Below are 56611 nucleotides of genomic sequence, written 5' to 3'. Positions count from 1 at the left end.
CGAGGGTGGCGAGGATGGCGCCGCGCACCAGCATCAGGGGAATAAAACGCATGTTCAGATCCTTAAAACGGCAGCAGCGACTGGAAGAAGCGCGACATCATCGAATTGACTTCGGCGCGGTCGATCCGGCTGTTGGTGCGGTATTCGACGCGGGCGTCGGCAACGACGGTCGAGGACACGACATTGCCGTTCTGGATGGTGTCCGGGCTGACCAGCCCCGAGAAGCGGATGAACTCGATGCCCTTGTTCATCGCAACCTGCTTTTCGCCGGCGACGATCAGGTTGCCGTTGGACAGCACTTCGGTGACGGTGACGCCGATGGTGCCGGTGAAGGCATTGCTCGCCGTCTGGTTGTCGCCGTCCTTGAATTCGATGCCGGATTCAAGCGCGACATTCGCGCCCAGTCGCGATTGCAGCGGGCCCGGCAGGCCGAAGCTGGCGCTGCCCGACTTGTTGCCCGAGCTGGTGCCGGCCTTGTTGGCGGAGGTCTTCTCGACGATGTTGATCGTGAGCAGGTCGCCGATCTGGCGCGCGCGGCGGTCTTCGAACATCGGACGGTAGCGCGCGGCGTTGTAAATGGCGCCGTCGGTCGGCGGCGCGACTTCGGCCAGGGCCGGGCGCGCGCTGCGCGTTTCCTGCACGATCGTGGTCGGGGTGGTGCCGCAGCCGGCGAGGGCCAGTACAGCAAGGAAAGCGAGTTTTTTCATGGGTCGAGTTACAGCTGGGCCAGCTTCGCCAGCATCTGGTCGGACGTGGTGATCGCCTTGCTGTTGATCTCGTAGGCGCGCTGGGTCTGGATCATGTTGACCATTTCCTCGACCACGTTCACGTTCGAGGTTTCGACAAAACCCTGCATCAGGACGCCGGCGCCGTTGGTACCCGGGGTGTTCGCGTTCGGGTTGCCTGACGCGGTCGTTTCCAGGTACAGGTTTTCGCCGCGCGACTCCAGCCCGGCTGGGTTCACGAAGGTCATCAGCTGCAGGTTGCCGACCTGCGTCGTCGCCGTGGTGCCGGCCACCTTGATCGAGACGGTGCCGTCGCGGCCGACCGTGATCGACTCGGCATTGGCGGGAATCGTGATCGGCGGCTGCACGGCGTAGCCGCTGGAAGTGACGAGCTGGCCATTGGCATCGGTCTGGAAGGAGCCGTCGCGGGTATAGGCCTGGGTGCCGTCAGGCAGCAGGACCGGGAAGAAACCCGAGCCGTTGACCATCACGTCCTTCGAGTTGCCCGTCTGCTGGGGATTTCCCTGGGTGAAGATGCGTTCGGTCGAGACGGCGCGCACACCGGTGCCGAGCTGCAGGCCCGATGGCAGGTTGGTTTGCTGCGACGACTGGGCGCCCGGCTGGCGCACGGTCTGGTACAACAAATCCTCGAAGACGGCACGCGAACGCTTGAAGCCGTTGGTGCTGACGTTGGCGAGGTTGTTGGTGATGACATCGAGGTTGGTTTGCTGTGCCTCGAGGCCGGTCTTGGCGATATACAGCGAACGAATCATGGGTTTCTCCTATTGGCAGCAGCCGAGAGGCGCCACGCACAATAGAATTATGCTGGAGAAACACTTAATTCAAAGCAAGGATCTGACCGGCTTTCGCGGCGTTATTCTCGGCGTTCTTCATCAGGCTCATTTGGGTTTCGAACGAGCGCGCCAAGCCAATCATGGCCACCATCGCATCCACCGCATTCACGTTGCTGCCTTCCAGAGCGCCACCCGCCACCCGGACCGTGGGGTCGGCCTGGGCGCTTGCGCCATCTTTCAGCCGGAACAGGCCATCGTCGCCGCGCACCAGGTCCTGCTCGGGCGGGTTCACCAGCTTGATGCGGCCGAGGATCACCGGCGCTGCCGGGCGCTCGGCATTCGACACCGTGGAGATGGTGCCGTCACCGCCAACCGTCACCGTCACGTCCGGCGGGATCGTGATCGGGCCGCCCTCGCCCGCCACAGTCACGCCGGCAGTGGTGGTCAGCACGCCGTTCGGGCTCATTTGCAGGGCGCCGTTACGGGTATAGGCTTCGCTGCCATCGGCGTTCTGCACGGCGATCCAGCCCGGGCCCTTGATGGCAACGTCGAGGTCGCGGCCGGTCAGTTGCAGCGGGCCGGACGAGAAGTCGGCGCCGACGGTGTTGTTGACAACAAAGGCGCGCGTCGGCAGGCCTTCGCTTTGCACGGGCACGGCGCGGAAGGTGTCGAGCTGGGCGCGAAAACCCGTCGTGTTCAGGTTCGCCAGGTTGTTCGAGGTCGTGGCCTGCTGCTCGAGGATGTGCTTGGCGCCGGAGGCGGCGGTGTAGATTAAGCGGTCCATTTGTTTTCCTTGTCGTGCCAGATGCTGTTCTAGTGCCGTGGTACGCGGTTTTTCGTTGAACGCGTGAGCGGCGGAGCCGCCCACCCTACGTCCCCGATCATCCGTATCGATAAACGTAGGGACGTAGGGTGGACGGGTCTCCCGCTCACGCGTTCAACCATCCGTTGGTCAATCGCTCAACGATTAACGCAGATTGACGAGCGTCTGCAACACCGAATCCTGCGTCTTGATCGTCTGCGCATTCGCCTGGTACACGCGCTGCGCGGTGATCATGTTCACCAGTTCCGCCGTCAAATCGACGTTCGAGGTTTCCACGGCCGACGACTGCAGCACGCCGAAACTGCCCGAATCCGGCACACCGACCAGCGGCGTGCCCGAATCGGCCGACTCGGCCCAGGCGTTGTTGCCGAGCGGTTCCAGGCCATTCGGGTTGGCGAAGTTCGCCAGCACGATCTGGCCCAGCGGCTTGCTTTGGCCGTTGCTGTACTGGCCGAGGATGATGCCCTCTTCGCCGATCGAGAAGCGCTGCAGGTTGCCGGCGGTGTAGCCGTCCTGCATCAGCTTCTTGTCGCTGGTCGAGGTGCCGTACTGGGTGGTGCCGGTAAAGGCAACTTCCATTTTCTGGGTCGGGTCGGAACCGGTGGACGGGAAGATCGGCAGTTCGATGTTGAACTTGCCGCCGTTCGCCGTATCAACCGCATTCAGCGCGCCGTTCTCGTCGAAGCGCAGCGTGCCGACCGGCACCGCGGGCACCTTGACCGCATTGGCGATCGCCTTGTCGACCTGGTCCACCGAGTAGCCGGCCACGCGCGCCGCATCGCTACCGGCGGTAACGATTGCCGCCTGGGCGGCCGCATCGGCGCCTGCGCTGCCTGCCGCAGCAGCGACCATGCTCGAGGCCGCGCTGGCATAGGTCGCCAGCGCTGCCGAGATCGTGGCTGCCACCGGCGGAATCGCCTTGGTCGCCGCATCCCATGCGGAGCGCGCCGCGTTCACGGCCGCAAATTCGGCGGTCTCGCCTTGCGCCGCCTGCGCCACTTTCAGGTTCGTGATTTCGGTGCCGTCGTTGGCCGCGTAGACGTCCCAGGTGCCCGAGCCGTTCTTCACGTAGAAGGTCGACAGTACGTGCGGGTTGCCGAGCGTGTCGTACACGTCCACCGGTGACTGCTTGTTATAGGTGTTCGGGTCGCCCGCGTCGAACGGGTTCACGGCCGGGGCAGCGGCACGCGAATCGAGGTTCATTTCGATGCCGACCTTGGTGGTCGAGACCGGTTTCAGGTCGGTGGTGCTGATCTGCACCGGGATCGGGGCACCGGCCAGCACCTGGCCATTGGCGCTCACGCCATACCCGGTCAGCTTCGCGCCTTGCGCGTTGACCATGAAGCCCTCCTTGTCGAGGGCGAACTGGCCATTGCGCGAATACTGCACCATGCCCGAGGTCACGGTACGGAAGAAGCCCTGGCCGTTGATGGCGACGTCGAGCGAGTTGTTCGAGGATTCGATATTGCCCTGGGTGAACTGCTGGGCGATGTTCGCGACCTTGGTACCGATACCGGCCGTCATGCCGCCGGCGCCGTTGAGCGAGCTGGCGTAGACGTCGGCAAACTGCGCCTGCGAGCCCTTGAAGCCGACCGTGCTGGCGTTGGCGATGTTGTTACCGATGACGTCCAGCGATTTCGCTGCGCCGTTCAAGCCGCTGAGGCCTTGTTGGAAGGACATGTGATTCTCCGTGAATAAGGTTCAGTACGGTTTAAAGGACTTGCTTAATGTCGGCCAGGGTAATCGCCCCCTTGCCGGCGAGGTTCAGCTTCACGCCGTCCTTCGAATTCGTGCTGACGCTGGCGACCATGTCGAGCGTCAGGGCTTTCACGTCGGTGAGCGGCTGGCCGCCCCGTGTAGCGGCGACGCGGAAGCTGTACTTGCCGTCGGCCAGCGCGGCGGCGTCGATGGCGTCGCTGCTGCCGTCCCAGGCCAGCGGCACCGCGCCCGCTTCGCTCGCGCCGAGGTCGATCGTGGCCACGTCCTTGCCGGTGCGCGGATCGGTGACGATCACCTGCACGTTGTCGGCAGCGGTCGCCAGTTCGACGCCGAAGACCGACTTGCCGTTGGTAAGCGTGAGGTTGTTCCCTTCGACCAGCACGCCGTGCCCGATCAGGTTGGTGGCCTGCATCGCCTCGGTCGACTGATAGCTCGACTTCAGCGTTTCCAGCGTTTCGTTGAGCTTGTTGACGCCGGTGACGGTCTGCAGCTGGGCCAGCTGGCTGGTCACCTGGGCGTTGTCGAGCGGATTCAGCGGGTCCTGGTTCTTGAGCTGGGTGACGAGCAGGGTCATGAACTTGTCGGTGTCGGCCTGCACGCTGTCGGTCGACTTCTTCTTCACGTTCATTGTCGACATCAGGTCGTTGATCGACGTGCTGGCGTCAGGATTTACGGTGGACATGGAATGCCTTACTTATTTAGTTATTGACCCAGGGTCAGGGTCTTGAGGAGCATGCTTTTCGCCGCATTCATCGTTTCGACGTTGTTCTGGTAGGAGCGCGAGGCCGACAGCATGTTCACCATTTCGTCCACCGGGTTCACGTTCGGCATCGTCACATAGCCTTTTTCGTCGGCCATCGGGTGTTTCGGGTCGTAGACCTGCTTCATCGGCGAGGCGTCGTTGACGACTTCCTTCACCTTGACGCCGGTGCCGCCGGTGGCCATCGGCACCGCCTCGAAGACGACCTGCTTGGCGCGGTAGGCTTCGCCGGTGGCGGAGGTGGCGCTGTCGACGTTGGCGAGGTTGCTGGCGACGGTGTTCAGGCGCTGGGCCTGGGCGCTCATGGCCGAGCCGGAGACGTTGAAGATATTAAATAACGACATAATTATTGACCTTATTGACCGCTCTGGATCGCCGCCATCAAGCCGCGGATCTGTGCGTTGATCATCGTGATGCCCGCTTCGTAGCGCAGCGCGTTGTCGGCGAACTGGTTACGCTCGACATCCATGTCGACCGTATTGCCGTCGACCGCGCCCTGGATCACGCCGCGGTACAGCACCGGCGTGCCGTCCGGCAGGGCCTTGCCGTCGGCGGCAGGCTGGACGTGCGACTTGTTGGTGGCGGCGAGCTGGCCGGCGCCGGTTGCACCCGGATTGGCTCCGCCGGCATTGGCTCGCGCCAATGCCCCCTGCATGGCGCTGGCGAAATCGATGTCGCGCGCCTTGAAATTCGGGGTGTCGGCGTTGGCGATGTTGGACGCGATGAGTTCCTGGCGCTGGGCGCGCAGGGACAGCGCCGTTTCATTGAACCGTAGATAGTTGTCGAGTTTGTCGATCATGCCGCCTCCGGGCTGATTTCTTGTTGGGACAGCGTGAATCATACGTTTGAGCAACACTCGCCCATCGATTGATCAGGCGTGCCAAACCCCGGCTATTCAAAGTTTCACTACGGCATCAACCCGCTAAGATGGCAGTCATTACGAAAGGGCTTTCCTGCCATGTTCAAGACATTCAAGCTATTTACGCTGCTGCTATTGGCCGCGCCAGTGGCCTACGCCGCCTCGCCCGCATCGAATGCAGCACGCCAGGACGGCGCCGCGCTGCGCAAGGTCGCCGAACAGTTCCTGCAAACGCAAAGCGCCGGGCTGCCGGGCAAGGTGACGGTGAAAGTCGGCGCGGTCGACCCGCGCCTGTCGCTGGCCGCCTGCCCGGCGCCCGAAGCCTTCCAGCAGCCGGGCGCCCGTCCCTGGGGCAAGACCACGGTCGGCGTGCGCTGCACGGCGCCCGTGTGGACGATGTTCCTGCAGGCGCAGGTGAGCGTCGTCGCCGATTACGTCACGGCAGCCGTGCCGCTTGCACAGGGCCAGGCGATCGACGCGAGCCAGCTTGCCACCATGCAGGGCGACATCGCCGCCATGCCGAACGGGATCATCACCGACATGGCGCAGGCCATCGGGCGCACGCCGACCGTGTCGCTGCCGGCCGGCACCCCGCTGCGGCTCGATTCGCTCAAGAGCAAACCGGTGGTGCAGCAGAACCAGGCCGTGCGCATTATTTCTCGTGGAGAAAACTTCTCGGTCTCGGGCGAAGGCAAGGCGATCGGCAACGCCGGCGAGGGCCAGGTGGTGCAGGTGCGCACGCCGCGCGGGGCGATCATCAGCGGCACGGCGAGGAATGGCGGTATTGTGGAAGTAACACTTTAGTTAACAAGCAATTAAATTTCTCTATTTAGCGATCCGCGCTAAAGTTTGTCGACGAAGAGCCGTTACAGACTGCAGATCCCGGAGTTCCTGCTCCGAACAGAGAAGGATAATGCTGTGAAAATTAACGATACCCTCAAAGGCCCCCAGGGTCTTCAGCAACCGAATACCACGGCAGCTAATGCCAAGCAGGCCGAAAAGGCCGCGGCAACGGCTGCTCCAAGCCAGACCCAGACCGACAGCGTGCGCCTGTCGTCGGCAGGCGGCGCATCCAGCACCAGCCAGGTGTTCGATGCCAAGAAAGTTGAACGTATCAAGCTGGCGATTGCCGATGGGCAGTTCCAGGTGAATTCAGAAAGGATCGCGGACGGTCTGTTAGACACCGTGCGCGACCTGCTCCACTCACGTAACAGATAATCACCCAATGAGCTCCATGACCAGTCCCGGCACGACCCTCACTTTCGAACACGAGCGTATTGAAGCGCTGGTGGAACTGATGAAGCAGGAACAGCAGTTCCTGGTGTCGGCCGATGCGGACGGACTGGCGCAACTGACCCCACGCAAGGTGGCGCTGGTGCAGGAGCTGGCGCAACGCTCGCGTGAACGGCATGCCGCGCTCAGCCGCGCCGGTTTCGAGCCTTCGGAAGCGGGCATGGAACCATGGCTGGCGGCGCAGGCCGACGAAGCGGTGCGTTCCACGTGGACGGCATTGCTGGCACAGACCCTCGAAGCGAAAGAACTGAACCGCGTGAACGGCATGCTGATCAACCGCCAGATGGCGCATAACCAGACCGTGCTCAACGCGCTGCGCACCCCGACCGGCGGCGCGGACCAGGCCCTGTATGGCGCGAAGGGACAGACCTTCGGCAGCGGGCCGTCGCAGCGGTTTGTCGTGGGGTGAGTTTCAAGCTTTGTTGTATGGATGACGGCCGCTGATGCGGCCGTTGCTGTTTTACAGGTCGGCACGGACATATTGCCGCAACGCAAGCTCAACAGGTAGAAACACGCCCACAGTATTCCTCAGTCATCACCCGACGGAGGAATCCATGCACCGCACCCCCATCCACATCGCCGCCTGCACCCTGCTGCTGGCCACCACCCTTTCGAGCCAGGCTGCCGGCGACATCGCCGTCAGCATCACCCCCGACCGCGCCGCGCTCGGCAAGCGCGACGAGGTGCTGGTCACGGTCACGCTGACCAACACCGGCAGCACGCCGGAGCGCCTCCTGAAATGGCGCACGCCCTTCGTGGCGCCGGAAGCCGCGCTGTTCGACATCACCCGCGACGGCCAGCCAGTGCGCTACCTCGGCCGCAAGGTCAAGCGCGCGGCCCCGGTCGAAGCCGACTATATCGGGCTGGCGCCCGGTGAAAGCCGCAGCGCCCGCGTCGAATTGTCCAGCACCTATGACATGGCCATCACCGGCGCTTATGCGGTGCGCTACCGCGTCCCCGCCCTGGCCACGGGCGCCAAGGCAGAGGCCGGCAGCACCCGCGACGGCGGACCGGTCCGCTCGAACACCGCCGCCATCTACATCGAGGGCCGCATGCCGCGCGGCGCCGCCTCCCCTGCCCTGGCGGCCCCGACAGGCAGCGGCCTGAGCTACGCCGAATGCTCGAACGCCCAGCAGGACACCATCGCCAGCGCCATGACGGCCGGTACCGCCATGGCGGCCGGCGGCCTTGCCTACCTCACCAGCGGCAAGGAGCAGGCCCAGCGTTACACCAACTGGTTCGGCGCCCTCGATGCCGCGCGCCAGGGGGCTGTGACGAAAAACTTCACGTCCATCAAGGACGCCTTCGAAACCAAGCCGGTGAAGGTGAACTGCGGCTGCAACGAGGATTACTTTGCCTACGTCTACCCGGCCCAGCCCTACACGATCTACGTCTGCAAGGCGTTCTGGACGGCGGCGCTGACCGGCACCGACTCGATGGGCGGCACCCTGCTGCATGAGCTGAGTCACTTCGACATCGTCGCCGGCACTGACGACCACGTCTATGGGCAGTCGGGCGCGGCCGACATGGCGCGCACGGCGCCGGAGCGGGCCATCAACAATGCCGATTCGCACGAATATTTCGGGGAGAATTCGCCGCCGCTGAATTAACAAGGCAGTTGCCTGCACCCGCGCTAGCACGGCATTGCGCCGAACGCTAGCGCACGATTGAAGAAAATGCACGACTGTTACGTTTTCGCAAACCAGCGATGACCCTATCTGAAATGCATTGCTACCAGGCCATGAATTGATCAGTATGGTTGCGTTTTCGTTAGATCGAGGTCAACTTTCGAGCGGAAACTTGTAAAAGAATGGCCGGCACGGTCACGACAACACATACAACGGAGAAGTCACATGAGCTGGAACAGCATCCTGAAATCAGCACTCGGTATCGCAGCCCTGAGCGTCGCAGTCGGCGCCCAGGCAGGGTCGTACGGTGTGAGAGTCACGGTCATGCCGGAAAAGGCGGCGCTCGGCGCGAGCGAGGACGTGTACGTCAACGTCACCCTGACCAACACCTCGTCTTCTCCGCAATATGTATTGAAGTGGCGCACGCCGTTCGAAGGCCTGTCCGCCCCGCTGTTCGACATCACCCGCGACGGCGCGAAAGTCCCTTACACGGGCGCCCTGATCAAGCGCGCCAAGCCGACCCAGGCCGACTATTACCTGCTGAAACCGGGCGCCTCGCACACCGTCAAGGTCGAGTTGTCGGCACTGTACGACCTGAGCGTAACCGGTGACTACGCGATCCGCTACCGCGCCGCCTCGCCGGACCTGTTCCTGGGCAACAAGAACGGCGCGAATGCCAATGCCGCGGCTGCCAGCGCGGCCGGCGGCGACATCGGCCAGCTCGAGTCGGAAGCGGCCTCGCTCTACATCGAAGGACGCCTGCCGCGCGGTTCGGACTCGCCCATCATGCAGGCGCTGAAAAGACCGGATGCCGGCGGTGGCCTGCCCGCGCCGGCCGGCCTGAGCTATACCAACTGCACCGCTTCGCAGCAGAGCACGGTCGCTTCCGCGATCTCGGCCGCCAAGACCATGAGCAACAGCTCGGTCACCTACATGGCCAAGACCACGATGGGCCCGCGCTACACGAAGTGGTTCGGCACCGTCACCTCGACCCGCCAGGCGAAGGTCAAGGCCAACTTCACCGCGATCAAGGATGGTTTCGACAACAAGAACGTCGTCGTGGATTGCGGCTGCAAGCAGAGCTACTACGCCTACGTGTACCCGACCCAGCCGTACAAGATCTACGTCTGCCGCGCCTTCTGGAATGCGCCAATGACCGGCACCGACTCGAAGGGCGGCACCCTGGTGCATGAAATGAGCCACTTCGACGTCGTGGCTGGCACCGACGATAACGTCTACGGCCAGAGCGGCGCGGCCAGCCTGGCGATCAGCGATCCGAACGCGGCCGTGGCGAACGCCGACAACCACGAGTACTTTGCCGAGAACACCCCGGCATTGAACTAGGACTGAACTGAACGGCCCTCAGCGGCCGCTCAGCGGTCGGCTCATTGGCCTGAATACACGAACGAGACGGGCCTGGCGGGAAACTCCGTCAGGGCGTCGAGCTTCCTGATATCGGCCAGCACCGGGCCGGCATAGCCAATGTTATAGCTGTGCCGGCCCTTCTTGAACGCGTAGGTCTGCGTGATATCAATCGTGTTCATCAGCATCTTGCCCGGCTCCAGGGCCTGGTAATCCCCTGCCGTCAGCGCCGCGCGCTTGACCATCTTCCCGGTATAAGCAATCGGCCTGTTGCCGAAGTCGCGCAGGTCGAAACGGCGCCCCGTCAATTCCTTCTCCGCCAGGATTTCACGCGGAATCCAGACCGTGCTGCGTCCCTGGTTAATCACCGTCAGCTGTACCAGGACGCGGCCGTTCGGTGTTTCAATGTCGATGCTGTGCTTGACGTCCACGGTCGGTTCTCCGGCGGCGCCCGCCAGCGCGGGCAAGAGGCTCGTCGCACCAAGGAGCGCGGCCAGAAGGAAGGGTCTGCGATGCATTATCGACTCCGTATGGTTGTGTCACGCATTGTGCGGGCGCAGCCGGGAAAAGCCAAGGGTTCACGGGGTGGACGCCAGGATCGTCACCGCCACCCGCCGGTTCCGCGCCCTGCCCGCTTCGTCCGTATTCGGCGCGACCGGCAGGTTGGCGCCGTGCCCCACGGCAGTCAACCTACCCTCGGCAATCCCGCCTTCGATAAACAGGCGCACCACGCTGCTTGCGCGCACGCTCGAGAGTTCCCAGTTCGATGGGTAGGCCGGATTCGCGATCGGCAGGTTATCGGTATGGCCCTCGACTTCGATCGCATGCGCGTCGTTCTTCAGGAGCCCCGCCACGGTCCCGAGCGTCGCGCGGGCGTCCGTGCCAAGCGCCGCCTGCCCTTCCTGGAACAGCACGCTGGCATTGATGTCGACTTTCACGCCCTGCCCGGTCTGCGTGATGCGCACCTTGCCATCCTTCACCAGCGGCGCCAGCGAGGCATTCAGCTGGCGCGCCAGCGTGTCCAGTCGCTCGCGCTCGCGGCGCGCCGCCTCCGCACGCTTGCGCGCGATCAGGTTGGTCAGGGGAAGCGTTTCGATGGTGGAGCTGGCCTGCGGCGTTTCCGGCCTGCCGCCGAAGGCGTCACCCAGGGCGTCCGACAGGGCCCGGTACTTGCCGGTGTTGACGACGGAAATGGCGTACATCACGACGAAGAAGGCAAACAGGAGCGTGATGAAGTCGGCGTACGAGATCAGCCAGCGGTCCTGCTGTTCGCCTCCGTCGTCGTATTTCTTGCGCGCCATGGTTAGCGCCCCACTAGCGTCGCGCTACCAGGCTGGCCACGCGTTCCTCCACCAGGCGCGTGTGGTTGCCGCTCGCCAGGTCGTGAAACACTTCGGTCAGGATTTCGTACTGCACCACCTGGTCCGACACGATGGCTTTGAGCTTGTTGCCGACCGGGAGGAAGAACAGGTTCGCCAGCCCCACGCCGTACACGGTCGAGACAAAGGCGACCGCGATGCCGGAACCCAGGCGCGACGGGTCGGACAGGTTTTCCATCACATGGATCAGGCCCAGTACCGCGCCCAGGATGCCGATCGTCGGCGCGTAACCGGCGGCGGACTCCCAGATGCGCGCGGCCTGGCGTTCGGCGAATTCATAGGCGGTAACTTCGGTTTCCAGCAGGGCGCGCAGCTTGTCCGGATGGATGCCGTCCACCACCAGGCGCAGGCCTTTCTGGACGAACAAATCCTTGGTTCCCATGTACTGCTCGAGCGCGAGCAGCCCGTCGCGCCGTGCCGTATGGCTCCATAGCGCGATCTCGCGCGAGCGCGGCTGGCGCGTATCCTGGGGCGGGAAGAAGACCCAGCGCAGCATGCGCATGCCGCGCCGGAAGGTGCGCGCCTCGGACTGCAGCAGCACGGCGCCAAACGTGCCGACGACGACGATGGCGAACGCCGCCGGCTGGAACAGCGACGACAGCCGGCCGCCGTCGAGGCTATGCCCGACGAAAAGGCCGATGACCGCCAGCGCCAGGCCGATCAGGCTGGCGAAGTCCACAACTTTTCCTTGAGCGAAGCGCGCAGGCGGGCCACGGCTTGCGTGTGCAGTTGCGACACGCGCGACTCGGACACGCCCAGCACGGCGCCAATTTCCTTCAGATTCAGTTCTTCTTCGTAATACAGGCCCATCAGGATCTTCTCGCGCGGCGGCAAGCCGTCGATGGCGGCAATCACGGCCTGGCGGAAGTCGGTGTCGAGCAGCGCGCGCAGCGGGTCGTCGTCATCGACCGCGTAACGGTCGAGGAAGCTGTCGTTGCCGTCGTCGTCATGGAAGTCTTCGTAGTACACGAGCTGGTGGCCGCCGCCCTCGAACAGCATTTCCTGGTAGTCGGCGAGCGACACGTCGAGCGACTTGGCGACCTCGGTTTCGGTCGGCGGACGGCCGAGCTTCTGCTGCAGCATCGTCATCGCCGACTCGACCTTCTTCATGGTCGAGCGCGTGCTGCGGGGCAACCAGTCGTTGCTGCGCAACTCGTCGACCATGGCGCCGCGGATGCGCAGCACGGCATAGGTCTCGAACTGGGCGCCGTGGTTGTCCTCGTAGCGGTTGATGGCGTCCAGCAGGCCCATCATCCCGGCCTGGATCAGGTCATCCACCTCGACCGATGGCGGCAACTTGGCCTTCATCTGGTGCGCCAGGCGCTTCACGAGCGGGGCGTGCTCGGTGAGCAGGTGGTTCTTGTCCGCTTTCCCTTTGACGGTATACATGCTTGTTCTTTTTCTCAGGAACCTAAATGCGCGCCGCTCTGACGCTCGAATCGTCGAAACAGGGCGAGGTCCGGCGCTGCAAAGCGGCCGGCCAGCTCACGGAAGGCCACCGACGCCCCGGCCAGCGGGAAGGCATCCACCACCGCACGCCCGAGGCGCGCGGCGCGGTGCAGGTATTCGTCGGCGGGCACCGAGCCCATCGAAGTCAAAGTTACCGCAAGGTAACGACTTGCTGCTGCCGACATATTATCGTAAACCACCTTCGCCTCCGCCTCGGTGGCCCCGGTGACCAGGATGCCGAAGGGACGGCGCCCGAATTCCTGGGCCAGGCGCTTGATCAGCGAGTAGGCGTTGGTGATCGAGGTAGCACTAGTGGAAACCTGCACCACGATTTCCGACTCGGCCAGTACCGGCACGGCAAAGCTGCCGTCGCGATGGAGTTCGCCATCGACGATGACGATGCCGCCCTGCCCTTTCACCAGCACATCGAAGGCTTTCGCCAGGCGGCGCGCTTCATCGGTTCCCGCGCCGGGCGTGTCGCCGTCGCGCGACAGCAGCGCCACCGAAAAACCCTGGGGCGCGCTTTGGACGACCTGGTTCAGGGCGCACTCCTGGCGCGCGACCTGCAACAGGCCGGCGTGGCGTTCCAGCTCGAGGCGGCGCGCGACGCCATAGTCGCGCGTGGTGGCGTCGACGATCAGCACTTCATTGCCGGCCTGCGACAGCGAGGCGCCCAGGTTCACCAGCATGGCGCCCTTGTCGTCGCTCGGGGTGGCGGACAGGAAGGTCACGACACGTGGCTTGGGGCCGGCCAGCATCCGGCGCAGGCCTTCGGCCTGGTCGAAATCAAAACTAGCCAAAGCGCACCCCACCCAGGCTGTCGTCGCGGTTGCCGCAGTGGGCACCGGCGCCGGCCATCATCAGCGGCAGGTCGGCGTCGTCGAAGGCGGCGGCGGCCTCGCGGCGGCTGCGGAAGGCGCGGTCGATCAGCATCGCGCGGTCGGCCAGGTGCAGGTCTTCCGGCACGCGCTGGCCGTTCGAGATGTAGTGCAGATTCAGTTTCTGGCGAATGACAACGTCCAGCACGTTCCCGATCGATGCCGCTTCGTCGAGCTTGGTCATGATGCAGCCGTGCAGGCCGCTGCCCTGGTAGGCGCGCACGACTTCGGCCAGGGTTTCGTTGGTGGACGTCGCGTTCAGGCACAGCAGGCGCTTCACGTCGGCGCCCGAGCCCTGCAGCATGGCGACCTGTTCGGTCACCATCTGGTCGCGCTGCGACACGCCGATGGTGTCGATCAGCACGGTGTGCTTGTTGCGCAGCTCTTTCAGGGCGATGCGCAGGTCGGCTTCGTCTTTCACCGAGTGCACCATCACGCCCAGGATCTTGCCGTAGATCCGCAGCTGCTCGTGGCCGCCGATACGGTAGGCGTCGGTGGTGATCAGGGCCAGCTTTTCCGGCCCGTGGCGCATGACGCAGCGCGCAGCCAGCTTGGCGGTGGTGGTGGTCTTGCCGACGCCGGTCGGGCCGACCAGGGCGAACACGCCGCCCTTGTCGAGCAGGTTGTCCTCGTCGGCCATCGTCGTCAGGTTACGGGCCAGCACCGTCTTGATCCAGCGCATCGCCTCGGCGGCGTCCTTGTTGGCCGGCATCTTGTCGACCAGGTAGCGTGCCAGCGACGCCGAGAAGCCGGCGGCGAGCATCTCGCGCAGCACGGCGGCCTTTTGCGGCTCGCGCTGGGTGGTGGTACCCCAGGACAACTCGGCCAGCTGGGTTTCCATCAGGCCGCGCATGGCGCGCAGCTCGTGCATCATGCCGCTCATCTCCTGCGCGGCCGATTCCTTGGCCTGGGCGATCGCGGCCGACATCATCGACGTCATTGCCGCCATGTCGAAGCCTGGTTCCAGCTGCGGAGCGCGGCGGTTGGCGTAGCCGTGTTCGGCGGCGAATTCAGTTTCCGGCTGCGGCAGCGGAGCGCGGCGGGTGGCGTAGACGTGTTCGGGTGCGGAGACCGGCGCGGGTGCGCTGCTGCGGCGGTTCACGAAAGCGGGCGCTTCCGGTTCGAACGCATGCAGGTGATCCAGGCGCGGCTGCGGCTGGGCCATTTCCGAGTCCGGGCTGGGTGCGGCCAGGGAAGCGACGTCGTCGTTGTCCAGCGCGAGGATCTCGACCACGCCGTCGACCGGACGGTTCGAAAGGATGACGGCGTCGGGTCCGAGCGCGTCGCGCACCTTGCGCAAGGCTTCCCGGGATGTTGCCGCTGTAAATTTCTTCACATTCATCTTATTCTCCGCACTGCTTGTTCAATTCATGTCGGGACGATATTGCCCGTTTACAGAAGAGATTATTGACGATGCCGTGAAGCAACCATCGGCGGAAAAGGATGGGGAAAGTGGGCTAATTCGATTTAGGTGATGGAAGGAGCCAGGCAAACGTTTCCACCGCACTCAAGGGCAATGCCTTCGCATCCTTGTCCGCCAATTGCGGCGCAAATGCAATCGGCCATGCGATACCGATGTCCGGGTCGTTCCACAGGACGGTGCGCTCGAACTCGGGATACCAGTAATCGGTCGTCTTGTAGAGGCATTGCGCGCGCTCGCCGAGGACGACGAAACCATGGGCAAAGCCCGGCGGTATCCACATCTGGCGCCGGTTTTCCGCGCTCAACACTTCGCCCACCCATCGCCCGAAGGTGGGTGAGGAGCGCCGCAGGTCGACCGCGACATCGAATACGCTGCCTTCGATTACGCGGATCAGTTTCCCTTGCGGGTGGGAAATCTGGTAATGCATGCCCCGCAACACCCTGCGGCCTGACAGGCTGTGGTTGTCCTGCACAAAAGTTGTCTCTACCCCGGTCGCCGCGGCGAATGCACGGGCATTGAAGCTTTCGACAAAAGAGCCGCGATCATCCTCGAAGACCTGCGGCACGAGTACCAGCACGTCGGCAATGGCGGTCGGTATAACGTTCAATGGCATGGGCGCCTCATTTCAGCTTATTTCAAGATACTGAGCAGGTAGCGGCCGTAGCCGCTTGTCGCCAGGGGCGCGGCGAGCGCCTCCAGGGCCGCAGCATCGATCCAGCCCTGGCGATAGGCAATCTCTTCAGGACAGGCAACCTGCAGGCCCTGGCGCTTTTGCAAGGTGGCGATGAAGCTCGCTGCTTCCAGCAGGCTGTCGTGGGTGCCGGTGTCGAGCCAGGCATGGCCGCGTCCCATGATCTCGACGTTCAGCAGACCTAAGTCGAGGTAACGCCGGTTGAGGTCGGTAATCTCGAGCTCGCCCCGTGCCGAGGGCCGCAGTTCGGCAGCCAGGTCGCAGGCCTGGCGATCGTAGAAATACAGCCCTGTGACGGCATAGCTCGATTTTGGCAACGCCGGCTTTTCCTCGATGCTGACCGGGCGCTGGTCCTTGTCGAAGTCGATCACCCCATATCGCTCGGGATTGCTCACGTGATAGGCAAAGATGGTGGCGGCCTCGATTCGCGCGTGGGCCGCGGCAAGCGGCTTGACGAGGTCGTGCCCGTAGAAGATGTTGTCCCCTAACACCAGCGCGCTGGGCGCGCCGTCGATGAAATTCTTGCCGAGAATGAAGGCTTGCGCCAGGCCGTCGGGACTGGGCTGTTCGGTATAGCGGATGTCCATGCCCCAGCGGCTGCCGTCGCCGAGCAATTGCGCAAACAGCGGCAGGTCGTGCGGCGTACTGATGACCAGCACCTCGCGAATGCCGCTCAACATCAGCACGCTGAGCGGATAATAAATCATCGGCTTGTCGTACACCGGCATCAGCTGCTTGCTGATCGCCTGGGTGACCGGGTACAGGCGGGTACCGCTGCCACCAGCGAGGATGATGCCCTTGCGTTTCACCATAAGTCACTTTCCAGAATCTGTTGCAGCACGTGTTGCACACCCTCTTCCCACGGCGGCAGGCGCAAGCCGAACGTCGTGCAAAAGAGCGCCGTATCGAGGCGCGAACTGCGGGGACGTTTTGCCGGCGTCGGGTAGGCCTGCGTGTCCAGGGCCCGCACGCCGTCGGGGCCTGCTTTCAAGGGCTTGCCTGAGGCTCGCGCCTGGCCGAGTACGAAACGCGCGTAGTCATACCAGGTCGTCGTGCCGCCCGCCGCGACATGATAGGTGCCGAACGGAAGATCCTGCCTTTGCCCATACTGGCGCAGCAGATGGGCGCACAGGTCGGCCAACAAGGCTGCCGGGGTTGGTGCGCCATGCTGGTCCGCCACCACCCCGAAGGCGTCGCGCTCCCTCCCCAGGCGCAGTACGGTCCTGGCGAAGTTGCGGCCGTGCGCACCGAGTACCCAGCTGGTACGCAGGACCAGGTGGCGCGCGCAGGCGTCACGCAGCGCCAGTTCGCCCTGGTACTTGCTGAGCCCATAGACATTGCACGGGTCCGGCATATCGCGCTCGGTATAGGGCCGCTCCTGCTCGCCGCTGAATACATAGTCGGTCGAAAAATGCAGGACCAATGCGCCAGCGCGCGCCGCCTCTTCGCCCAGGACGCGCGGGGCCGCAGTGTTGACGGCGAAGGCCTCCGCCTGGTCGGACTCTGCCTTGTCGACCGCCGTATAAGCCGCGGCGTTGACGATCACGTCCGGGCGGACCGCGCGCACCAGGGCGCGCAGGGCCGCCTCGTTTGCCAGGTCACAGGAAGCACGGCCGACTGCCGTCACGCTAGCGAGCGGCGCCAGCGCGCGCTGCAGCTCGAACCCGACCTGCCCGTCCTTGCCCGTCAGTAGGATCTTCATGCGATGCCTGCCTATGCGCCTGCTTGCCGATAGCTGCCGTCGGCCACCCTGCCTACCCATGCGCGGTGATCAAGATACCATTGCACCGTCTTGCGCAGGCCGGTCTCGAAACTTTCCGCCGGCTGCCATCCGGTAGCGCTGGTCAGTTTCCCGGCATCGACGGCATAGCGGCGGTCGTGTCCGGGCCGGTCTTCGACGAAGCGTATTTGCCCACGGTAGGGTGCGCCGCCGGCACGCGGATGGAGCTCATCGAGAATAGCGCACAGCGCCTCGGCCACTTCGAGATTGGTGCGCTCGCTGCTCCCGCCGATATTGTAGACCTCCCCTACCGTCCCATTGGCAAGTACAGAACGCAGGGCCGTGCAGTGGTCCTTTACATACAGCCAGTCGCGTACCTGCCGGCCATCTCCATAGATGGGCAATGCCTCGCCTGCGAGTGCGCGCTCGATACACAGGGGAATCAGCTTTTCCGGAAACTGGTAAGGACCGTAATTGTTGGAGCAGTTGGTCGTCAGTACCGGCAAGCCATAGGTTGCGTAATAGGCGCGCACCAGGTGGTCGCTTGCCGCCTTGCTGGCCGAATAAGGACTGTTGGGCAGATAGCGGTTCGTTTCCTGGAAGGCCGGGTCATCATCGAGCAGCGAGCCGTAGACCTCGTCCGTGGAAATGTGGAGGAAGCGGAACCGGCGCCCCTCCGGCTCGGGCAAACCGTCCCGATACGCGCGCGCAGCCTCCAGTAACTGGAAGGTTCCGAGCACATTCGTCCGCACGAAGTCCTCCGGGCCGTCGATACTCCTGTCCACATGGCTTTCGGCCGCAAAATGGATGATGGCGCGCGGCCGGTGGCGCTGCAGGAGCTCCGCGACCAGTGCACGGTCGCCGATATCGCCGCGGACAAAACAGTGTTCGGGCCTGCCCTGCAATCCGGCCAGGTTGTCGAGGTTGCCCGCATAGGTCAGCTTGTCGAGGTTCACCACCGGTTCGGCCGACTGCGCGAGCCAGTCAAGCACGAAGTTCGCACCGATGAATCCTGCCCCGCCCGTTACCAAAATCATCTGCCACTCCTCACGATCGCCCGGTCGCTCTGCAAGCGATACGCGGATTATACGTGGCCGGCCGGGACTGCAATGGGAGTGGCAATGCGCCAGGGCGCCCTGCCGTCGATTACCCTGCCCCCACCAGGCTCGTCACCCGAATCGTCTTCGTCTCCGGGATTTCCGAATGCGACAGCACCTTCAACTGCGGCAGCGCGCGCCGCAGGAAGCGCGACAGCAGCACGCGCAGCGGACCCGGCACCAGCAGCACCGGCGTATGCCCCATCGCCTCCTGCTGCTGCGCCGCGTTGTGCGCCTGCTGGGCGATGGTGTCGGCCAGGCCCGGCTCGATGCCGGTACCATCGCCGCCGGCGCCCAGCGCCTGCATCAGCAACCGCTCGAGGCGGTTATCCAGCGTCATCACGCTCAGTTCGTTGGTGCCCGGGAACAGCTGCTGGACGATGGCCCTCCCAAGTGCAATCCGTACCAGGGCGGTCAAATCGCCCGGATCCTGGGTGCCGTTCGAATGCTCAGACAGGGTCTCGATGATGGTGCGCATGTCGCGGATGTGCACGCCTTCCAGCAACAGGTTCTGCAGCACTTTCTGCAGCGTCGCCAGCGATACTACCTTCGGCACCAGGTCTTCCACCAGCTTCGGCGTGTCCTTGCCCAGATGGTCCAGCAATGCCTGGACTTCCATGCGGCCCAGCAGTTCCGAGGCGTGCATCGTGATCAGGTGGTTCAGGTGGGTCGCCACCACGGTGCCGGCGTCCACCACGGTATAGCCCAGGTTCTGCGCCTCGTCGCGCAGACCGGCATCGATCCAGACGGCCGGCAAGCCGAACGCCGGGTCGGTCGTCGCCTGGCCCGGCAGCGTGCCGCTGGCCATGCCCGGGTTGATCGCCAGGAACTGACCGTTGATCGCCTCGCCGCTGCCCACTTCCACGCCCTTGAGCGTGATGCGGTAGGCCGACGGTTTCAGTTCCAGGTTGTCGCGGATGTGCACCGGCGGGGCCAGGAAGCCGACTTCCTGCGCGAACTTCTTGCGGATGCCCTTGATGCGCTTGAGCAGCTCGCCGCCCTGCGCCTTGTCGACCAGCGGGATCAGGCGGTAGCCCACTTCCAGGCCGAGCGTGTCGACCGGCATGATGTCCTGCCAGGTCGCTTCTTCGGCCTCGGTGGTGCCGCTGCGCCCGGCGCTGCCCGCCGCTTCTTCGGCAGCGGCTTCGGCCTCCCTCTGCGGCGCCGCCCTGGCCCGCTTGGCCAGCAGGTAGCCGCTGCCCCCAAGCACGGCGCCCAGCAGCAGGAACACCAGGTTCGGCATGCCCGGGATCAGGCCCATGCCGGCGATGATGCCGCCGGTGATGTACAGCACTTCCGGCTTGGCGAACAGCTGGCCCATCATCTGGCCGCCGATGTCCTGGTCGTTGGCCACGCGCGAGACCACCATACCGGCCGCGATCGAGATGATCAGCGATGGAATCTGCGCCACCAGGCCGTCGCCGATGGCCAGCAGCGTGTAGGTTTTCGCCGCGTCGCCGACCGACATGTCGTGCTGCACCACGCCAACGATCAGGCCGCCGATGACGTTGATCAGGGTGACCATGATGCCGGCCACCGCGTCGCCCTTGACGTATTTCGAGGCACCGTCCATGGCGCCATAGAATTCGGCTTCCTGCGCCACCTCCGTGCGGCGCTTGCGCGCTTCCGGCTCGGTGATCATGCCGGCGTTCAGGTCGGCATCGATCGCCATCTGCTTGCCCGGCATTGCGTCCAGGGCGAAGCGCGCGCCGACTTCGGCGATACGGCCCGCGCCCTTGGTGACGACGGTGAAGTTGATGATCGTAAGAATGACGAACACGACGATACCGACCGTATAGTTACCGCCGATCAGGAAGTGGCCGAAGGCCTCGATGACCTTGCCGGCCGCCGCGCCGCCGGTGTGGCCTTCGGTCAGCACGATGCGGGTAGAAGCCACATTCAGCGCCAGGCGCAGCATGGTCGACACCAGCAGGATCGCCGGGAAGGCCATGAAGTCGAGCGGGCGCACCGTGTACAAGGCGGTGAGCAGGATGATTACCGACAGCGCGATATTAAAACTGAAGAACAGGTCGAGGACGAAGGCCGGCAGCGGCAGGATCATCATCGCCAGCAGCAGGATGATCAGGACCGGCGCGGCCAGGGCGCTGCCCTTCGCGCCCATGCCGTTCAACCAGGCCGGCAATCTCAAACTGTTCATCAATGTGCTCCGTTATTCGTATCAGGGTTGGCCTGTGAGGCCGGGTTCAGCGGGTCCATCTCCGGCGGCACCGGCAGTTTGGTCGGGCGGTCCGGGTACTGGCCGCCGGCCTTGCTGTAATTGCGCAGCTGGAACACATAGGCCAGCACTTCGGCCACCGCCGAGTACAGCTTTTCGGGGATTTCGTCGTCGATCTCGGTGTGCTTGTACAGCGCACGGGCCAGGGCCGGCGCTTCCAGCAGCGCGACCTTGTGTTCCTTCGCCAGTTCGCGGATCTTGGCGGCAACCTCGTCGGCGCCCTTGGCGACGACGCGCGGCGCGCCCTGCTGGCCGTCGCTGTACTTCAGGGCGACGGCGTAGTGGGTCGGGTTGGTCACCACGACGTCGGCAGTGGGCACATTCTGCATCATGCGGTTGCGCGCCATTTGCCGCTGCATCTGGCGAATCTTGGCCTTGATCTGCGGATTGCCGTCAGACTCCTTCGACTCCTGGATCATTTCCTGGCGCGTCATCTTGAGCTTGTTGTTGTAATGCCAGACCTGGTAGGGGGCGTCGATCAGGGCGATCAGGCCGAGCGAACCGACGATGAACAGGAAAGCGCGCGCCATCAGGTCGGCCACGTGGCCGGTGCCGGCGCCAAGCGGCTCGACGGCCAGGCCCAGCACCGCTTCCTTCTGGCTCATCAGGACGACCCAGGCGACGCTGCCCACCAGCAGGGTCTTGGCGATGGCTTTCAGGAATTCGACCATGGCGTTGGCGGAGAACATATTGCCGAGGCCACTGATCGGATTGAGCTTCATGAAGTTCGGCATGAAGGCTTTCGAGCTGAAGTTGAAGCCGCCGATCAGCAGGGGCGCAGCCAGCGCGACGAGCATGATGGCGAACGCCAGCGGCAGGCAGGCCAGCATCACGCCGCCGACGTCGTTGGCGATGCGCTCGAGCAGGACATTCGGATTGTAGATTTGCTCGCGGTCCAGGGAGAGGCCCGACTCGAGCGCGGCGGACAGGCGGCCGACAAGGCTGCCGCCGGTCATCCACAGGCCGGCGCCGGCCGTGATCAGGACAGCGAAGGTGGCGAGCTCGCGCGAACGGGGAACGTCGCCGTCCTCGCGTGCTTTCTCCAGTCTTCTGGGAGACGCGTCTTCTGTCTTTTCCGCGCCGCTGTCTTCCGCCATGTCCCGCTCCGTTGTTTACGTCAATTCGCACAAGATCGAATTATCGCTGCTATTGCCGTACGGCTATAAGCAAAACAAGGAGGGAAAGCCCCGTCAATTCGGGCCGAACGGCACGGGAACGGGAAAAAAGCGGGGGTGTGGGCCGGTTCGCCAGGCAGGCAAGCGGCGCCGCGGAGGGGTCAAGCCCGCAACGAGGCGGTTTCTGCGTCGCTATTGTCCAGGCTGACGTTGCGTGCCGGGGGCCGCGTCGCGCGGCGACGGCGGGCACGTGAAGCGGACGCCACGTACCAGTAGAAGGCCAGGTAAAGAGCGAAGCTGGCGAGCGTCGCCTGCGTCAACGCGCCTGAATCGCGCGGTGCACTCACCGCCAGCAGCGCCGGCACTGCGGCCAGGATCCACGAGAACGGCGAGACCAGGGCATTGCGCATCGGCGCACTGAACTTGCGGAAATAGCGGCCGGCGATCGCAATTTTCACTAGGCTGTGCAGGTGGCAGCTGTCGGGCCGGCCTGGATGCCGGCGGCACCACAGGCGGCGCACGATCGTGAACACGGTCTCGAAGACCGGATAGGCGCAGGCCAGCAGCGGCGCCCACGGCGACACGTCCGGATTGCGGTGGACGAGCATCACCGCCAGCCACGCCAGCAGGAAGCCGAGCAGGTAGGCGCCACCGTCGCCGAGAAACAATTTTCCGAACGGGAAGTTCACCAGGAAAAAGCCGGCCGTGACTGCGCACACGGTAAAGCAGAGCTGGGCCAGTTCGACGTCGCCGCACTCGAGGGCGATGACGCCGAGCGCAGCCAGGCCGATGATGACGGTGCCGCTCGCCAGGCCATTGAAGCCGTCGATGATGTTGACGGCATTGGCGAGACCGCCCACGGCAAACGCCGTGAACAGGACCGACAGCGGCAGCCAGGCCAGCGCCGCGTCGAGGAAAGGAATGCCGGTGGCGACGATGCTCGCGCCGGTAAGCACCCAGCAGGCCGCGCCGCTGGCCATGGTCGCGACCAGGCGCGCACCGATCGACACGCGCCGCGTCATGTCTTCCGCAATACCGAACAGGAACGCCGGGGCCGCCGCGGCCAGGAGGGGCGCGAGCAGGGCTTGCTGCGACGGGCTCGAGACGGCGCAGGCAAAGATCAATCCGAGCATGATGGCCAACCCGCCGATACGGGGGGTGGGGACGCTGTGGAATTTCTGAATGCCACGCGTTGCGTCCAGGGTGAACCTGCCATGCCAGCGTGTTGTCGCCACGAGCAGCAGGGAACACACCAGCGATACCGTCAAGCCAATTTCGAAGGCAATGTATTGGGTTTCCACAAGATCCGTAATGACACTTCTATAAGCGCCGAATTCTATCGCATTTCTCATGAGAAAGCAGTAGCGGTCCGAGCCGTGCGTGGAGGCGTCCCGAGTACGCATCCGCCGCCGCCTGCGCGACGCAACTGCCTGATCTTAAAGGAAATTTAACAAAAATCCCAGGCTTCGCGGAATGTCGCGACTAGCGTCGCTAGACTTTTTCATAACCTTTCCAGACACTTTATTACAACTTTTGACGTATTTCCGAGACGTTTTTCCTACCCACTTTTACACCCCGTTACACTTTATTTGCAGCTCTTCTACTGATTCATTTCCGTACGTTTAAATAGGTTTCTTCAGGTTATTTGACTAGCTAAAGGTCACCTAGTTAAGCAAGGCAAGGCCTAAGGACGGGACGACACCTCGTTTATTGTCGGCCATATCCACTACCGCCGTACCGATAGTTATGGGTTAGAAACAACGAAGGTTTCTTTTTTCCAAAAGCAACAAGTTTTAGTTGTTATAATTATGGAGCAATCATTGCACCCAACAGACTCTCTGTTAATCGTAAATAAGGACTATCACATGAAGAAGCTCCTCGCCCTGAGCGCAGCCCTGAGCCTGGTCTCGGCCCAAGCATTTGCACAAACCACCGAAACCCCAGCCGCACCGGCGACCCCTGCACCGGCAGCAGCCGCTCCAGCTGCAACCGGTCCTATGGCTAGCCTGTCGGCTGCCACCGGCCTGTCGACCGGCGCCCTGGTTGCTGTCGGCGTTGCTGTCGCAGCAACCGTTGCCGTCGTTGCCAGCAACGACGACGACTCGACCCCAAGCCACGCAACGCCTACCCACCACTAATCCAGACGGGCTTTATGCCCCGGGATGTGGATGGATAAAGAATGGCCGCGAAAGCGGCCATTCTTTTATCTGCCTTGCGTCCCCTGATCAGTAAGCGGTGTTCCAGCTGGCGCTCAAGGATTTTGCACCGGGCATTACCGCAAACTGCGATCGCGAATTATCGCGCTGCGCTTGCCACAACCAGCTGCCGATCGCATACCCGACAACACCCCCTGCCACGACATCGGATACCCAATGTTTCCGATCCGCGACTCGCCCGAGCGAACCGACGGCTGCCAATCCATACAGCCACGGCGCATCATATTCCTGGGCAAATGGCGTAACGGCGGCGAATGCCACTGCCGCGTGATTCGATGGGAAGGAAGTATCCGAGCGCTTGTCCGAACGGCTGAACGTGCAGCCGCAGGCGCCCTGCGCTTCGCCTGGACGCGTCCGCCCCACAATACGCTTGGTCAGCATCGACATGCCGGCCGAGGCGCCGATCGATTGCAGCGAAATGAGGCCGATGTTTTGCATGCGCGAATCGCCAAAGGCGACCGCGCCGGCGGCGGCACCGGCGAGTACGGCCGGCATGGCCGTGCCGACATCGCCCCAGGCATCCATGGCACGCGTGCCCTGGTGCTTGCTGACAAACCGGTCGACCGGTTTATCGAGCGCCGCACCCGCCAGCACGGCGCCGCCCGCCAGCATCGTCCCTTTTGCCCATTGCGGCAAGGTCGGCGAGGTGGATACCGATTGCTCCACGCGCCAGCGGAATTCGGGCCATGGGCTCGGCATCGTGCGCAGCGCCGGATTGACGCCCGGGTGATTCTGCTCGTCCTTGCGTTCCGCGAAATTACCAAGGCCGTCGACAGTCACCAGGTCGCGGCGCACATCTTCCATGATCTCGTACAGGTCTCCCGGGCTGGCAACCATCTGGCCGACGTCGCGCGTCCAGGGCGAAATGGCGAAACCGGCCGTGGACTGGGTATCGGACAGCAGCATGATGTTCAGCGGAACCGACAGGAAGATGCCCTTGTCGTTGTAGGGATCGCTCGGCGTGCCCGGACTCGTAATATCGTTGCCATTCGTCTTGGTGTACCAGGCGCCGATTTCAACACCGGAACGCAGGCGGCGCTTGAACTCCAGGCGCACCCCTTCATCCTTCGCAAGAAAACGTCCGGCTCTCGCCGTTACCGTAATGTCGTAGGGCAGCCGGTAATGCATGGCGCCGAGCGCGGTGACAGTGCGGTAATCGCGCTTGTCGAACAGGCCTTTGAAGCCGCGCTGCTCGAGGGCGTCGACGGTCAGGTCGGCCGCCCAGCGGGTGTCTTTCGGCAGATACAAGACCTGGCCGCCCACACCGCGATACATCTCTTCGTACAGCCCGCCGGAGACGCGTGCGTAAAGGCGCTCGTCGAGGGTCATGTATTTGTTCAACAGGGCGCGGTTGATCTTGAAGCGGCTGCCCCGCTTGTATTCCGCAATGTCGCTCCGGACGTGCGGCAGTTCGCTGTTCGACGCCTGGGTTACCCCCGAAATGTTCTCGAGCAGGCTGAGCTTGAATGAACTGTTGAAGTACAGGCCTTCGCCGAGGCGTTTGTCGTAGTTGGACACTGCCGCCAGCTCGTAGCGCAGCGCGCCGCTCGGGTCATTGAAGAAGAACGAGGCCCGCGGCGCGACCTTGAACTTGTTCGCCTCCCGGTCCTCCGACCTCAGCTGGACCATTTCGCCTTCGTGATTGACGCGCACGCCGAGCGCGCTGCCGTCTTCGCGCATCGCCGCAACCAGGCCTGCCTGGTCGTCCGCCACCTTGTCGGCCGGCGTCGAGTAGCGTACCAGCACGGTGTGCAGGAAGGCTTCGCGGCTGACGAGGCCCGTCAGATAATCGGTCAGACGCTGCAGGTCGAAGAATTCGTAAGTAACGACCGGTTGCTCGAGCCGGGTATAGGTAACGTGGATCGAACGCGTGCCCCGCGGTGCGAACGCCAGTGCAGTGCGCGTGGCGCGCCCTACCGCACGGCCCAGGTTGGAAATACGATTATTGGTCAGCGTCAGCCTGAGCGTGCCGCTGTCGAGTTCGACGCGGATATTCCTGAAGTTCTGCTTGGCCAGTGCCTGTACCAGTTGCGCCCCATGGCGCGTGTCTTTCTGCCATTCGGCGGCGCTGACGCGGGCCGGCGCATTCTTGGGCTGGAAGGGAGCCGGCTCCAGCAGTTTCGGCAGGAATTCGCGTTCCGAGAACGGGATGCTGACGTAGGCATTCGCGCTGAAGTGATCACGGTGGCGCGCGATTTGCGCGCCGAGCCAGCCCCAGCGGTATTCCAGCCCTAAAACGGGCCCGGCGGAGCGCTCGCCTGCCGCCGTTCGATCGGCCCGGTAATCGTTCTTGTAGTCGTTCGCATCGTATTCCGCCACCAAGGACAACCCAGGTACGCCAAGCGACGACCAACGCGCGCCGGCGAACAGGCCGTCCGGTCGCGGTGAGCCGCTCCCGACGCTCACCTCGATATTTCGCGCCGGCCCGAACGTCTTGGTCGCCACGATGTAGCGCCCTTTGAAGAGCTGCGTACCAAGCAAGTCGGTAGCGCCAACGGCGAGGGCCGGCATCCAGTGGCCTTCGGGCAGCAGCTGCAGCTTGGCGTCGACCACCTTGTCCTTGTTGCGGCCATACTCGCTGCCATAGCCGTTGGCCGCGCCTTCAAAACCTTGAACGCCGGTGATGCCAACGTACCGCCCCGTCAGTTGGAGGAACGGCAAGGCAGTCGTGGACACCCATAGCGAACTGTAAGGCTGGTCATAGGAGTAGCCCATGCTGAACGTGCCATCCTTTTCGACGACGGCACTTGGCATGTTGATATAACCGGACTGGCCTTGCACGCCTGGAGTCGCGGCTAATACATTCCCGCAGGAGAGCAGCAGGCAGCCGACATGAAGGATTTTCTGGGGAGGACAGATTTTTAGCAAAATGATTCTCAAAGACTACAAATACGAAGCGAGTTGATATTCTTCAAAGGTACAAGCAACATCGTCCATACACTTTAAAAGTTCCCCTAGGCAAATTTTAACAGAGGAGCGAGGGCTGACGATCGGGCGCACCGGGCCTGCGTCTGTGGTCGTACGCGACTGTTAACATGCGCGAAGCAGCTCCGGCGAACCGTGTCGTGTAGAAAATATAATGCGTGCTACACTCAGCCACAGTGCGTATGAAGCCCTGGGGTTTGGGCCTCGACAGCAGTAATTCAGGCATTTTTTCCACTTTATTTACCAGGCGAGACTCTCATGATTCAGATTGAACGGCTGCGCACGATGGCCCGGGACGCGATCGAGGAATATCAGTCCGCACTGGTCGCTGGCGGCGAGCCGACGTTCCCGCAATGGGCAGAAGACCTCCTCGCCGTATGCGACCATGCAGAAGTCGGTTTGCAATTCAGGTCGGTTGCTAGGACGACGGTTACTCCTGAACGCCGGCGTAACTGGCCGTCCCTGATGCGCGCGTCCTAGGCCGTCGCAGCAGCCGCCGTATTGGCACGGTTTTCGTCCGCGACCAGATCGCTGAGTTGTTTGAGGTGAACCCAGTCGACGATTTCGTCGGCGGGACGATAACCCGAGACCAGCGCTGCGAGTATCTGGCGGATCAGGTCGACATTGTTCAGGCTGAGCGCCACCTCGAGTGCCGCCAGCCGTTCCTGTAAATGGTCCCACCGCATTGCATGGTCGTGGGCTTTCATGATCCGCGGGTGCTGCGTTGGTGATGGATCGTCCCCGATCAGTAATTCCTCATAAAGCTTTTCTCCCGGACGCAGGCCAGTGATGTCGACTGCGATGTCGCCGTCCGGATTATGTTCGTCTCGCACAGACAGTCCCGACAACTCCACCATGCGGCGAGCGAGATCGATGATGCGTACAGGCGCGCCCATGTCCAGCACGAAGACGTCACCGCCCGTGGCCATGGCGCCCGCCTGGATGACCAGCTGCGCCGCTTCCGGGATCGTCATGAAGTAGCGCGTGATGTCGGCATGCGTCAAGGTAATTGGGCCGCCATCACGGATCTGCTGGCGGAACAGCGGGACCACCGATCCACTTGAGCCGAGTACGTTACCAAAACGTACCATCGAGAAACGCGTGCGCCCTCCTCCTTGAGCAAGGCCCTGCAATACCATTTCGGCCAGGCGTTTGCTTGCACCCATGATGTTGGTGGGGCGGACCGCTTTGTCGGTACTGATCAGTACGAAGTCGTTCACCAGGCATTCGGCGGCCACCCGTGCTGTCACCCAGGTACCCAACACATTGTTGCGCACGCCTTCTGCCGGATTATGTTCGACCAGTGGCACATGTTTGTACGCGGCTGCATGATAGACCGTGTCCGGCCGCCATGTGCGCATGATTTCGCGCATCCGTGCCTCATCGCGCACGGACGCCATCAATGGGAGGATACGAAGCCCTGTATTGCCCAGCTTGCGCTGCAACTCGTGGTGGATGCTGTACAGGGCGTATTCCGATACCTCGACCAGCAGCAGCGTATGTGGTGCCAGCCGGACGATTTGGCGGCACAGTTCGCTTCCGATGGAACCGCCTGCGCCGGTGACCAGCACGACTTTTCCGCGAATGTTCTGGTGTAGGAGATCGGCGTTTGGCGCGACCGGGTCGCGCCCGAGTAGGTCCTCGATATCGAGCTCGTGCAGGTCCTGCATATGAACTTTGCCCTGCGCCATTTCGATCAGGTCAGGGAGGGTCCGGACGTGCAATGGCAGCTTGAGCGCCTGGATCGAGCGCACCACTTCAGAACGCCGGGCGCGATCGACCGCAGGCATCGCCAGCAGCAGGTCGGTTATGCCGCGTTCGTGTACCAGTTCGGACAGGCGCGAGGGCGCATAGATCAGCAGGCCATTCATCGATGCACCGTGCAGCTTGGGCGAGTCGTCAACGAAAGCGCGCAAGACCATCTCGCGGCTGTTGGCCAGGGCACTGGCGAGTTGCCGGCCAGCCGTGCCGGCGCCGTAAATCACGACCTGTGGCAGGCTCTTGCGTCTAAGGATGCCGACATACATGCCGCCGAGCCAATAACGCGCCAGCAGCCGACTTGCTCCCACCATCACGAACAGCAGCACCGGAACATTAACGCCGAGGCTACGCGGAACCCCGTCTACGGCGATCAAGGAAAACAACACGAAATACACGATGCCAAAAGCGACGCATGCCTTGACCAGCGCGATAAGAGCCGCCTGGCCGGAGTAGCGGAAAATGGCGCGGTAGAACCCGCTGACGACGAACAGCGGCAACGCTACGCCGACGGCGACGCCGACGGCCGTCAACCTGGCCTCATCGACCAGTCCCCAGCTCTCGAGGCGCAAACCAAAGGCCAGCCAGACACACATCGCGCAAATAACGGTGTCCACGGCTAGCGCGAGAAGGCGCTTTGCAGGGCGCGGCAACGCGAGCAAATGGTCCGCTACTTTATTTATCATTACATCCTCCGGCCCAGTGGGCCTGCAATGCTTCATAGGAAGCAAAGACTTCGTGCCGCCGCGCTTCGCCAAATGACGATAGCTCGGTGGGCATCGCAGTGGTACGACGCATGGCGTCAAGTAACATTATCGACGGGCGGCCATCGCCAGGACGCGGTCGACCACCGTGCAGGTCCTGTCGATCTCGGCTCCGGTCAAGGTCGGGTGTACCAGGAACATCAGGCTGGTCTCGCCAAGCAGGCGCGCCCCCGCCATCGGCACTGCCGGCCGCCAGCCCGTGTCGTCGAATGCTGCCTCCTGATACACCTCAGAGCAGGACCCTTGGAAACAAGGAACGCCATGCCCCACGATTTCTTCGATGATGCGGTCCCGGCTCCAGCCTTCGGCAAGCATCTCCGGCTTGACATATACGTAACATTTGTAATGTGCATGTGTATTGCCAGGGGGTATCGCAGGCACGCGTACTGCCGAGTGGCTACGGCACACATTCAGGATTGCTTCAGCATTCGCTTTGCGTGCAGCGGTCCATTCGGGCATGCGGCGAAGCTGGATACGGCCCAGCACTGCTTGCATCTCGAGCATTCGCCAGTTGGTGCCAAAGCTTTCATGCAGCCACCGGAAGCCAGGGGCGTGCGCGCGCTCATATACCGCGGCAAAACTCTTGCCATGGTCCTTGAACGACCACATTGTCCGCCACAAGGTTTCGTCATTGCATGTAACCATCCCGCCTTCGCCGCCGGTCGTCATGATCTTGTCTTGGCAAAAGCTCCAAGCGCCGATATGGCCAATCGAGCCGACCATCTTGCCTTTGTATTTAGCGCCGTGCGCTTGTGCGCAGTCCTCGATCACCTTGAAGCCGTGCTGGCCGGCCAGCGCCATGATTGGATCCATATCGCAAGCCCATCCCGCCAAATGGACGCAAATGACCGCTTTTGTGCGAGGGGTCAGCACTTTTTCGATGGTCGAAGCGGAGATATTTCCACTATCGGTTTCAACGTCGGCGAAGACAGGCGTCGCGCCGGCGTTGACGACGCATGAAACGCTTGCAATGAAAGTGCGTGGAGTAACCACGACCTCGTCCCCGGGACCAATGTTCAAGGCTTTAAGCGCTACATCCAATGCCAGGGTGCCGTTGCTCAACGCGACAGCGTATTGTGTACCGCACCATGCTGCAAATTCTTTCTCGAACTCGCGGCACTCCGTCCCGGTCCAATAATTCACTTTATTGGACATTAGCACTCGTTGAACAGCATCACCTTCTTCAACGGTAAAGCTCGGCCAGGGAGAAAATGTAGTATTAAGCATCGAATGAATCTTTGAATGTATATTAAAAAAACGGGACTGTAGCGCCGATTATTTTTTTGCAAGTGGAGCCGCGGGGTTACCGACCACGGTCGCGCGATCCGCGACGGGTTTCACGACCACTGCACCCGCCCCGACCATCGCGCCGTCGCCAATACAGATTCCTTGCCGTACAGTTGCACCAATACCCACCCAGCTATTGACGCCCACCGTGACGTTCCCGGCCAAGTGCGCGCCGGGACTGATGTGGGCGCCGTCGGCCAGCCTGCAATCGTGATCCACAGTGGCTCCAGTATTAATAATGCAGGCTTTCCCGATACTGGCATCGGCATTCACCACTGCGCCCGCCATCACAACTGAACCTTCGCAAATTCGGGCGAATTGACTGACGCAAGCGCGTGGGTGAATGATCGTCGCGAGCTTGGCGCCGGCGTCCGCCAGTTCGGACTGTTTCAGGCACCGAACCGCAGCATTGCCGATCGAAACGGCGACACCGTCAAACTCCCGTAGGCACGCAAGTAACGCAGCTGTGTTTCCGGCGACCGGCCACGGTCCGTTCATCACGACTGCGGGCCACGCGTCATCAAAAAAGACTACTTCGCGCCATCCGGAGCACAGCGCGGCATCGGCGACGACTTTTCCATGGCCGCTCGCACCGAGCAGGGCTAATATGGTGCCTGGTTCGCTCATCATGACAACTTACGAATGCTCGCCGGTAAATTTCGACATGGTGGCTTCGCCTGCGGCGCTAATGCCGTCGCGCACAAGGACTTTTTTCACGGTCATCCACAGGATTCGGATATCGAGCCGAAGCGAACGGTTGTCCACGTACCATACGTCGAAACTAAATTTATCGGACCAGCTGATTGCATTGCGCCCATTAACCTGGGCCCAGCCCGTGATCCCGGGACGGGCCTCATGGCGCCGCGCCTCAAGCGCGGAATAAAGAGGCAGGTATTCCATCAAGAGCGGACGGGGCCCGACCAGGCTCATATCGCCCTTGAGCACGTTCCAGAGTTCAGGAAGTTCGTCCAGGCTGGTAGCGCGCATCCAACGCCCTAGTGGCAAAAGCCGGTCGGCGTCCGGCAACAGCTCGCCGTCATATCCACGCGCATCCGACATGGTTCGGAACTTGACCATTTCGAATGGTTTCCCACCCAATCCCGGGCGGACCTGGCGAAACAGCACAGGGCTACCGAGCTTTTTACGTACAACCAGAAAAAGGATTAACAAAGGCAGCGCCAAAACAAGGAGCGCCAGCGTTGCAACCACAATATCGAAAAGTCGTTTCATCGAACGCTCCTGTTACCGCAGAGCGGAAAGCCGGTGATTTTAACACCCCCTCTATAGCGACCTCAACTGCAAGTTTTAGTGAGAATTGCGGCAAAGATGAACAAAAATAATCGTATTTCCGCAAATTCGGGCCGATCAATTCGTCCATGCCGAATGACAGGCCGTATGCAACTTGGGCCAATATCCAGCGCGGCAAGGAAATGTTAAATCGCCCCAAGGGCAGCGGAAAACATCGCAGCAGACTCTTTTGTTGCAAGACAACAACACGAATACCCGGCAGCAGTTGGAATCACCCTGCAGCTGCCGGCGGCACTGCTGAACTCAGGCCGTCACGCCGCAAAAATCCAGTACAGTCAACTCGGCCAGTTTTCGCTTGACCTGAAGATCGAGGAATTGTCGATGTTTTACCAGCACCACGACCACATCGGCAGTGCGCAGTGCATCACTCAATTCCACGAGCTTGAATGAGGTGTGTTCTTCGATATTCGGCTCGACTGCAATAATCTCGTAGCCTTGTCCCTGCAGCGATTGCGCTATGTGCACCGCCGGCGATTCGCGCAGGTCATCGATATCGGGTTTGAATGCGAGGCCGAGGCAGGCGATCTTTGCTTTACGCCCGGTCCTGGCAGTCGAATCGGCGGCTGCGATCTTGATCTGGTCGATGGCCCACGCAGTCTTGTGGTTGTTGACTTCGCGTGCGGTCCGGATCAGTTTCGCGTTTTCCGGATCGCGGGCGACAATGAACCAGGGGTCGACTGCGATGCAATGGCCACCAACGCCGGCACCAGGCTGCAGGATACTCACGCGAGGATGGCGGTTCGCCAGTTGGATGAGGTCCCAGACGTCGATGCCTTCCTTAGCGCAAATCATCGACAGTTCATTGGCAAAAGCAATGTTCACGTCGCGGAAACTGTTCTCGGTCAGCTTGCACATCTCGGCGGTCTTTGCTTCGGTTTCCAGGACGGCACCGTGCACGAACGTGCGATAGAACTCCCCGACCACTTTCGTAGCCTCAGGCGTCAGGCCGCCGACGACGCGGTCGTTCTCAACCAGTTCGGTCATGATCTTCCCAGGCAGTACACGCTCCGGGCAGTAGGCCATATTGACCTGGCCAACGTCGACCCCGGCTTCCTGCAGTACCTCCGCCATGGCGGCTGTCGTTCCGACCGGCGAGGTCGATTCGAGGATCACCAGGTCGCCTGGTTTGATGAAGCCAGCAATGCTGCGCGTGGCAGCGAGCACATAGTCGATGTTTGGCTGAGGAATGCCTTCACCTTCGTGGAACGGTGTCGGTACGCAAACCATGTAGATGTCGGCAGCTTGCGGCGTGGTGAACGCCTTCAGGCGCCCGGCTGTAACGGCCGAACGCACGAAGGCATCCAGGTCGGGCTCGACGATATGGATTCGACCCTGGTTGATGGTGTCGACGGCATACGCGTTCAGGTCGACGCCGACGACGCTGTATCCGTTACTGGCGAGCAGCGCTGCGGTCGGCAGGCCGATATACCCAAGGCCGATCACGCAAATGGTTTTCTTGTTCATTTCAAATGTTCCTCAATACATTAATAATGCGCTCGCAAGCCTTGCCGTCGCCGTACGGGTTATGCGCGCGTGCCATGGACTTGTAGCTGTCAGGATTGTCGAGTAGTTCAGCAACATTGCTCACGATCCGGTCGCGGTCGGCTCCGACCAGGCGGACGGTTCCGGCCTGTACCGCTTCCGGCCGCTCGGTGACGTCACGCATGACGAGTACCGGCTTGCCAAGGCTCGGTGCCTCTTCCTGGATTCCGCCGCTGTCAGTCAGCACGATGTGCGCATGCTTGAGCAAGAAGACAAAAGGCTCGTAGTCGAGCGGCTCGACCAGATGGATGTTCGGCAGTCCGGCCAGCAGCCGGTTTACCGGCTCCTGCACGTTCGGATTCAGGTGCACCGGATAAACGAAATGCATGGCTGGATAGCGGTACGCCAACTCCTTCAGCCCTTCGCAGATCTGCAGGAAGCCGTTGCCGAAATTTTCGCGTCGATGCCCGGTGATCAGGATGAAGCGCCGGTTCTGCCAATCGAAGGGAAGACGTGCCCCTAGGAATTGCGTCAGCGCGGCTTTGCGTTCTTCGTCCGTATCGATCCGGTCCAATACCCACAGCAATGCGTCGATGACCGTGTTGCCGGTGACTTCGATGTGTGCCTCCGGCACCCGTTCATTGAGCAGGTTTTGCTTGCTGAAGGCTGTCGGGGCGAAATGCCAGCGCGTGACCTTGCTGGCTACCTGGCGATTGAGCTCTTCCGGGAACGGCGCATGCAGGTCATGCGTGCGCAAGCCCGCCTCGACGTGTCCGACCGGCACGCCACCATAGAAGCCCGCCATGGCCGAGGCCAGGGTGGTGGTGGTATCGCCATGCACGAGCAAGGCGGCGGGCTTGTACTCCTTCAGTACGTCGCGCATGCCGGTCAGCACCGAGGCGGTGACGTCGAACAAATCCTGGCCCGCCTTCATCAGGTTAAGGTCAATGTCCGGGGTGATACCGAATACCTGGAGGACCTGGTCCAGCATTTGCCGGTGCTGTGCCGTGACACAGACCAGCGTTTCGAACTCATCGGGACAGTTCTTCAGTGCGTAGTACAGTGGTGCCATTTTGATTGCTTCTGGCCTCGTGCCAAAAACAAGCATGATGCGTTTCTTTGAGTTCAAGACAATTCCGGAATTTGTGTAATGTAGGGCTGCACGAGGTCACGCCGGACGTTTGTCCGGTCGGGCCATCGAACTGTGTATGGTTAGGGTTGTGCCGGCTGCAAAGCGCGGTGGCGCGCGGTCTGTTCCAGCGTGTCGACCCAGCGGTCGGCCAACAGTGCGCGGCTGAATTCCCGTTCTGCGAGTGCTCGCCCGCGCTCACCCATCGGGCGCAGGGCGGCCCGGTCGTCGGCAGCGCGCTCGAGCGCATCGGCAAACGCACCAGGATCGTCTGGCGGTACAGAAAATCCGCACCGGTTTTCATCGATCATTCCCGCCAACCAGCCCGGATAGTTGTTCAGCACAGGCAGGCCGGCCGCGATGTAGTCGAAGAATTTGTTCGGTGAGGTGCCGTAATAGAAGGCCGACACATTGGCCAGGATTTGCAGGCCGACATCGGTGGACGCCATCAGGCCAGCGAGGCGGGCCTTGTTGACCGGGTCGTGGAACACGACATTGTCGAGTCCCTCGCGCTGGGCACGCGCCATCAGCCGCGGCTTGAGCTTGCCCTGCCCGATCAGCAATACCTTGATGTCGTCGCGCCCGCGACGCTTCAACTCGGCCGCTGCGTCCAGCACGGCGTCGAGGCCGTTGGCCATGCCGTGGGTACCCGCGAACACTGCCATCAGGTCGGTGCTCCTGATTTGCTCGGGGCGCCAGGGCTGGACCTCGGCAGTAAAGATACCGAGGTCGCAGCCGTTGGGCACCATTGCGATGCGCTCGCGGGCAACGCCCCGGTGCGCAATGCCTTCAACAATCCCTGGCGACAGGCCGATGCAGTTGTGGGCCGAGCGGTAGCTTGCCCATTCAAGCATCGACATCGCGCCGAGAATCAGGGGATTGCGAATGACACCCATCGCGCGCGGCAGTTCCGGCCACAGGTCGCGCACCTCAAACACAAAGGGTTTGCCGCGCAGCCAGCGCGCGAAGATACCCGGGATACCCGCAGTCAGTGGCGTCGTAGTGGCGAAAACGACGTCGTAGCTTTCACGGAAGGTGAGAGCGACGCTGCGTATGGCAAATTTTAGGAAGGTCAGTGCTCGTTTAGCGAGTCCGTCGGCGTTGGCATAGGCCAGGTCGAATTCGATGATATCGATCCCGTCGACCATGCCACGGCGGCGGCCATTTTCGAAAGCATGGGCGAGCCCGGTTTCGCCGCCGCCGTAGCTGCCACATACCATCGTGACGTCGTGGCCACGCGCGATCAGGCGCCGCGCCATTTCGTATGAACGGATGCCGGACGAACCCTTCGGGGTTGAAAAGTGTTGGTGAAAATATAATACCTTCATGATGTCCAGCTAATCTCCGTTGCCAGCGTACCTGCCTCGTGCACTTCGAGCTCGAGGACCGGTACTGCTGTTTTTTCCAAGTAATGTCGGGACTCCCAGCCCTCGACGAGTTCGCACCGCTTGAGAGGCATGCCTGCTTGCACTGTCAGCGCTTGCCCAGCCTGCGCGTTGATCAGCCTTGCGGTCGCGCCCGCGACCGTTAGTTGCCAGGCGCCAGGCGCCAGGCGCCAGCGCAATACCGCCTTCCCGAACTTTCCACCCAGCGTGTCGTCGACACGCAAGCGGCTTTCAGACAGGGTGATGCCGCGCTTGTGGTTGGCACCCTGCCCGTCGCGGTAGCCGGCCATGAAGCTCGCTCCGTCGCCGTTCTCCTGCAACCTGCCCTTCCAGCGTGTCTTGAGCCAGTCTCCGAGCAGGAAGCGGGTCAGGCGCGGCATCTGGTCGCGGTCGTCGAACTGCACGGTGTTGTGGGCAGCGGTGCCGCCGAAATACTGCTGCCATTTGGGATCGGTGTTGTAGCTGTAGGTCCCGGCGTCGCGCAGTACATTCTGCGCACCCACCCACAGGTCGAGGTGCAGGACGTCTGCCTGGCTGGGCCGGAAACGGAATCGCGGGTAGCGCAGCAGCGTCAGTGCCGCGCCGCGCCGCAGTACGGCGAAACCGCCGTCGTCGCCGCCCTGCTGCCCCGGCATCGGCGCCACCGAACCTGGCAGGGCCACGCCCAGCCAGCGCAGGGCATTGTTCCAGCTGCCCTCTGGCGCATAGGCGCGGCGGTTGCCGAACAGCGCCAGCGCCAGCTGCACGCTGGGACGGTGGTCGCGGTAGCCGGTGTCGGCCAGCTGCAGCAGGCGCGCGCCGTCGTTGGCACCCAGGTTTGGCGCGTCGCCAGTGGCGGCGTTGGTCAGGTGGCGCAGCCACTCGCCTGCCGCCAGCACCCGTGCTTGCAGGCGCGGCGACAGCTCCGGCAGCGCGAGCTGGCGGCGCCAGACTTCGACCAGGCAGAAGGTGTCGAGCATGACCCGATGGTAGTTCACCGAATACTGGCTAAAGCTGCCGTCCGTGCCGATCAGGCGCGCGGCGCGATTTTCCAGCCAGCGCCGGCCCATGCGGCCGTATGCGGCCCCGCCAGCCACGCCGAGCGCTGCCAGCCAGCTGCCACCGATATACAGCGCAGCCGCTTCCGAGGTGCCGTGGTTGTTGTCCTGCGCCATCGCGTACTGCACCGTTGGCGCGATGCGCTGCAGGTGCAGCTGCAAGGCGCTACGCAGGCCCGGGCAGGCATCGCGCACCTGGCCCAGCACCAGCGCCGCGCCGGCCAAGTGCATCACCCGGATCGACGCTTCCTGGCCGCACTTCCAGTTTGGTCCGGCATACGGGGGATTATTCGCGAACCAGTCGGCCAGCCAGGTATTGAGCCGCGCCAGCGCAGCCTGGTCGCCGTTTCGTGCACGCTGCGCGAAGGCCAGCACCCAGTCCATGCGCGACAGTTCCCACATCAGCTTAATGTCGCCGACCGCCGGGTCGAAGTCCGGGATCAGATACCAGGGCCGATGCGGGTCCGGCATGCGCTGTCCCGTCAGCGGATTGGCGAGCCAGTCCGGCGGCGCGTCCGAGATGGCGAACGGCCAGCGGCTGAACAGCATGCCGCTGTCCTGCCAGCCGCTGACCGGAGCCACGTCCGGCGGCGCCAGGCGCGACGGCGCGAAGAAAGGCCCCGCGGGCCCTTCCCCGCGCAGACGCCGTACCGGATTGAGCCCGGTACGCACGCCCGCGGAGTACGCGGTCGCACGCAGGATGTTGGGAATGCCCAGAGCCAGCGCAGTGCGGGCCTTCGTCAGCAGCAGGGACATCAGTACGCGTCTTGCTGCTGGCGCAGGATGCTTGCGGCCTCGATCGTGACGCGCGCGACTTCGAATATCTCCGCCGACGGGATCGCCGGCACGCCGCTCTCGACCGCCTTCAGGAAGGCTGCGGCGCAACCGGCCTGGCCCTTGTCCTGCTTCCACAGGTTCATCTTGCTGAAACCCGGCCAGCCGTAGCCGGTGAGCTTGCGGAAGTTGTCCAGCTGCAGGACGCGGCCGGCGGCGAACACCTCTACCCGCTCTTTCGGGAAACTGGCCGCGCCGTTGGCCAGGTACATGATGGTGCCGAATGAGCCGTCGGCGAAGCCGAGCGTGATCGCCGCCTTGTCCTCGGTGATCGCCACGCCTGGCGACGCGCCCATCCGGCGCGCCTGGATCGAGACGATCGGGCTGCCCGCCAGGAAGCGCATCAGGTCGATGAAGTGGCAAGCCTCGCCGATGATGCGCCCGCCGCCGCTGGCCTCATCCTGGGTCCAGTGGGTGGCCGGGATCGCGCCGGCGTTCATCGTCATGATGAAGGACTTCGGTTCCTTGACCGGCGCGAGCAGCGCCTTCATTTTCTGCACTTGCGGTGCGAAACGGCGGTTGAAGCCGACCATCACCTGCGGCCCGCCACGACCGGCCCCGGCGCCGGCATGCGCCAACCCGTAGGCCGCCTCGACCGCGGCCAGGCCGTCGAGGTCGATTGCCAGCGGCTTTTCGACAAAGACGTGCTTGCCGGCCTGGAGCGCCTGGGCCACGAAGCGCGCGTGCGTGTCGTGGCGCGTCACGATGGCCACCGAGTTGATCTCGCGGTTCGCGAGCATGGCGGTCACGTCGGTCGACGCTTCGGCGAAACCGGCCTTCTCGCCGTGGATGACGCCATTGATGCCGCCGGCGGTGACGATCGTGTGGAACTGGCCGCCGGCCGCCTTGAATGCCGGGATCAGCATGCGCGACGCATAATTGCCGGCGCCGATGAAGCCGAGCACCGGGCGCTGCGGTTCGAAGCGGGCGTCGGCCTTCAGTGGCACGCTGGTCGCCATGCGCCCGGCCCGCGGGGACTTGTATTGCAGCAGGATGCCAAGGCCGGATTTGTCGGCCGTCAGGCTGGCATACGCCTGCTCCGCGTCTTCGAACGCGAAACGATGGGTGATCAGCGGCGCCACGTCCAGCTGCTTGCTAGCAAGCATGTCGAGCACGGCTTCGAAGTTGCGCTGCTCGGTCCAGCGTACGAAACCGAGCGGGTAATCCTGGCCCTTTTCCTCGTACGACGGGTCGTAGCGGCCCGGACCATAAGAGCAGCTGACCTGGAAGCTGAGTTCTTTCTCGTAGAAGTCGGCGCGGTTCAGTTCCAGGCCGCTGACGCCCACGAGGATGATACGGCCGCGCTTGCGGCACATGCGCGCGCCTTGCGTGACGGGGTCGTTCGATTGGGTCGAGGCGGTGATGATCACGCCGTCGACGCCCTGGCCGCGGCTAAACGCCATTGCCGCTGCGATCGGGTCTTCGCCGATGGCGGGATTGCAGGTGTCGGCGCCAAACTGGCGCGCCAGGGCAAGCTTGGCGTTATCGAAGTCGATCGCCAGTACGCGGCAACCCTGCGCACGCAGCAGCTGCACTGTCAGCAGGCCGATCAGGCCGGCGCCGGTAACGACGAAGCATTCGCCCAGGGTCGGCTGGGCCAGCCTGATCCCCTGCAGGCCGATACTGGCCACCACCACGAACGAGGCGGACTCGTCGTCCACGCCGTCGGGAATGCGCGCCACCAGGTTCTTCGCCACCTTGACCACATCTGCGTGCGGACCATTCGAGACCACACGGTCGCCCGGCTTGAAGCCGGCCGCACCGGCGCCGGCCTCGATCACGACGCCGACGTTGCAATAGCCGAGCGGAAGCGGCTGGGCCAGCTTCGACTTGACCGCGTCGATCGTCGTCATCAGGCCGTCCGTGCGCACCTTCTCGAGCACCATCTTGACCTTTTCCGGCTGCTGGCGCGCCTTGTCCAGGTACGACGCCTTGCCGAAGCCGACCAGCATCCGTTCGGTGCCGGCGGAAATCAGGCTGGTCGTGGTGCCGATCAGCACGCTGCCATGGGAAACGCTCGGTGCCGGCGCTTCAGCGATATAGGTGGCGCCCTGGCCCATGTCCTGCAAAATTTGCTTCATTCTTTTTATTCCAAAATCAGCGCAGGCGACTCGGCCGCGCATAGTTAATCAAGACTGCGCGATACGGGCCCTTGAACACGAACATGCTGCCGGCGGCGGCGCCGGCAAGGCCGATCGTGTCGATCAGCTGCTGCATGTGGTCGCTGTTGCCCGCGCCGCCAAGGATGGTCAGCGGAATGGTCACGGCGGCGCGCACGCTCTTGGCCAGGTCGAGGTCATACCCCGACATTTCGCCGTCGCGGTCAATCATGTTGATGACGATCTCGCCCGCGCCAAGCGCCTCGGCCTGGCGGCAGAACTCGATCAGGTTGACCCTGCTCTTTTCGCGGCCGTTGTGCGTATAGACGGTATATCCACCCAGGAACTTGTTCTTGCGGACGTCGAGCGTGACCACCACGCTTTGCGAGCCGACGGCCTGGGCAATCTCTTGGATGAGCTCAGGACGGGCGAGCGCGGCCGCGCTGATCGACACCTTTTCGAAGCCAAGCGCGATGATCTCTGCCGCCAGTGCGGCGCTGGCGACGCCGCCGCCGTAGCACAGCGGCATGCGCGACTCGACCGCAAGGCTTTTCAGCAATTTGAGGTTGGGTCCGCGCCCCTGGGCGGTAGCGTCGATATCGATAAACATCAGCTCATCGACTTCCTTCTCATTGAAAATCTTTACCGCATTGAGCGGATCGCCAACGTATTTTGGTTCCTTGAACTGGCGGGTTTTCACCAGGCCGCTGTCCTGCATCAGGAGGCACGGGATAATTCGGGATCGCAGCATCGGTTACAGCTCCGCAAAGTTTCTGAAAACGCGTACGCCATTCGCGTGACTTTTTTCAGGATGGAATTGCATTCCAAATACGTTGTCGCGGGCGACAGCACAGGTCAATTCATTTCCGTACTCCACTGTCGCGGCCACGTTGTCTGCCGCGGCTGCGTCGAAGTAGTAGCTGTGCAGGAAGTAAAAGCCGCGCTCGCTGTCGACACCGTCGAACAGGTGGGCACCATCGCGCGGCTTCACCGAGTTCCAGCCCATGTGCGGCAGCTTCGGGTTGGCCGGGAGCGTGCTGGCATCGATCCGGCGGATATGGCCCGGGATCCAGCCCAGCCCCGACAGTTCTCCCTCGTCGCTCGAATCGCCGAGGATCTGCATGCCGACGCAGATGCCCATGACTTTCTTCTTCCTGACCAGGACCTGCTCGTTGAGCATGTCCAGCATGCCGGATTTGTTCAGGTAGCTCATCGTCGCGTCGAAGGCACCAACCCCTGGCAGGATGTAGCGTTCGGCCGCGGCCAGCTCGGCCAGGTCGCCGGTCACGACGTGCGGGATCTTCAGCTGCTTGTAGATATTGGCGATGGCGCCGACATTACCCGAGCCGTAATTGATAATGGCGATCATCGCTTGACCGACCTCTCGACGCCAAGCATCTTCAGCGCCTTCGCACCCAGGTCGAACATCCATTCCTGGTTCTTGTAATCCTTGTAGGTCTTCTTCGGCATCGTGTGATAGCTGCGCAGCTCCTCGACGGTGATGCCGAGCTTGGTCGCGATGTATTCGAAATCCTCATCGATCGTGGCCGGATCGTAGGCAGGCTGCTCCAGCTTTGCCAGTGCCTCGGCACGCGTCATCTGGCCCGTCTGGATCAGGCTCGAGAACTGGACGCGGCGCGTGTCGTAGCCGAAACGGGTCGGCAGCCAGTACGCCTCGAAGAAGCGGGTAAAGCGCGATTCGAAGTGCTTCTGGGGATAAGGACGCCAGTCGTACGTCTCCGACAGCACCTTGATGGCATGCTCTTTCGTGTACGGCAGGTAGTTCAGGGGCTTGACGACCTGCACCCCCCGGATGTGGCGCAGATAGACCTTATGGAACAGCACGCTGCTGAACGGATAGGTTTTCAGTGGCCGCGTACCGAACTGCCCGTGGATATCGCGCAGTTGCGCCATGTCTGTTCCGTAATACAGCCATTCCTTCGGGTTGCGCACGCACTCGGTCGAGAAATTGCCACCGTTGATGATGTACTTGATGTTGTGCTTGTTCGCGAAATGGTACAGGGTCGCTACGAACGCATGGTCCTGCGGAATATCGAGGTGCGGCACGCCGGCCTTGAAGAACGACAGCTGGAAGTCCTTCATCTCTTCCCAGTTGATTACCTCGGTGTACAGGTCCAGGCCGAGCTTGTCGACCAGCATCTGGATATTGTTCACCGCAAGGTCGGTGTTCCAGCCGCCGTCGACGTGGAACACCAGTGGGCGCAGTCCGAATTCGGTCACGGCCAGGTGCAGCAGGTAGGAGCTGTCGAGGCCTCCGCTCATGCCGATAATGGAGTCAAACGGCTTGCCCTTGCCAGATTTCTTGATCTCTTCAATCTGCGCGCGGAACATTGCCTTGCCAGCATCATTCGGATGCCAATTCGGGCGTACGTCGGTTTCAAAACCGTTGCAGTGATCGCAGACGCCGTTGGCGTCGAAGGTGATCTTGCTGTCGCTGGTGTCCATCACACAGCTGGTACAAACTTGATACTCACTCATGAATTTCCTAGCTGCGCCGGCCGTCCACTGACCGCCAGGCGCCTGATTGTTATTAACCGAAGACTTTGACGTATTTGCGATATTCGCGATGCGCGTCCCGCGCGAAAATCCAGCGCTGCTTGCTCGGCAACTTGGCCAGCGACGCATGCCAGTGATGCACGATCTGGAGGCATGGGTCGTAGTAGACCTGGGTTCCGACGTCGCTCAACTGCTTGCTCAAAAAATACTCTTCCGACATCAGGAAGGTCGGGGCCCACAACTCCTCGAAGCGCTCGAAAAAGCGCGGCGTCAGGAGATAGACGGAACCATGTCCTTGGTAAATCGGGCGAGCTTCCTGCCAATGGGTTTCGTCGGAACGCTTGGATATCGACGGCAGCATCCCGGCAACTTTCTGGATCAGCATGCCCAGGTGGTAATTCGCGTAATACAGGTCATAAAAGATTTCGCGGACCGTGCTAATCGCGGAGATGACGTGTGGGTTCTGATGGTGGCCGTCGACCGTGATAACGTCCGGCGAAATCACCATATGCTTTTCCAGTCGCGGCGCGTTGCGCAGCAATTTTTCGCTGAAATCGAGCGGGAATTCAAGGTCGTTGTTACCAATGATCGCCCAGGCCAGCGTCGGGTGCAGGCGGCGCATTTCCCTGATCCCGGCATTAAGCCCGCGAAAATACCCGACATTGTCTTTACGAAGCAAGAGGGTTACCGATGGAAATTCCTCCTTCAGCCGACGCAGTTCGTCGACGTTCTGTTCGTTCGACGCATTGTCGACCACAAAAATACGGTACTCGCAGCCCTCGCTGGCGAGTAGCGTGCGAACGGCGCCTCGAGTAAAGGCGCTGTTGTTGAAGTTAGTGCAAACGTATCCGATTTCCATAATTTTTATACTGCCGGTTGGGGAAGCGAGGCAAAGTGACGGTTGCCGTTCAGCCATCTGTTTACGATCAGGACAACGGCAACGATAATAAAGCTGGTATATACGCTGTTCCAGATTAATAAACTGATGATATATGTGGTGTAAACAAACCCGATAAAATGGATAAAGAAGGTATGCGGGATTACTCTGTTCTTCAGTACTAATCCGCCAAAAAACATTAGGTGGCTGATGGCGCCGAAGACGCACATGAATACGGCTGCCCCGCTTAGACCGAAGTCAGTTATCAGTCCCCTGAACCATGTGTAGATATTACTGGTGATAAATTCGCCATAATAGAAATATTCGCCATAAACGCCCGGCACTGTCTCTTTCTGGCTTCCGGCAAGTTTGAACGCCGACATGAAAGTGTAAAAACCGTTTGCCTCGCCATCGAGATCGTAATTCATCACCGATCCGGCGCCGACGTAATAGGAAAACCAATCGGAAAACGCGTAAAGATGAGCCGATGTATACGATGCGAAATACCTGATCAGACCGTTGACGATAACGTTATTGTCCGTCTCTTCGAAAAGGCCACGCGACAAAAACGACATGATTAACATGACAAAAACGGCGAACAAATAGATTGAAGTCTTCACCCAATTTATTTCTCGAAACAGCGTGCGTTCGCCCTTGTTGAGTTTACCCATGAGGATCGCACCCCAGAAAAACGCCAGCACCAGGAACAGATTGCCTTTAGCGCCCTGCACCAACAACGCCAGCAGGGACGGCATCAGGACGAGTGCCATGTACAACAGTTTTTTCCTTCCCGACTTTGCTTCGTCGAACACGAGTCCTCCAAAGATTGCAGCTGGGTACATGAGCACGAAACTAAGCTGACTAAAGATGCTTGTCGAAAGCTCATCGCTATATCGCTTCGCCATATATTGATTAGCTACTGCCAGGAAGTTCAGCAGGATATCGGTGAGGGAAAATCCTTGCTCGCCAATGCTTATGATCAGGGTAACGACCGCACCGGCCGAAAACAAATAAAAACTGCGCACCATGAACGGGGAGCCGTAATTTTCGGTTGGGCCCAGAAGGCTGTTCTTTAGGAACGCCGCGCGCCAGTGAAACGGCAGTGCCGTGCAAGAAAACAGGATGCACGCGCAAAAGATATAGATCATCGCGAGCGGACTCACCGGGACCAAAAACAGGAAGGCCAGTGGCACTATCGTGGCGAAAAACCAGAAAAGGCTGAACAGGGTAGCAGGAAATAACCAGGTTCCTACCAGGCGACGCACTACCACGGCTTGGAACAGGATGCCGAAGCTGAAGCAAATGGCTACAAGTTTATCGATTATTTCCATGACAGCTCGTATTCGGACGCTTGCAAATATTTATTGATAATTGCTAACTGCAGGGCTACTTCGGCGGCGACAAAGGCGAGCGCTGCGCCGTACGCACCCGCATATAGCCCGGCGAACGTACACGTGGCCACACCGACCGCTCCGGCAACGATGATCGAACGGAAGAGATAGACGCTCTCGCCCATTGCATTCAGGCCAGCACTGCCCAGCATGAAATTGGCCACACCTACTAGTGCGCCAATACACATGATCCCAAGCAGTGACACGACTTGATTGAGATCGCCCATCGCACGCACAAACGCGAGTTCACCCTTCGCCCACGGGTAAGCTAAATATAGAGCGCCGATTAATGCCGACAGCGCCGCCATTTGCGGCAACGTTAACCGGAGCAGTCCTTGTAATATCGAGCGGCGCGATACGTCAGTACGCCGCGCAATTCGCATGGCATGAGGGAGAAAATGCTGGTTCAGCGGTCGGATTGCGGCCTGAACTGACTTGACCAGTTTCTCGGCGAGTGAATAGGCGGCAATCATCGCGCTTGGAACACCGATCGCAGCCAGTATCAGCACGTTAGCGTCGCGATAGAGGGTCACGCCGAGATTGCCGAAAAAGATAAAGCGTCCATTTATGAGAATTTTTTTCAAATAAGTGCTACCGGGCCAGCCCCATCCAAGTCCGTTACCAACAAACGCGTAAGCAAGAGCCAGTACTGCGCCGATGACGTACGAGACACCAATCGCCAGGGGCACCAACATGTAGCTGGAAGCATCCTTTACAAGCAACAAAGTGGCGGCGGCAGCCGAACAGCGGGCTCCCACTGTAATCGCGCCGACGACTGCGTTTTGTCCTAAACCCTGGAAAAACCAGTTCGGCTGGATCGCGAAACTCAGCGGAACCAGCGACCATGCCAATGCGGGTAGCACTAATTGGGGGTCGAGTAGCCATGCGACGCCTGCCAGCACAGGCAGAAAAATCAAGAACAGCGCTAGCCGTGTGATCACGATGCCGCATAGTAACTTCGACAGCCTGGCGCGATCCCGTTTGGGATCGGTACCGACTACACCAGCAACACCATCTATTTCAAAGCTGTACAAGACAACCGCTAACAAAAATACCGCCAGTGCCTCGCTGACCACCAATTTCGAGTAGTAGTGCTCCCCGACCGCACCCAGCGCGAACGGGAATACGAGCAACGGCAGAGCCGCGTTCGACGCTTGCATGGCTGTCAGCCAGAAGACGTTTAGTAAGCTTTTTTTCATTGGCTGGATTCACACAAGGGCACACGTCCGCACTGGGCAGCTGGTTCAGGAAGAAGCAAGGACGAGCGGTAACGACGCACACCTCCCCGCCGACATTTCTGTTCCACTCGCAACCGCGCTGCGGTTTACCTGTCCACGCTCCCATGTTCACGCAATGCACGCGCTATCGCATCGCGGCCATATGCGATTGTCAAGGCTCCAAAAAATGCCAGTAGCGCTGCAATCACAGCCATCCGCAGCGGCTTTGGAGAAAATTGCTTTTCAGGGACGATAGCCGGATCAAGCGTTTGTATTACTGAAGAGTCGCGCGCTTCGTCCAGACGCGCTGCTTCGTACTGTTTCGCCAGCAATTCATAGAGCATCTGCTGGTACTTCACTTCACGCAGCGTTTTGATATTTTCCAGTCCTCCAAGCGTCTTGCTGGAGACCGAGCTAGCAACGTCGTCGCGCCCCGTTTCCACCCGGTTGAGTTCTGCACGCAGGCTGTTCAGTTCCTGCTGGGTCTGCCGGTATTCCTGATTGTTTTCGGTAACGAACGCACGCATGGAGTTCAGCTGAATTTCCTTTGCAGTCGCCTGGGCCCGCAGACGGGCAACGGTTTCGACCATGGCGCGGCTGTCAGCATCGACGCTGACGACGCCCTTTGTGTCCAGGCCTTTCTTGAGCGCTACTTCGGCTGCGGCGAGCTTCTCCTTCGCCTGCTCAAGCTGACGTTCAAAGAACAACCGGCGCTGGGCTGCCTCGGTAATCGCGAGCACACGGGTTAGCTTAGTCAACTCGTCGACATACCCGTTGGCAAGCTGAGCGACACGTGCCTTGTCGCCGTCATCGACGGTTACGGTGACCATTCCGTCCTTGCCGACATTAACCGAGGTGTTCACTTCCAGCTTCTTGCGCGCCTTTTCCATGGAAGTGGTGTCGTAGACCTTGAGCAGGTCGAAGCGGCTGATCATCCGGTCGGCGACCGTGCGGCTTTTGAGCATGCCGATGTAGACGTCGGCTGGATTCTTCATCCCGGCCGCGCCGGCAACAAGGCCGGCCGCTCCGCCCAATTGCGACAAAAGCGCGGCCGTGGCCGACTGGGCCTGCTGGGGAGGCAGCAGGAGCGTGCTGGCGCGATAGGTCGGCGGCAGCAACAGGCAAATGCCGAACACCAGAACAGCGACGGCCAGCGGTGCGCCAAAGATCAGTTTCTTATTCTTGACAAATACTGCCAGAAGGTCGCTGAAGCCCACGGCTTCGTGTTGACCATGCTTGGATAAAACGCTGCTGTGATTGTCATTCATGCCGGAATACCGAATTTCTCAATTGATTGATGGTGGACAGAAGGGCCAGTACGGGACCACAGCAGTGCGAATACGTACGCTCGGCTCAACGGCCTTCCCTCCAAAACTCTTATTACAACCCGACTATATAAACGTTGCCTGCTCGGGTTAGCGCATGCAGAGATCCAGCGCCTTGCGCCAGTCCGGAAGCACAGCCAGTTGCTCCGTCAGCTTGGCTGCGCTCATCACCGAGTTGCCAGGCCGAGGCGCTGCCATGGGATACTCGGCGCTGGTGATCGGCACAATGCGACAATCGAGGCTGGCGTTTTCGACGATGGCGCGAGTGAATCCGCACCACGTCGTCTGGCCCCGGGCCGATAGATGGTAAATACCAGAATGGGAATCCGACCAGTCATCCTGCTTCGCTTGTGCAAGCAGTAATGCCGTCGTGTCCGCAATAGTGCGGGACCACGTGGGAGCCCCATGCTGGTCGTCGACCACCCGAAGTTCGTCCCGTTCACGTGCGAGGCGCAGCATCGTTAACAGAAAATTTTTCCCGCGCATGCCGTACACCCAGCTCGTTCGCAGGATGAGATGGGGGATACCGGCTGCGACCACCGCCTGCTCACCCTCAAGCTTTGTTTTCCCGTACACGCCGAGTGGATTGGGCTCGTCGGTTTCGAGGTAAGCACCCACCTTCGTGCCATCGAAGACATAGTCCGTCGAATACTGGACCATTGCCGCCCCCAGGGCCTTCGCCTCTTCGGCCAGTACTGCCGGGGCCAGGGCATTGATCGTACGTGCCAGTGTCGGCTCGGACTCGGCCTTGTCTACTGCCGTGTAGGCCGCCGGGTTGACGATCAGATTCGGTCGCACCTCTCGCACGACACTGCGAACCTGCTGCAGGTCGGCCAGGTCCATGCGTGCGCGGTCGACAGCGACTACTTCGCCCAAGCTTTGTAGTGCGCGTTCCAGCTCATAGCCAACCTGCCCGCTGGCGCCTGTCAAAAGAATCTTCATTCGAAGGTTTCCGCCTCTGCCAACAGTGGCGCCTGGCTGTCCTTGCCTGACAACTGGGGGACACCCATCAATGGCCAGTCGATTCCGATTGTCGGATCGTCCCAGCGCAGCGCGCGCTCATGTTCCGGCGCCCAATAGTCGGTGGTCTTGTATAGAAACTCGGCACTGTCGGACGTCACTAGGAAACCATGGGCGAACCCTGGCGGAATCCAGAGCTGGCGTTGGTTTTCCGCGCTCAAATGGACTCCGACCCATTTGCCGAACGTCGTCGACGATTTGCGCATATCGACGGCGACGTCGAAGACTGCGCCCGACACGACACGTACCAGCTTGCCCTGTGGGCGCTGGATCTGGTAATGCAGGCCGCGCAAGACGCTTTTCGACGATTTCGAGTGGTTATCCTGGACGAATGGCAGCGCGACGCCGGTCAACGTGCGGAATTTTTGCTCGTTGAAGCTTTCGAAAAAGAAGCCGCGGTCGTCGCCAAAAACACGTGGCTCCAGAATGACGACGTCAGGAATGGTGGTACGGATGGCTTCCATCAGAATATTTTCTCTTGCAGAATACGAAGCAGGTACTGGCCGTACCCGTTTTTCTTGAGCGGTATGGCGAGGCGCTCGACCGCCTGCGCGTCGATGTAACCCTTTCGGAAGGCGATTTCTTCCGGAACCGCGATCTTCAAGCCCTGGCGTTTTTCGATGGTCGAGATGAACTGCGACGCCTCGAGCAGGGAATCGTGCGTGCCAGTATCGAGCCACGCCATGCCGCGCCCCATTACCTCGACTGCCAGCTCGTTGCGCTCGAGGTAGGTCTTGTTCACATCGGTAATTTCGAGTTCGCCACGCGCCGAGGGCTTTATCGAGGCGGCGATATCGCACACTTGGTTGTCGTAAAAATACAGCCCGGTCACCGCGTAGCTCGACTTTGGCTTCAGTGGCTTTTCCTCGATCGACACGGCTCTCTGGCCGCCATCGAATTCGACGACGCCATAGCGCTCCGGATCGAGTACGTGGTACGCGAATACGGTTGCCCCGTGCACGGACGCATGGGCCATCCTCAACTGGCTGTCAAGATTATGCCCATAAAAGATGTTATCGCCGAGAATCAAGGCCGACGGGTCGTTGCCGATAAAGTCGCGGCCGATCAGGAACGCCTCCGCAAGGCCGTTCGGAGAAAGCTGGACTGCGTAACTGATCGCAATTCCCCATTGGCTGCCGTCTCCCAGCAACTCGCGGAAACGCGGCGTGTCCTCAGGCGTCGAAATGATCAGGATCTCGCGTATCCCGGCCAGCATCAGCGTGGTCAAGGGATAGTAAATCATCGGTTTGTCGTAAACCGGCAAGAGTTGTTTCGACACCGACCGCGTAATGGGGTACAGACGGGTTCCAGAACCTCCGGCGAGAATGATGCCTTTGCGCCGGGTCATTGCCTGCCCCGCTGCGCATAGTTCTGTTCCACCCAGTCCTGGTATGCGCCGGACTGGATAGCATCCACCCACGCCTCGTTGGTGAGATACCACTCCACCGTCTTGGCAATCCCGGACTCGAACGTTTCCGCCGGCTTCCAATCGAGCTCCCGTTCGAGCTTGCGGGCATCGATCGCATAGCGGCGATCGTGGCCCGGGCGGTCCGTTACAAACTGGACCTGGTCCCGATAGCGGCCTTGCGCCTTGGGCCTGTGCTGGTCCAAGATGTCGCAGATTGTCTGGACGACCTCGATATTGGCCATCTCGTTCCAACCTCCTACATTGTAGGTCTCGCCTGGCTGGCCAGCGTCCAGTACGCGACGGATTGCGGCGCAATGATCGCTGACATACAGCCAGTCTCGCACCTGGCGTCCGTCGCCATACACCGGCAGAGCTTTCCCGGCCAGGGCATTTGAAATCACCAACGGGATCAACTTTTCGGGAAAGTGGTACGGTCCGTAATTATTCGAGCAATTAGTGGTCAATACCGGAATGCCGTAAGTATGGTGGTATGCGCGCACCAGATGGTCGGACGCAGCTTTCGATGCCGAATAAGGACTGTTTGGCGCGTACGCCGTGCTCTCGGTGAAAGGCGCGTCGTCCGGCCCAAGGGTGCCATACACTTCGTCAGTCGACACGTGCAGGAACCGGAACGAATCCTTGTCACCCTCATCCAGTTCTTTCCAGTAGCGGCGCACTGATTCGAGCAGCTTGAACGTGCCGTTGATGTTGGTCTCGATGAATGCTGCTGGCCCCGTAATGGAGCGGTCGACGTGACTTTCAGCGGCGAAATTGATGACCGCTCGCGGCCGATGGTAGGTCAAGAGCTCGTCCACGAGCTCCGAATTGCCTATGTCGCCGCGCACGAATATGTGCCGGGCGTCGCCCTGGAGCGAGGTCAGGTTGGAGAGATTGCCCGCATAGGTAAGTTTGTCCAGATTAACTACCGGCTCGTCGAAGTTGCCGAACCAGTCCAGTACAAAATTCGAGCCGATGAAGCCGGCACCACCAGTGACCAAAATCATTTTAAATTTCCACTATTGATTAAACGCTGCGCGCGACCTTTCCCACCGTCGTGTGGAAGAGGCTCACGAACGCAATTCCTTCGTACTAGTCACGCAAGGTCTTGATGGCCGCGGCGCCAAGACCGAAATTCGCAAAAATCTGCGCCCATTCACGAGTCCCTTTGGTGAATTTCGTCCAGGCGGTTTCCTTGTCAAATTTCTCCGGAATCACGATGCTGTCACCCGGCATGACTTCCATGGCGCCGAGGCCCATCGAGAGCCACCCGGTCGAGCCGTTGGTAACGACGGTGCCGTCGAGGCGGATCACGAAGACGTTCTCGACGTCGGCATCAGCCGTCACGCCGGCAATGCGCAAATAGTCCTTGACGCGGCTGTTTGCGCGCCAGAGCGGCGAGGCCTCGACGTTCACGGCACCGAACACATGCACGAACTCAGGACGCGCCGGCACGACCAGGCGGTCGCCGTTGGCAAGCTTGATCTGGGGCAGGCGTGCGAATGACTTTTCTTTCGGCTCCAGTCCGAACGCGATCCGGCCAGTCGGCTTGAGCTGGCGGAAGCGGCGAATCGTCTCTTCAGCAACCTGCAGTTCCACCTGGCGCTGCGAGGCGGCGGCCGCCGCATCGGCGGCGCTCAGCGCGCTGACGTTGGCGATCCCTTTTGCCTGTTGCGAACGCAGTTGCGATTCCAGGCGTACTGCCGCTTTCTCCAGGTTCACCTGCTGCTCCTTGCGCACCTGCTCCCGATAGAACGCGGTGCCGAACAGGTAGGCATTGCCGGTCGGGCCGCCGGCCCGCGCCAGCAGCGACTGCAGGGTTTCGCCGGCGCTCATCTGGTAGACACCCGGCACCTGGACTTCGCCTTCGACGCGCACGAATACGCGGCGCTTGTCCATCGGTACGGCCACGTCTTCATGCGAGAACACGGTAACGGTGTCGCCCGGCTGGAGCGCGATGTTGTCGGCGCCCTGCGGGTTGGTGAAGACTTTACCGAGGTTGAAAGGAATCAGGCTGACGCTCAGGTCGGCGCGGTTGATGCGCTCGACAACGGCATAATCCCAATTGATTTCATCGATCAGGCCGCCGATACGTGAGGCGATCGTGCGCTCTTCACCGTTCGCAGTCCGCTCGCCCTCGCCCAGCGACGCGCCGCGCCCAAGGCCCATCCGCTCGCGGTCCTGTTCGGTCAGGCGCTCGTCGCTGCGCAGTTCGCGCACTTCTTCGCTCGTCGTCACCGCATTGTTCTGGCGCTTGATCGAGCTGCGGGTGATCAGGTATTCGCGGCTTGGGATCAAGTCGCTCACGCGCATGTTCGATTTGAACGGCACGCGCACGGCCTGGTCGACATTGCCGCGCAAGACCACGGCATTCGAGAAGTCCGGGGTGATCGAGGTAATGTTCAGGACGTCGCCGTTCTTCAGGCTGCGCTTGAGGCCTTCGCCGTTCAGGGCGAACTGTTCGACGCTGCGCGGCTGGTTGCGGTTCTGGTCGATGCGCTCGAGGAAGGCGCGGCGCGGGTCGGCCACCACCGGCAGGCCGCCGGCCAGGTCGAGCAGCGATTCGATCGTGTCGCCATTGCCCTTGATCTCGTAGATCGCCGGCGCATTGACCTTGCCGACGAGTGCGACGAAGCCGCCTGCCGGCGGGATCACGATGGTGTCGGCGTCCTGCAGCTTGATGTCGCCCGACTTGTCGCCTTTCGCGATGAAGGCATACAGGTCGAGTTCGGCAACGACCCTGCCGCCACGCTTGACCTGCACGCGGCGCATGCTGCCGTTGGCGTTCGGGCCGCCGCTGGCGAACAGGGCCGTCACCAGCGTCGACAGGCTCGATACGGTGTAGGTGCCCGGGCGCTTGGCCTGGCCCACCACGTACACCGTCGTCGAGCGCAGCTGGCCAAAGGTCACGTTGACGTTGACGCCCTTGTACAGGCGCGCAACGGCCGCGCGGATGACGCTCTCGGCCGAACCGGCCCTGACGCCGGCCAGCACGACGGTGCCGACGGTCGGGATCGAAATCGTGCCGCTGCGGTCGATGGTGGCGCGGTAATCGATATCGATGGTGCCGGTGCCACGGATGAGCAATTCGTCGCCAGGGCCGAGCGGCTGGTCGGCGGGCAGCGGTCCCCCGCCGATCGGGCTGAAGGGAGATTGGGCGGACTCGAAAAAGCCGGCGCCGAAGACAGGCAGGATCTGCCCCGTGCTGTCGGACAGGAACTTCTGGAATTCACTGACCACCTCGGGTGCGCGCGGGGATGCGCCCGCGGCGCTTTCCTGGTTGCGCTGGGCCGCCGATGCGGCAGCGCCTTGCGGCCGCTCGGGGCGGTCGGCGTTCGTGATCCGGACCTTCTGCGGCGGCGCCGTCGGCGCGCCGACGGTGCTCTCGGCGGCCGGCGCGTCCTGGCCGAACATGTCGTCCCGGCTGGCCGTGCTTTGAGCGAACGCGCCAATACTGGAAACGGCCAGAGTAACGGCCAAAAAACCGGTGCTAATTTTGAACATTGGTGAGGAGGCGCGGAGGGACGCATGGACTTATATGAACAGCTCGCAATTTTAACCGATTCGTTGGCTTCGAGAAACGGGTCAATATTCCCAAGGTGACATAAAAGTGCTTTTTTCTAGCTTCGCTTCAGCACATTTACCACAATGGTGCATTGAGTTATCTCAATAGCAATGCCAACAACGCTCGCCGCTACTGCCCGTGGGGTCAACGCCACGCTTCGCCCTGCGAAGCAGGCCTGGCATGAGCTTGCGCAGAATTAACCAGCCTTCGTTGACGAAATAATGATTGGTTTATATTGCCCTGCCGCGTTTGAATCGGCGATGGTGATAATGAGTGAGAATTTAACCAACAGTTTTTATTGGAAAAACCACATGTTATTAATCCCGGGGCCGCGCGTGATTATGCGTGTTGTCATACTGACTGCTGCAATTACGCTCACCCATAATGCGGCGGCAGCAGCTGGTGCCGCCCAAGCGCTGGCCGCTGCCACATCGGAAGCGGCCCAGGCCCTGCAGGACGCCCAGTGGCGCGCGGCCATGGCCGACGCGGAGCGCGCTGCCCTGCTCGAGCGCCTGCCTCCCGGGCTCTCCCGACCCCTGCCCGGTGCGGTCGACACCCGCCAGTTCGGCGCGGCAGGCCTGGTCCGCGCGTTCGACCTGAGCGGGCAGCTCGCGGCCGAGGTCTGCGCCGCCCTGCCCGCCGGCCCGGCGGTGGCCGTCTACGATCCGGCAGCGGCGCAAGGCGTCGTCGCCGCGCGTTCGGTTGCCGGCGCGCTCGACGCCCTGGGTGACGAGATGGCGCGGCGTAACAAGGAATTGCAGCTCTACATCGACCGGCATACGCCGCCGGGCGTCGTGCTGTCGACACTGGGCGCCGCACTGACGGTCGTCCCGGCCATCCTGCGCGCCTCCGCCGACACGGCGTCGCTGTTCAAGACCGATGTCACGGTGGCGGGACTGGCCTACGGGGACGGGGCGCGCAGCCTGTTCGTCACGGCCCTCGCCGCCGCCTGCCCGGAGCGTATCGTCGGGCTGGGCGGCGGCTATTTTGGCGAACTCGATGTCAGGCAGCACGACCGGCTGCTGGGCAAACTGCGCGCGCTGGCCAGCCACCGCTCCGACTATGCGAACCGCATTGGCCTGCTCCAGAAACTGGCCGACGCGGCCAAGGGCGACGAAAAACGGGAACTGGCGGCGGTGGCGGCCGCGGCCGGGGCGGCTTTGAGGTTGGTGGACGCCTTCATCGAATCGCTCCGGGCGGGCGAAACGGGCGAGCGCGCCCCGCTCTACAACGCGGCGCGCTATCTGGGTTATGCGGCGCGCACCGAGGGCGCGCAGGTGCTGGACTTCGACCTGCGCCTCGAGGGCTTGAGCACGGTGAAGGATAGCCTGTTCAGCGGGCAGAAGCTGCGGCTGTCGGCGGTGGCGCTGCTCTGGTTCCGCGTCCATGCCCCGGACGGCAGCCTGCGCCTGGCGAAGACGGCGCGCCGGATGCTGCCGCCGATCGAGGTGGACCTGCGCGGCAGCGACGCGCAGGGCGTATTCTGGAATGGGGATGGCGCCGCGCCCGCGCGCCAGCCCTGAGCAGGCACGGCGCGCTCTTAGGCCTTGCGCACTGTTTGCGCGATCGCGCCGAAGATCGACTTTCCCTTTTCATCGAGCATCTCGATCCGGATCGTGTCGCCGAAACGCATGAAGGGCGTACTCGGCTCTCCATCGGCGGCGGTCTCGCGGCTGCGCTGCGCGGCGATGCATGAGTAGCCGAGCGTCGCGTCCTTGTTCGACACCGCGCCCGAGCCGACGATGCTGCCGGCGCGCACCCTGCGGCTCCTGCACAGGTAGGCAATGAGTTGCGGAAAATTGAACGCCATGTCCACCCCGGCATCGGGCTGGCCGACCAGGTGGCCGTTCCATGTCGACCGCAGCGGCAAATGCAGCTTGCCGCCGCGCCAGGCGTCGCCCAGTTCGTCGGGCGTGACCGCCAGCGGCGAGAAACCCGTAGCCGGCTTCGAATGCAGGAAACCGAAGCCCTTGGCCAGCTCGTCCGGGATCAGGTTGCGCAGCGACACATCGTTGGCCAGCATCAGCAGCCGGATGCGGCCGTGCGCTTCGTCGGGGGTGGCGCCCATCGGCACGTCGTCGACAATCGCGGCGACGCCGGCCTCGAAGTCGATGCCCCATTCTTCATGCGCCAGCATGATGTCGTCCATCGCGCCGAGCAGGTCATCGCTGCCGCCCTGGTAGATCAGGGGTTCTTCCCCGGACGAAGCCGGCTCGAGGTGATTGCCATAGGCGGCGCCGACGGCCCTTCCGTAGGCCCGGGGCAGCGGCGCCATGCAGCGCGCCGGGTCGAAGTCGAAGGCGCGCCGGGTGGACGTTGACGATTGGCCGGCATTGAGCTGGGCATATAAAGCGTCCAGCTGGGGCGCGATGAAGGTCCAGTCGTCGAGCGCGGCCTGCAGGGTCGGACAAATGGCGTCGGCCATGTGCGCGCTCTTCATGTCGCGCGAAACGACGGCCAGCTGGCCGTCGCGGCTGCCGTCCTTGATAGTGGCAAGTTTCATCTGCGCTCAAGAAGTGATCGGACCGCTATTGTATTTAAAACAGCGCGAGCACGCCCAAGCCGACGGAGCGCTGGAAATAGTTATAGTCGATCAGGCTCTGGCCGTATCCGGTGAAGACCTGCGCATAGCCCTTCAGGTTGCCGGTCACCGGGAAGGCCCAGCCGGCCTGGATGGCGCCGCGATTGGTATGGAAGTTGTAGCGCAGCGTCGACGACCAGATGTGGCCATCGCGGCGGTAGGCCAGTGCCAGGTCGCCGCGGCCCATGTAGTCGACCAGGTCCGGGTTGTCGTCGTCGTCCTCGCTCAGGCGCTTCCAGACGCGGGCGGTGGCCGACAAGCCATCCTTCTCGATGCCGAGCTGGGCATACAGCCGATTCCAGCTGCGCGAGAGCGTGCCGGACTGGCCGTTCGACTGGTGGCTCAGGCCCAGGCCGACATGCCGCAGGTGCACCCCGCCGAGCTCGATGCCGAGCGGGGCGATCGCCATCACTTCCGGCTGATAATTGGTTTCACGGAACGGGCTCGAGCCCTTGCTGTTGGCAGCCTGCCAGAAACTGTTCTGGGTATAGCCGAACCACAGGTCGACCGGTTTGTCGAAGGCGCCCTCCACCATTTT

The 56611-nt window shown here is 62.0% G+C and carries 53 protein-coding genes (2 of these 53 cut by a window edge); 8 read left to right on the top strand and 45 right to left on the bottom strand.

The annotated features are described in order from the left end of the window. The 8 genes from ACFPN5_RS17740 to flgB form a co-directional block, all read right to left on the bottom strand. Positions 1 to 52, bottom strand: partial view of a flagellar basal body P-ring protein FlgI gene (locus ACFPN5_RS17740; RefSeq protein WP_379785106.1) — the start only. 1070 nt of this gene lie to the left of the window's left edge; 52 of the gene's 1122 nt are visible here — the first part of the coding sequence; it begins with the start codon at positions 50 to 52; its stop codon lies off the left edge, out of view. 10 nt (positions 53 to 62) lie between these two features. Next, positions 63 to 707, bottom strand: a complete 645-nt coding sequence (locus ACFPN5_RS17735; RefSeq protein ID WP_379785105.1) for a flagellar basal body L-ring protein FlgH — start codon at positions 705 to 707, stop codon at positions 63 to 65. 8 nt (positions 708 to 715) lie between these two features. Then, on the bottom strand, positions 716 to 1498 hold the full coding sequence (gene flgG / locus ACFPN5_RS17730) for a flagellar basal-body rod protein FlgG (protein WP_379785104.1): 783 nt from the start codon (positions 1496 to 1498) through the stop codon (positions 716 to 718). A gap of 64 nt (positions 1499 to 1562) precedes the next feature. Beyond that, on the bottom strand, positions 1563 to 2303 hold the full coding sequence (gene flgF, locus ACFPN5_RS17725) for a flagellar basal-body rod protein FlgF (RefSeq protein WP_379785103.1): 741 nt from the start codon (positions 2301 to 2303) through the stop codon (positions 1563 to 1565). A gap of 183 nt (positions 2304 to 2486) precedes the next feature. After that, a complete protein-coding gene (locus tag ACFPN5_RS17720; protein ID WP_379785102.1) occupies positions 2487 to 4022 on the bottom strand; it encodes a flagellar hook protein FlgE in 1536 nt (511 codons plus the stop codon). Positions 4023 to 4053: 31 nt separating this feature from the next. Then, complete coding sequence (locus ACFPN5_RS17715) at positions 4054 to 4743, bottom strand: flagellar hook assembly protein FlgD (RefSeq protein WP_379785101.1); 690 nt, start codon at positions 4741 to 4743, stop codon at positions 4054 to 4056. Between the two features lie 20 nt (positions 4744 to 4763). Further along, positions 4764 to 5165: a flagellar basal body rod protein FlgC gene (gene flgC / locus ACFPN5_RS17710; protein WP_379785100.1), complete on the bottom strand. Its 402-nt coding sequence runs from the start codon at positions 5163 to 5165 to the stop codon at positions 4764 to 4766. An 11-nt stretch (positions 5166 to 5176) separates the two neighbouring features. Continuing rightward, positions 5177 to 5620 carry a flagellar basal body rod protein FlgB gene (gene flgB / locus ACFPN5_RS17705; protein ID WP_379785099.1) on the bottom strand — a complete coding sequence of 148 codons (444 nt, stop codon included), beginning with the start codon at positions 5618 to 5620 and terminating at the stop codon, positions 5177 to 5179. A 159-nt stretch (positions 5621 to 5779) separates the two neighbouring features. Here flgB and flgA point away from each other — a divergent pair, with 159 nt between their 5' ends. The 5 genes from flgA to ACFPN5_RS17680 all read left to right on the top strand — a co-directional run bounded on the left by flgA (position 5780) and on the right by ACFPN5_RS17680 (position 9945). Further along, positions 5780 to 6484 (top strand): flagellar basal body P-ring formation chaperone FlgA, encoded by a 705-nt coding sequence (flgA, locus tag ACFPN5_RS17700; protein WP_379785098.1) that lies wholly within the window; start codon positions 5780 to 5782, stop codon positions 6482 to 6484. A gap of 114 nt (positions 6485 to 6598) precedes the next feature. Next, positions 6599 to 6898, top strand: coding sequence for a flagellar biosynthesis anti-sigma factor FlgM (gene flgM, locus ACFPN5_RS17695; protein ID WP_379785097.1), 300 nt, complete (start codon positions 6599 to 6601; stop codon positions 6896 to 6898). Between the two features lie 7 nt (positions 6899 to 6905). Beyond that, the gene (locus ACFPN5_RS17690) at positions 6906 to 7382 is read left to right on the top strand and encodes a flagella synthesis protein FlgN (protein WP_379785096.1); all 477 of its coding nucleotides are present in this window, start codon (positions 6906 to 6908) and stop codon (positions 7380 to 7382) included. Positions 7383 to 7527: 145 nt separating this feature from the next. Continuing rightward, positions 7528 to 8583 carry a M35 family metallo-endopeptidase gene (locus ACFPN5_RS17685; RefSeq protein WP_379785095.1) on the top strand — a complete coding sequence of 352 codons (1056 nt, stop codon included), beginning with the start codon at positions 7528 to 7530 and terminating at the stop codon, positions 8581 to 8583. A 243-nt stretch (positions 8584 to 8826) separates the two neighbouring features. Continuing rightward, positions 8827 to 9945: a M35 family metalloendopeptidase gene (locus ACFPN5_RS17680; RefSeq protein ID WP_379785094.1), complete on the top strand. Its 1119-nt coding sequence runs from the start codon at positions 8827 to 8829 to the stop codon at positions 9943 to 9945. A 41-nt stretch (positions 9946 to 9986) separates the two neighbouring features. Here ACFPN5_RS17680 and ACFPN5_RS17675 read toward each other — a convergent pair whose 3' ends face one another. The 13 genes from ACFPN5_RS17675 to ACFPN5_RS17615 all read right to left on the bottom strand — a co-directional run bounded on the left by ACFPN5_RS17675 (position 9987) and on the right by ACFPN5_RS17615 (position 23084). Continuing rightward, positions 9987 to 10481, bottom strand: coding sequence for a hypothetical protein (locus ACFPN5_RS17675; protein WP_379785093.1), 495 nt, complete (start codon positions 10479 to 10481; stop codon positions 9987 to 9989). Between the two features lie 60 nt (positions 10482 to 10541). Next, positions 10542 to 11264 (bottom strand): flagellar motor protein MotD, encoded by a 723-nt coding sequence (motD, locus tag ACFPN5_RS17670; protein ID WP_379785092.1) that lies wholly within the window; start codon positions 11262 to 11264, stop codon positions 10542 to 10544. 13 nt (positions 11265 to 11277) lie between these two features. Next, positions 11278 to 12021 carry a flagellar motor protein gene (locus tag ACFPN5_RS17665; protein ID WP_379785091.1) on the bottom strand — a complete coding sequence of 248 codons (744 nt, stop codon included), beginning with the start codon at positions 12019 to 12021 and terminating at the stop codon, positions 11278 to 11280. Further along, positions 12003 to 12731: an RNA polymerase sigma factor FliA gene (locus ACFPN5_RS17660; RefSeq protein ID WP_379785090.1), complete on the bottom strand. Its 729-nt coding sequence runs from the start codon at positions 12729 to 12731 to the stop codon at positions 12003 to 12005. Before ACFPN5_RS17660 ends, ACFPN5_RS17665 begins: the two co-directional genes overlap by 19 nt. 14 nt (positions 12732 to 12745) lie before the next feature. Next, positions 12746 to 13591, bottom strand: coding sequence for a MinD/ParA family ATP-binding protein (locus ACFPN5_RS17655; protein ID WP_379785089.1), 846 nt, complete (start codon positions 13589 to 13591; stop codon positions 12746 to 12748). Continuing rightward, the gene (gene flhF, locus ACFPN5_RS17650; protein ID WP_379785088.1) at positions 13584 to 15011 is read right to left on the bottom strand and encodes a flagellar biosynthesis protein FlhF; all 1428 of its coding nucleotides are present in this window, start codon (positions 15009 to 15011) and stop codon (positions 13584 to 13586) included. Before flhF ends, ACFPN5_RS17655 begins: the two co-directional genes overlap by 8 nt. 115 nt (positions 15012 to 15126) lie before the next feature. Continuing rightward, on the bottom strand, positions 15127 to 15705 hold the full coding sequence (rfbC, locus tag ACFPN5_RS17645; RefSeq protein ID WP_379785087.1) for a dTDP-4-dehydrorhamnose 3,5-epimerase: 579 nt from the start codon (positions 15703 to 15705) through the stop codon (positions 15127 to 15129). Positions 15706 to 15722: 17 nt separating this feature from the next. Next, the gene (gene rfbA, locus ACFPN5_RS17640; RefSeq protein ID WP_379785735.1) at positions 15723 to 16592 is read right to left on the bottom strand and encodes a glucose-1-phosphate thymidylyltransferase RfbA; all 870 of its coding nucleotides are present in this window, start codon (positions 16590 to 16592) and stop codon (positions 15723 to 15725) included. Next, positions 16589 to 17485 (bottom strand): dTDP-4-dehydrorhamnose reductase, encoded by an 897-nt coding sequence (gene rfbD / locus ACFPN5_RS17635; RefSeq protein WP_379785086.1) that lies wholly within the window; start codon positions 17483 to 17485, stop codon positions 16589 to 16591. The genes rfbA (ACFPN5_RS17640) and rfbD (ACFPN5_RS17635) overlap by 4 nt, the downstream gene beginning before the upstream one ends. Positions 17486 to 17496: 11 nt before the next feature. Continuing rightward, a complete protein-coding gene (gene rfbB / locus ACFPN5_RS17630; protein WP_379785085.1) occupies positions 17497 to 18540 on the bottom strand; it encodes a dTDP-glucose 4,6-dehydratase in 1044 nt (347 codons plus the stop codon). Positions 18541 to 18649: 109 nt separating this feature from the next. Beyond that, complete coding sequence (gene flhA / locus ACFPN5_RS17625) at positions 18650 to 20758, bottom strand: flagellar biosynthesis protein FlhA (RefSeq protein WP_379785084.1); 2109 nt, start codon at positions 20756 to 20758, stop codon at positions 18650 to 18652. Continuing rightward, positions 20758 to 21933: a flagellar biosynthesis protein FlhB gene (gene flhB, locus ACFPN5_RS17620; protein ID WP_379785083.1), complete on the bottom strand. Its 1176-nt coding sequence runs from the start codon at positions 21931 to 21933 to the stop codon at positions 20758 to 20760. Before flhB ends, flhA begins: the two co-directional genes overlap by 1 nt. A 179-nt stretch (positions 21934 to 22112) precedes the next feature. Beyond that, positions 22113 to 23084 (bottom strand): MraY family glycosyltransferase, encoded by a 972-nt coding sequence (locus ACFPN5_RS17615; protein ID WP_379785082.1) that lies wholly within the window; start codon positions 23082 to 23084, stop codon positions 22113 to 22115. 732 nt (positions 23085 to 23816) lie between these two features. Here ACFPN5_RS17615 and ACFPN5_RS17610 point away from each other — a divergent pair. Beyond that, on the top strand, positions 23817 to 24089 hold the full coding sequence (locus ACFPN5_RS17610; RefSeq protein WP_379785081.1) for a hypothetical protein: 273 nt from the start codon (positions 23817 to 23819) through the stop codon (positions 24087 to 24089). Positions 24090 to 24176: 87 nt separating this feature from the next. Here the strand turns inward: ACFPN5_RS17610 and ACFPN5_RS17605 are convergent, their stop codons facing one another. After that, positions 24177 to 26948 carry a YjbH domain-containing protein gene (locus ACFPN5_RS17605; protein WP_379785080.1) on the bottom strand — a complete coding sequence of 924 codons (2772 nt, stop codon included), beginning with the start codon at positions 26946 to 26948 and terminating at the stop codon, positions 24177 to 24179. A gap of 402 nt (positions 26949 to 27350) precedes the next feature. Here ACFPN5_RS17605 and ACFPN5_RS17600 point away from each other — a divergent pair, with 402 nt between their 5' ends. Then, positions 27351 to 27572, top strand: a complete 222-nt coding sequence (locus ACFPN5_RS17600) for a hypothetical protein (protein ID WP_379785079.1) — start codon at positions 27351 to 27353, stop codon at positions 27570 to 27572. On the opposite strand, the gene ACFPN5_RS17595 is transcribed toward ACFPN5_RS17600, so the two are convergent. The 21 genes from ACFPN5_RS17595 to ACFPN5_RS17495 form a co-directional block, all read right to left on the bottom strand. Further along, on the bottom strand, positions 27569 to 29536 hold the full coding sequence (locus ACFPN5_RS17595) for a polysaccharide biosynthesis protein (protein ID WP_379785078.1): 1968 nt from the start codon (positions 29534 to 29536) through the stop codon (positions 27569 to 27571). The two genes, ACFPN5_RS17600 and ACFPN5_RS17595, sit on opposite strands and share 4 nt — an antisense overlap. A gap of 126 nt (positions 29537 to 29662) precedes the next feature. Next, a complete protein-coding gene (locus tag ACFPN5_RS17590; RefSeq protein ID WP_379785076.1) occupies positions 29663 to 30841 on the bottom strand; it encodes a DegT/DnrJ/EryC1/StrS family aminotransferase in 1179 nt (392 codons plus the stop codon). A gap of 48 nt (positions 30842 to 30889) precedes the next feature. After that, entirely contained in the window at positions 30890 to 31531 is a 642-nt protein-coding gene (locus tag ACFPN5_RS17585; RefSeq protein ID WP_379785075.1) for an acetyltransferase, read from the bottom strand. A gap of 6 nt (positions 31532 to 31537) precedes the next feature. Next, on the bottom strand, positions 31538 to 32131 hold the full coding sequence (locus tag ACFPN5_RS17580; protein WP_379785074.1) for a sugar transferase: 594 nt from the start codon (positions 32129 to 32131) through the stop codon (positions 31538 to 31540). 321 nt (positions 32132 to 32452) lie between these two features. Then, a complete protein-coding gene (wecC, locus tag ACFPN5_RS17575) occupies positions 32453 to 33673 on the bottom strand; it encodes a UDP-N-acetyl-D-mannosamine dehydrogenase (protein ID WP_379785073.1) in 1221 nt (406 codons plus the stop codon). A gap of 1 nt (position 33674) precedes the next feature. Next, positions 33675 to 34799 (bottom strand): non-hydrolyzing UDP-N-acetylglucosamine 2-epimerase, encoded by a 1125-nt coding sequence (gene wecB / locus ACFPN5_RS17570; RefSeq protein WP_379785734.1) that lies wholly within the window; start codon positions 34797 to 34799, stop codon positions 33675 to 33677. Between the two features lie 104 nt (positions 34800 to 34903). After that, positions 34904 to 36079, bottom strand: coding sequence for a glycosyltransferase family 4 protein (locus ACFPN5_RS17565; protein WP_465263177.1), 1176 nt, complete (start codon positions 36077 to 36079; stop codon positions 34904 to 34906). Between the two features lie 65 nt (positions 36080 to 36144). Next, positions 36145 to 37998 carry a heparinase II/III family protein gene (locus tag ACFPN5_RS17560; protein ID WP_379785071.1) on the bottom strand — a complete coding sequence of 618 codons (1854 nt, stop codon included), beginning with the start codon at positions 37996 to 37998 and terminating at the stop codon, positions 36145 to 36147. Then, positions 37998 to 40157, bottom strand: coding sequence for a bi-domain-containing oxidoreductase (locus tag ACFPN5_RS17555; RefSeq protein WP_379785070.1), 2160 nt, complete (start codon positions 40155 to 40157; stop codon positions 37998 to 38000). Before ACFPN5_RS17555 ends, ACFPN5_RS17560 begins: the two co-directional genes overlap by 1 nt. 16 nt (positions 40158 to 40173) lie before the next feature. Next, positions 40174 to 40926, bottom strand: coding sequence for an AglZ/HisF2 family acetamidino modification protein (locus ACFPN5_RS17550; RefSeq protein WP_379785069.1), 753 nt, complete (start codon positions 40924 to 40926; stop codon positions 40174 to 40176). A gap of 3 nt (positions 40927 to 40929) precedes the next feature. Further along, positions 40930 to 41544: an imidazole glycerol phosphate synthase subunit HisH gene (gene hisH, locus ACFPN5_RS17545; protein WP_379785067.1), complete on the bottom strand. Its 615-nt coding sequence runs from the start codon at positions 41542 to 41544 to the stop codon at positions 40930 to 40932. Continuing rightward, positions 41541 to 42674, bottom strand: a complete 1134-nt coding sequence (locus tag ACFPN5_RS17540) for an N-acetyl sugar amidotransferase (protein ID WP_379785066.1) — start codon at positions 42672 to 42674, stop codon at positions 41541 to 41543. Before ACFPN5_RS17540 ends, hisH begins: the two co-directional genes overlap by 4 nt. A 52-nt stretch (positions 42675 to 42726) precedes the next feature. Continuing rightward, positions 42727 to 43551, bottom strand: coding sequence for a glycosyltransferase family 2 protein (locus ACFPN5_RS17535; RefSeq protein ID WP_379785065.1), 825 nt, complete (start codon positions 43549 to 43551; stop codon positions 42727 to 42729). A gap of 5 nt (positions 43552 to 43556) precedes the next feature. Next, a complete protein-coding gene (locus tag ACFPN5_RS17530; RefSeq protein WP_379785064.1) occupies positions 43557 to 44900 on the bottom strand; it encodes an O-antigen polymerase in 1344 nt (447 codons plus the stop codon). After that, a complete protein-coding gene (locus ACFPN5_RS17525; protein ID WP_379785063.1) occupies positions 44891 to 46159 on the bottom strand; it encodes an oligosaccharide flippase family protein in 1269 nt (422 codons plus the stop codon). Before ACFPN5_RS17525 ends, ACFPN5_RS17530 begins: the two co-directional genes overlap by 10 nt. A gap of 125 nt (positions 46160 to 46284) precedes the next feature. After that, on the bottom strand, positions 46285 to 47445 hold the full coding sequence (locus ACFPN5_RS17520; RefSeq protein ID WP_379785062.1) for a GumC family protein: 1161 nt from the start codon (positions 47443 to 47445) through the stop codon (positions 46285 to 46287). A 147-nt stretch (positions 47446 to 47592) separates the two neighbouring features. Continuing rightward, positions 47593 to 48444, bottom strand: coding sequence for a dTDP-4-dehydrorhamnose reductase (rfbD, locus tag ACFPN5_RS17515; protein WP_379785061.1), 852 nt, complete (start codon positions 48442 to 48444; stop codon positions 47593 to 47595). After that, entirely contained in the window at positions 48441 to 48986 is a 546-nt protein-coding gene (gene rfbC, locus ACFPN5_RS17510) for a dTDP-4-dehydrorhamnose 3,5-epimerase (RefSeq protein ID WP_379785060.1), read from the bottom strand. The genes rfbD (ACFPN5_RS17515) and rfbC (ACFPN5_RS17510) overlap by 4 nt, the downstream gene beginning before the upstream one ends. After that, positions 48986 to 49870 carry a glucose-1-phosphate thymidylyltransferase RfbA gene (rfbA, locus tag ACFPN5_RS17505; protein ID WP_379785059.1) on the bottom strand — a complete coding sequence of 295 codons (885 nt, stop codon included), beginning with the start codon at positions 49868 to 49870 and terminating at the stop codon, positions 48986 to 48988. Before rfbA (ACFPN5_RS17505) ends, rfbC (ACFPN5_RS17510) begins: the two co-directional genes overlap by 1 nt. Continuing rightward, positions 49867 to 50934, bottom strand: a complete 1068-nt coding sequence (rfbB, locus tag ACFPN5_RS17500; RefSeq protein ID WP_379785058.1) for a dTDP-glucose 4,6-dehydratase — start codon at positions 50932 to 50934, stop codon at positions 49867 to 49869. Before rfbB (ACFPN5_RS17500) ends, rfbA (ACFPN5_RS17505) begins: the two co-directional genes overlap by 4 nt. An 85-nt stretch (positions 50935 to 51019) precedes the next feature. After that, positions 51020 to 53341: a polysaccharide biosynthesis/export family protein gene (locus ACFPN5_RS17495; protein WP_379785057.1), complete on the bottom strand. Its 2322-nt coding sequence runs from the start codon at positions 53339 to 53341 to the stop codon at positions 51020 to 51022. A 492-nt stretch (positions 53342 to 53833) separates the two neighbouring features. Between ACFPN5_RS17495 and ACFPN5_RS17490 the strand changes: the two genes are divergently transcribed. Next, positions 53834 to 55015, top strand: a complete 1182-nt coding sequence (locus tag ACFPN5_RS17490) for a hypothetical protein (protein WP_379785056.1) — start codon at positions 53834 to 53836, stop codon at positions 55013 to 55015. Positions 55016 to 55032: 17 nt separating this feature from the next. Here the strand turns inward: ACFPN5_RS17490 and ACFPN5_RS17485 are convergent, their stop codons facing one another. Beyond that, entirely contained in the window at positions 55033 to 55995 is a 963-nt protein-coding gene (locus ACFPN5_RS17485) for a fumarylacetoacetate hydrolase family protein (RefSeq protein WP_379785055.1), read from the bottom strand. A 34-nt stretch (positions 55996 to 56029) separates the two neighbouring features. Further along, a protein-coding gene (locus tag ACFPN5_RS17480) for a phospholipase A (RefSeq protein ID WP_379785054.1) crosses the window boundary here: on the bottom strand, positions 56030 to 56611 show its 3' portion. It continues 474 nt past the right edge of the window; the window shows 582 of its 1056 coding nt (coding positions 475–1056); its start codon lies off the right edge, out of view; it ends in the stop codon at positions 56030 to 56032.

It is taken from the genome of Massilia niabensis (assembly GCF_042655085.1).
In the GTDB taxonomy this organism is placed as follows: domain Bacteria; phylum Pseudomonadota; class Gammaproteobacteria; order Burkholderiales; family Burkholderiaceae_D; genus Telluria; species Telluria niabensis.
This window is presented reverse-complemented; position numbering and strand designations above follow the sequence as displayed.

Bases quoted from the DNA above. Each gene is read 5' to 3' on its own strand.
- ACFPN5_RS17735 (WP_379785105.1), bottom strand. From the start codon at position 707: ATGAAAAAACTCGCTTTCCTTGCTGTACTGGCCCTCGCCGGCTGCGGC.
- flgG (WP_379785104.1), bottom strand. From the start codon at position 1,498: ATGATTCGTTCGCTGTATATCGCCAAGACCGGCCTCGAGGCACAGCAA.
- flgF (WP_379785103.1), bottom strand. From the start codon at position 2,303: ATGGACCGCTTAATCTACACCGCCGCCTCCGGCGCCAAGCACATCCTC.
- ACFPN5_RS17720 (WP_379785102.1), bottom strand. From the start codon at position 4,022: ATGTCCTTCCAACAAGGCCTCAGCGGCTTGAACGGCGCAGCGAAATCG.
- ACFPN5_RS17715 (WP_379785101.1), bottom strand. From the start codon at position 4,743: ATGTCCACCGTAAATCCTGACGCCAGCACGTCGATCAACGACCTGATG.
- flgC (WP_379785100.1), bottom strand. From the start codon at position 5,165: ATGTCGTTATTTAATATCTTCAACGTCTCCGGCTCGGCCATGAGCGCC.
- flgB (WP_379785099.1), bottom strand. From the start codon at position 5,620: ATGATCGACAAACTCGACAACTATCTACGGTTCAATGAAACGGCGCTG.
- flgA (WP_379785098.1), top strand. From the start codon at position 5,780: ATGTTCAAGACATTCAAGCTATTTACGCTGCTGCTATTGGCCGCGCCA.
- ACFPN5_RS17690 (WP_379785096.1), top strand. From the start codon at position 6,906: ATGAGCTCCATGACCAGTCCCGGCACGACCCTCACTTTCGAACACGAG.
- ACFPN5_RS17685 (WP_379785095.1), top strand. From the start codon at position 7,528: ATGCACCGCACCCCCATCCACATCGCCGCCTGCACCCTGCTGCTGGCC.
- ACFPN5_RS17680 (WP_379785094.1), top strand. From the start codon at position 8,827: ATGAGCTGGAACAGCATCCTGAAATCAGCACTCGGTATCGCAGCCCTG.
- ACFPN5_RS17675 (WP_379785093.1), bottom strand. From the start codon at position 10,481: ATGCATCGCAGACCCTTCCTTCTGGCCGCGCTCCTTGGTGCGACGAGC.
- motD (WP_379785092.1), bottom strand. From the start codon at position 11,264: ATGGCGCGCAAGAAATACGACGACGGAGGCGAACAGCAGGACCGCTGG.
- ACFPN5_RS17660 (WP_379785090.1), bottom strand. From the start codon at position 12,731: ATGTATACCGTCAAAGGGAAAGCGGACAAGAACCACCTGCTCACCGAG.
- flhF (WP_379785088.1), bottom strand. From the start codon at position 15,011: ATGAATGTGAAGAAATTTACAGCGGCAACATCCCGGGAAGCCTTGCGC.
- rfbC (WP_379785087.1), bottom strand. From the start codon at position 15,705: ATGCCATTGAACGTTATACCGACCGCCATTGCCGACGTGCTGGTACTC.
- rfbD (WP_379785086.1), bottom strand. From the start codon at position 17,485: ATGAAGATCCTACTGACGGGCAAGGACGGGCAGGTCGGGTTCGAGCTG.
- rfbB (WP_379785085.1), bottom strand. From the start codon at position 18,540: ATGATTTTGGTAACGGGCGGGGCAGGATTCATCGGTGCGAACTTCGTG.
- flhA (WP_379785084.1), bottom strand. From the start codon at position 20,758: ATGAACAGTTTGAGATTGCCGGCCTGGTTGAACGGCATGGGCGCGAAG.
- flhB (WP_379785083.1), bottom strand. From the start codon at position 21,933: ATGGCGGAAGACAGCGGCGCGGAAAAGACAGAAGACGCGTCTCCCAGA.
- ACFPN5_RS17615 (WP_379785082.1), bottom strand. From the start codon at position 23,084: ATGCTCGGATTGATCTTTGCCTGCGCCGTCTCGAGCCCGTCGCAGCAA.
- ACFPN5_RS17610 (WP_379785081.1), top strand. From the start codon at position 23,817: ATGAAGAAGCTCCTCGCCCTGAGCGCAGCCCTGAGCCTGGTCTCGGCC.
- ACFPN5_RS17600 (WP_379785079.1), top strand. From the start codon at position 27,351: ATGATTCAGATTGAACGGCTGCGCACGATGGCCCGGGACGCGATCGAG.
- ACFPN5_RS17595 (WP_379785078.1), bottom strand. From the start codon at position 29,536: ATGATAAATAAAGTAGCGGACCATTTGCTCGCGTTGCCGCGCCCTGCA.
- ACFPN5_RS17590 (WP_379785076.1), bottom strand. From the start codon at position 30,841: ATGCTTAATACTACATTTTCTCCCTGGCCGAGCTTTACCGTTGAAGAA.
- ACFPN5_RS17585 (WP_379785075.1), bottom strand. From the start codon at position 31,531: ATGATGAGCGAACCAGGCACCATATTAGCCCTGCTCGGTGCGAGCGGC.
- ACFPN5_RS17580 (WP_379785074.1), bottom strand. From the start codon at position 32,131: ATGAAACGACTTTTCGATATTGTGGTTGCAACGCTGGCGCTCCTTGTT.
- wecC (WP_379785073.1), bottom strand. From the start codon at position 33,673: ATGAACAAGAAAACCATTTGCGTGATCGGCCTTGGGTATATCGGCCTG.
- wecB (WP_379785734.1), bottom strand. From the start codon at position 34,799: ATGCTTGTTTTTGGCACGAGGCCAGAAGCAATCAAAATGGCACCACTG.
- ACFPN5_RS17565 (WP_465263177.1), bottom strand. From the start codon at position 36,079: ATGGCGCGGCGCCTGATCGCGCGTGGCCACGACGTCACGATGGTATGT.
- ACFPN5_RS17560 (WP_379785071.1), bottom strand. From the start codon at position 37,998: ATGTCCCTGCTGCTGACGAAGGCCCGCACTGCGCTGGCTCTGGGCATT.
- ACFPN5_RS17555 (WP_379785070.1), bottom strand. From the start codon at position 40,157: ATGAAGCAAATTTTGCAGGACATGGGCCAGGGCGCCACCTATATCGCT.
- ACFPN5_RS17550 (WP_379785069.1), bottom strand. From the start codon at position 40,926: ATGCTGCGATCCCGAATTATCCCGTGCCTCCTGATGCAGGACAGCGGC.
- hisH (WP_379785067.1), bottom strand. From the start codon at position 41,544: ATGATCGCCATTATCAATTACGGCTCGGGTAATGTCGGCGCCATCGCC.
- ACFPN5_RS17540 (WP_379785066.1), bottom strand. From the start codon at position 42,674: ATGAGTGAGTATCAAGTTTGTACCAGCTGTGTGATGGACACCAGCGAC.
- ACFPN5_RS17535 (WP_379785065.1), bottom strand. From the start codon at position 43,551: ATGGAAATCGGATACGTTTGCACTAACTTCAACAACAGCGCCTTTACT.
- ACFPN5_RS17530 (WP_379785064.1), bottom strand. From the start codon at position 44,900: ATGGAAATAATCGATAAACTTGTAGCCATTTGCTTCAGCTTCGGCATC.
- ACFPN5_RS17525 (WP_379785063.1), bottom strand. From the start codon at position 46,159: ATGAAAAAAAGCTTACTAAACGTCTTCTGGCTGACAGCCATGCAAGCG.
- ACFPN5_RS17520 (WP_379785062.1), bottom strand. From the start codon at position 47,445: ATGAATGACAATCACAGCAGCGTTTTATCCAAGCATGGTCAACACGAA.
- rfbD (WP_379785061.1), bottom strand. From the start codon at position 48,444: ATGAAGATTCTTTTGACAGGCGCCAGCGGGCAGGTTGGCTATGAGCTG.
- rfbC (WP_379785060.1), bottom strand. From the start codon at position 48,986: ATGGAAGCCATCCGTACCACCATTCCTGACGTCGTCATTCTGGAGCCA.
- rfbA (WP_379785059.1), bottom strand. From the start codon at position 49,870: ATGACCCGGCGCAAAGGCATCATTCTCGCCGGAGGTTCTGGAACCCGT.
- rfbB (WP_379785058.1), bottom strand. From the start codon at position 50,934: ATGATTTTGGTCACTGGTGGTGCCGGCTTCATCGGCTCGAATTTTGTA.
- ACFPN5_RS17495 (WP_379785057.1), bottom strand. From the start codon at position 53,341: ATGTTCGGCCAGGACGCGCCGGCCGCCGAGAGCACCGTCGGCGCGCCG.
- ACFPN5_RS17490 (WP_379785056.1), top strand. From the start codon at position 53,834: ATGCGTGTTGTCATACTGACTGCTGCAATTACGCTCACCCATAATGCG.
- ACFPN5_RS17485 (WP_379785055.1), bottom strand. From the start codon at position 55,995: ATGAAACTTGCCACTATCAAGGACGGCAGCCGCGACGGCCAGCTGGCC.